Raw genomic sequence first — 55997 nt, 5'->3', positions numbered from 1 at the left:
CTGCAACCTGAAGTTGCGGGCCAGGCGCTGCTCGATCTCTTCATTGCTCTCCCGCCCCCTGGCCAGCAATCGCTGCCGTAGCGCTTGCTGGGAAACCGTCAGCCCCACGGCCACCAGGTCGGGATAGCGCTGCCGGGCGTTGGCCAGGTAGGCACGCGAACCATTGACCAGCACCGACCGCCCTGCGGCGAGCCACGCGTCCAACTGTGCGGGGATGCCATAGCTCAGGCCATTCGCCTGCCAGTCCAGGGAAAACGCCCCCGCCTCGCGCATCGCCTCGAAGCGCTCGACACTCACTCCGAGCGCGGCTTCGCCCTTGGCCTCGGCCGAGCGCGTGATGACCCGTCGGGCGATTTCGACGCCCTGGGCGAACAATCGCTCACGCGCCGCATCGATCAGGGAATCTTTTCCCGAACCCGACGGTCCCATGAGGAATATCAGGCGCCCCCTTGAGGCCGCCCCACCGCTTGCGTCATATTGCATAGCCACTATGCTCAATGTATGGGAAACCAGCGCATTCCAGGATTTTCCCCAGGCCTTTACCGTCTTTTACCAGATTTTGACGGCATTTGTCTGACGCCGGTGCAATTCGATGAATGTGAAACTTTTCAAACCAGTGCTCATTTCTGATAATTGGTACTGGCAAAAAGCCTTTATCGAGATCACTATTTGTCACAGAATTGACGCCAAGGAAACGGCGACCCTGAGGCAAGATGAAGAACCAAAATCAAATCACGGTTGAACATTTTGTCGTCGCCGCGGTCGTACTTCCACCGTGCGGCCAATTTGCGAACCGCTCCCCCTGAACCAGAACAACCGGTCAATTTATATGCGCCCAATGAAACAGGCTATCTATTCGAGCCGCACCGCTGACAAGTTTGTCGTCCGCCTGCCAGACGGGATGCGTGAGCGCATTGCCGAGGTAGCGCGCAACCACCACCGCAGCATGAACTCCGAAATCATCGCCCGCCTGGAGCAGAGCCTTATCCAGGAAGGTGCCCTGGGTGATGAACTGAGCATGCGCCTGGACAGCCCAGAGCTCAGCCTCCACGAACGTGAACTGCTGCAGCGCTTCCGCCAGCTGTCCCACCGCCAGCAGAATGCGCTGGTCGCCCTCATCGCTCACGATGTGGAAATGGCCGCCGACGCGTCCTGATCCAGCCCGGGACATCGCCCACAAAAAAGCCAGCGCAAGCTGGCTTTTTTGCATCTGGTGATTGCGATGGGGTAACACACGCCCCTGTAGGAGCGCCCTGAACCCAACCCTTACAGCAGGAACAGCGTGGCCAGGCCGAGGAAGATAAAGAACCCGCCGCTGTCGGTGACCGCCGTAATCATCACACTCGACCCCATCGCCGGATCACGCCCCAGGCGCGTCAGCGTCATCGGGATCAGCACCCCCATCAAGGCAGCCAGCAACAGGTTAAGGGTCATTGCCGCAGTCATTACCAGGCCCAGCGACCAGCTGCCATAGAGCCAGAACGCCACGACACCGATCACGCCACCCCAGATCAGGCCATTGAGCAGCGACACCGCCAGTTCCTTGCGCATCAGGCGGCTGGTATTGCCCGGCGACACCTGGTCGAGGGCCATGGCGCGCACGATCATGGTGATGGTCTGGTTACCCGAGTTGCCGCCGATACCCGCCACGATCGGCATCAGCGCCGCCAGCGCCACCAGCTTCTCGATGGAGCCTTCGAACAGACCGATCACCCGCGAGGCGACGAATGCGGTGATCAGGTTGATGGCCAGCCAAGCCCAACGGTTGCGCAGCGAGCGCCAGACCGAGGCGAAGATGTCTTCCTCCTCGCGCAGACCGGCCATGTTGAGCACTTCGCTCTCGCTCTCTTCACGAATCAGGTCGACCATTTCATCGATGGTCAGACGGCCGATCAGGCGCTCGTTCTTGTCCACCACGGGGGCAGAAACCAGGTCGTAGCGCTCGAAGGCCAGGGCGGCGTCGTAGGCATCTTCCTCGGGGTGGAAGGTCACCGGGTCATTGGCCATGACCTCCGCGACTTTCTTGTCCGGGTCATTGACCAGCAACCGCTTGATCGGCAGCACACCTTTGAGAATGCCATCGTAATCGACGACGAACAGCTTGTCGGTGTGCCCTGGCAGCTCCTTGAGCCGGCGCAGGTAACGCAATACCACCTCGAGACTGACGTCTTCGCGGATGGTGACCATCTCGAAGTCCATCAGCGCGCCGACTTGCTCTTCGTCATAGCTCAGAGCCGAGCGCACACGCTCGCGCTGCTGGGCATCGAGGCTTTCCATGAGCTCGTGCACGACGTCGCGGGGCAGCTCCGGCGCCAGGTCGGCGAGTTCGTCGGCGTCCATCTCCTTGGCGGCGGCCAGCAGCTCGTGATCGTCCATGTCGGCGATCAGGGTCTGGCGCACGGCATCGGAGACTTCGAGCAGGATGTCGCCGTCGCGATCCGAGCGCACCAACTGCCAGACCGTCAGGCGGTCGTCCAGCGGCAAGGCTTCGAGGATATAGGCGATGTCGGCGGGGTGCAGATCGTCGAGCTTGCGCTGCAGTTCGACAAGGTTCTGGCGGTGGACGAGGTTTTCCACCAGGTCATGGTGATGACCTTCCTGACGGTGCGTCAGGTCCTCGACCACCCGCTGGCGCTGCAGCAGTTCAATCACCTGGGCCAGGCGATCCTGCAGGCTGTCTTGGGCTTTCTTTACTTCGATTTCGGTCATAGGCGAACTCCACTCCCAGCAGCGGAGCACGCCGGGAGAATCAATCGGTCAGATCTGGCTGTATGAAGCGTGTTAGCGAGTAACTACTGGGTAAGTCCATGGTGGGATTCCACAAGCCCCGGCGGGGCTGACGGGCGCAATCATACACTGTGTAAGCTGTCGGATCGCTTAAATTTTTGGCCAGAACAATCGTTTGCGCGCTAAAGCTGTGACAACGCTCGAAGCCATCAGTGCGACGGTCGCTCTGGCGTGAAAAGCACATTGGTCGTGTGCCGGTTCGATTTGCAGCGCCGATTCCTTTCGGGAGCCTCTACAGAACAGCGTAGATGGACATCCGTGACAATTCAGCGCGCCAGAAAAACAAAAAGCCCGCTCTAATGAGCGGGCTTCTTGATGTATGGCGGACTCAGCAGGATTCGAACCTGCGACCGCTCGGTTCGTAGCCGAGTACTCTATCCAGCTGAGCTATGAGTCCGTGGTCGGTAGTTTTAGACCAGATTACCACTGGCTTGTTGAAGCGTCTTTGCAAGCAGAGCCACTTCAAAAAGTGGCGGACTCAGCAGGATTCGAACCTGCGACCGCTCGGTTCGTAGCCGAGTACTCTATCCAGCTGAGCTATGAGTCCGTGGTTGGTAGTTTTAGGCCAGATTACCACTGGCTTGTTGAAGTGCCTTTGCAAGCAAAACCACTTCAAAAGTGGCGGACTCAGCAGGATTCGAACCTGCGACCGCTCGGTTCGTAGCCGAGTACTCTATCCAGCTGAGCTATGAGTCCGTGGGGTAGTTTTAGACCAGATTACCACTGGTGGATTGAAGCAGCCTTGCAGGCAAAGCCACTTCAAAAGTGGCGGACTCAGGAGGATTCGAACCTCCGACCGCTCGGTTCGTAGCCGAGTACTCTATCCAGCTGAGCTATGAGTCCGTGTCTTGCTGTGCCATTCGGATCGCTTTAAGCGCTCCAGGCAAATAATGGCGGTGAAGGGGGGATTCGAACCCCCGATACCCTTATGAGGTATACTCCCTTAGCAGGGGAGCGCCTTCGGCCACTCGGCCACCTCACCGCAACACGAGGCGAATATTAAACACACCCTTCCTCGTTTGCAACCCTTTTTTTGAAAAAAACTTCAAAAAAATTAAAGGCTTGGCTCCTCGTCCTTCTCTTTCTTGATCCGCAGGTAGATTTCCTCGCGGTGAACAGCCACTTCCTTGGGCGCGCTAACGCCAATACGCACCTGGTTGCCTTTGACACCCAGGACCGTCACGGTGATCTCACCGTCACCAATGATCAGGCTCTCGGCGCACCGACGAGTCAGAATCAGCATAGTTTTCTCCTCACATGAATCTTCAGGGACAACAGTCTTTGAAAGCAGGGCCTTGGCCGGGGACGACGGCACTGGCCCGGATCGACCGCCATGGCTGCCTGGACAGGGACAGCCGCAGCGACCAGAAACGCGAAGGGCGCGGCAAGCCGCGCCCCTCCAGGCAGCGTGTCACTCACCCTGTCGGGCGGGTGCGTCGAGCTCGAACGCGGTGTGCAGCGCGCGCACGGCCAACTCCAGGTACTTCTCTTCGATCACCACCGAGACCTTGATCTCGGAGGTGGAGATCATCTGGATGTTGATGCTCTCCTTGGCCAGGGCCTCGAACATGCGGCTGGCAACGCCCGCGTGGGAGCGCATGCCGACACCGACGATCGACACCTTGGCGATCTTGGTGTCGCCGATCACTTCACGCGCGCCAATTTCGCGGGCAGTGTTCTCCAGCACGCTCAACGCCTTCTCGTACTCGTTGCGGTGCACGGTGAAGGTGAAGTCGGTGGTGTTATCGTGCGAGACGTTCTGCACGATCATGTCGACTTCGATGTTGGCCGCGCTGATCGGGCCGAGGATCTTGAAGGCGACGCCCGGGGTATCCGGGACGCCACGAATGGTCAGCTTGGCCTCATCACGGTTGAAGGCGATACCGGAAATGATCGGCTGTTCCATGGATTCCTCTTCATCGATGGTAATGAGGGTACCCGGACCCTCCTTGAAGCTGTGCAGCACGCGCAGCGGGACGTTGTACTTGCCGGCGAACTCCACCGAGCGGATCTGCAGCACCTTGGAGCCGAGGCTGGCCATTTCCAGCATCTCCTCGAAGGTGATCTTCTCCAGGCGCTGGGCCTGGGGCACGACACGCGGGTCGGTGGTGTAGACGCCATCGACATCGGTGTAGATCTGGCACTCGTCGGCCTTCAGCGCCGCCGCCAGGGCCACGCCGGTGGTGTCGGAGCCGCCACGGCCGAGGGTGGTGATGTTGCCGTGCTCGTCGACGCCCTGGAAACCGGCGACCACCACGACCCGGCCAGCCTTGAGGTCGGCGCGGATCTTCTGGTCGTCGATCTGCAGGATGCGCGCCTTGTTGTGCGCGCTGTCGGTGAGGATGCGCACCTGGTTGCCGGTGTAGGACACCGCCGGCACGCCGCGCTTCATCAGGGCCATGGACAGCAAGGCGATGGTGACCTGCTCGCCGGTCGAGACGATCACGTCCAGCTCGCGGGGTTCGGGCTTGTCGGTGATCTGCTTCGCCAGGTCGATCAGGCGATTGGTTTCCCCGCTCATCGCCGACAGCACAACCACCAGGTCGGTGCCTTGCTCGCGGAATTTCTTGACCTTGTCGGCAACCTGCTCGATCCGCTCGATGGAACCGACAGAGGTACCGCCAAATTTCTGTACGATCAACGCCATTTCAAAGGTGCCTCAGCCCTCAAGGGCCCCAAAAAACAATCCAACATGGCGGGGACGCCGACTAGACCGACGCCCCCGCCATCTCAAAGTCCCTGCTCGGCGAACGGCACGGCCAGGGCCAGCGCCTGGTCCAGCGCGGCGACGTCGACGCCACCACCCTGGGCCATGTCAGGGCGACCGCCACCCTTGCCACCGACCGCCGCAGCAGCTTGTTTCATCAGGTCGCCAGCCTTGAGTTGGCTGGAGAGGTCCTTGGTCACGCCAGCCACCAGCACGACCTTGCCCTCATGCTCGCTGCCCAGCAGGATCACTGCGTGGCCGAGCTTGTTCTTCAGTTGATCGACGAGCGCCAGCAGCGCCTTGCCATCCTGCCCATCCAGGCGGGCGGCGAGGACCTTGGCACCCTTGACCTCAACGGCCGCGTTGGAGAGATCATCCCCGGCGGCGCTGGCGGCCTTGGCCTGCAGCTGCTCGAGCTGCTTTTCCAGCTGGCGGTTGCGCTCGAGCACAGCCGACAGCTTGTCGATCAGGTTGTCGCGATTGCCCTTGACCAGCTGCGCGGCTTCCTTGACCTGCTCTTCGGCAGCGTTCAGGTAAGCCAGCGCGGCAGCGCCGGTGACCGCTTCGATACGGCGTACGCCAGAGGCCACGCCGCCTTCGCTGATGATCTTGAACAGGCTGATGTCGCCGGTGCGCTTGGCGTGGATGCCACCGCACAGCTCGACGGAGAAATCGCCGCCCATGCTCAGCACGCGCACGGTGTCGCCATACTTCTCACCGAACAGCGCCATTGCACCCTTGGCCTTGGCGGTCTCGATGTCGGTCAGCTCAGTCTGTACCTCGGTGTTGCGGCGCACTTCGCGGTTGACGATGTCTTCCAGGGCCTTGATCTGCTCAGGCTTGACCGCCTCGAAGTGGCTGAAGTCGAAACGCAGGCGCTGGCTGTCGACCAGCGAGCCTTTCTGCTGAACGTGCTCGCCCAGCACCTGGCGCAGCGCTTCGTGCAGCAGGTGAGTGGCGGAGTGGTTCAGCGAGGTGGCGTGCTGCACCTCGGCATCGACGCGAGCATCCACAGTGGCGCCGACAGTCAGCGCGCCGCTGGCAATCACACCGTGGTGCAGGAAGGCACCGCCGGTCTTGGTGGTGTCGCGCACGTCGAAGCGCGCGGCGCCGGCCTGCAGGTAGCCGGAGTCACCCACCTGGCCACCGGATTCGGCGTAGAACGGGGTGCGATCGAGGACCACGACGCCCTCCTCGCCCTCTGCCAGTTGCTCGACCGACTGGCCGTCCTTGTACAGGGCAATGACCTTGCCCTGGCCTTCGGTCGAGTCATAGCCGAGGAAGTCAGTGGCGGTGTCGACCTTGACCAGGCTGTTGTAGTCCATGCCGAAGGCGCTGGCGGAGCGGGCACGCTCGCGCTGGGCCTCCATCTCGCGCTCGAAGCCGGCTTCGTCGATGGTCAGCTCGCGTTCGCGGGCGATGTCGGCGGTCAGGTCCATGGGGAAGCCGTAGGTGTCGTACAGCTTGAACACCACGTCGCCCGGCACGACCTGCCCCTGCAACTGGGCCAGATCCTGCTCGAGGATGCGCAGGCCCTGCTCGAGGGTCTTGGCGAACTGCTCTTCCTCGGTCTTGAGCACGCGCTCGATGTGCGCCTGCTGGCCCTTGAGCTCCGGGAAGGCTTCGCCCATCTCGGCCACCAGCGCGGCGACGATCTTGTGGAAGAAGCTGCCCTTGGCGCCCAGCTTGTTGCCGTGGCGGCAGGCACGACGAATGATGCGGCGCAGCACGTAGCCGCGGCCTTCGTTGGACGGCAGCACGCCGTCGGCGATCAGGAAGCCGCAGGAGCGGATATGGTCGGCGACCACTTTCAGCGACGGCTGGTCGTCATTGGCGCAACCGATGGCTTTGGCGGCGGCGGCCAGCAGGCTCTGGAACAGGTCGATCTCGTAGTTCGAGTGCACGTGCTGCATCACCGCACTGATGCGCTCCAGGCCCATGCCGGTGTCCACCGACGGGGCGGGCAGCGGGTGCAGGACGCCGTCAGCGGTGCGGTTGAACTGCATGAAGACGTTGTTCCAGATCTCGATGTAGCGGTCGCCGTCTTCTTCCGGCGAGCCGGGTGGGCCGCCCCAGATGTCGGCGCCGTGGTCGTAGAAGATCTCGGTGCACGGGCCGCAAGGGCCGGTGTCGCCCATGGTCCAGAAGTTGTCGGAGGCGTACGGGGCGCCCTTGTTGTCACCGATGCGCACCATGCGCTCGGCCGGCACGCCGACTTCCTTGGTCCAGATGTCGTAGGCTTCGTCGTCGCTGGCGTAGACGGTGACCCACAGTTTTTCCTTCGGCAGGTTCAGCCACTTGTCCGAAGTCAGGAAGGTCCAGGCGAAGGTGATGGCATCGCGCTTGAAATAGTCGCCGAAGCTGAAGTTGCCCAGCATCTCGAAGAAGGTGTGGTGACGGGCGGTGTAGCCGACGTTTTCCAGGTCGTTGTGCTTGCCACCGGCGCGTACGCACTTCTGGCTGCTCACGGCGCGGGTGTAGGCGCGCTTTTCCTGGCCGAGGAAGCAGTCCTTGAACTGGTTCATGCCGGCGTTGGTGAACAGCAGGGTCGGGTCATTGCCCGGGATCAGGGAGCTGGAGGCAACGCGAGTATGTCCCTGCTCTTCGAAGAAGCGGAGGAAGGCTTCACGGATTTCTGCGCTTTTCATAGGTTCTTCCACGGAAACGGCGGCCACACGTCGAATCGACGAAACGACGGCAAAGGGCCGCATTATATCGGTCCTGCAGTCTCGGTGCAGTGTGTTTATGCGATAGAAACCGTCGAATGGACGGTTTGTCGGACTACAGCAATTGAAAACGGCATGACCGCGATGCTAAAGCCAGCGTTTCGCTACTGGCAAGCCAATTACGGTCCCAGGGCGGGGAAAATTAACAGGTTGGTGAATTAAAAGAATTTCATCACCGAAGGGATCCAAAATCACGCTGACGCTGTAGCGTGGGAGCGGGCTTGCCCCGCGATCGGCACCCGATTGCACCAAGGTGCCCGCCAGGCCAGACGCAATCGCGGGGCAAGCCCGCTCCCACGCCAAGTTCAGGTACCTGCAATGGATGGCATCAAACCAGTCGTTGCCCCGAATCCGGCACGATCAGGATGCCGGCGCGCAACCCGTTCTTCACCTTGGGGTTGGGGAAGATGATCCGCGCGCCCTCCTCCTCCACCACCCAGCGCGTCTCGGCCAGGTCTTCGGCCAGCAGGTAACCCTTGCTCAGCTCGGAGAAGTTCTCGATGTCCGCCGGCAGGTGCAGGTGGAAGCTTTCGCTGTGCTTGATGATCTCGCGGGCGACGCTGAACAGCTTGAGGCCATCCAGGGACTGCTCGGTTTGCGGCTCGGTATCCTCGATGAGCTGGATCAGGCGCTCCTCTAGCCGGTCGAGGTTGACCTCTTCGTTCTGCCCGAACGGCCGGGCCTTGCCGAGCTCCAGGGTGAAGGCCTCAGCATCGAGCTGTTCGTAGGTGAACGCGCTGAAGGTGATCGACGACTTGCTCTGCAGCAGGACCGCTTCCATTCCGGCCGCGGCCAGACGGGCCAGTTCGCGACGGGAATGCCGGCGACCTTCCTTGTAGGGATACAGCGCGAACTGTTCGATCTTGGAGCCGCGAATGGCGGTATGCAGGTCGTAATGCAGGCGGGTGCGCTCGGGCTTGCTGAAGAACACCCGGGCAAACTGTTCGAGCTCGGCGGCGCGCAGTGCCTCGAAACCACTGGAGAGTTCGTGGCGGCCATTGAACAGGCGGTTGATGTCCTGCTCGATGAAGCGCTCGCCCTTGCGGATCGCCGCCGGGTTGCCGAACAGGAACAGCACCCGCGCACGCGGCTTGATCTTGCCGTTTGCAACACCGTGCAGCAGCCTTTCAAGCAGCTCGATCGGCGCCGTCTCGTTGCCATGGATACCGGCCGACAACAGCAGGTCGAGCCCGCAATCCTCACCTTCGGGCGGACGCACTTCCAGTGCGCCCTCCCCCAGCCAGCGCAAACGCACGCCCCGGGTGGTCACTTGGGTCTTCTCGGCCGGTTCGTGATCGGTCAGGGTCAGCTCAAGCAGTTTGCCGAGGGCGAGCATAGGCGCTTCCTTAGTGGTGGTGGCCGCAGTCCGGGCCATGGACGTGGTCGTCGTCACCGGCGACATCGGCCGGTTCCATTTCCAGTTGCAGGCTGACCAGGTTGGTGGCCATCGGGCGCAGCAGCAGGTTGGCGTACTCGGTGTCGTCTTCCTCGACATCGACGCCGATCAGCAGCTGGCCGCGGCCGTCCTGCTGGATCCACACTTCCTTGCCTTGCCAGACCACGGCAAAACGGGTGCAGGAGGTTTCCAGCTGGGTGCCGTCTTCATCTTCCAGGATCAGGCGCAGGGCGTCGGACATTGCAATTTCTCTCTATCAAGGTTGGCGTTGGAACGGATACACCGAGCCCAGCTTGAGGATCTGGGTCAGTTCATCCAGGGCCGTGCGGCATTCCACCAGCAACTGCGGGTCGGCCAGGTCCGCTTCGCCAAGGCGATCGCGGTAGTGCTTGTCGACCCACTGCACCAGGGTGTCGTACAGCGAGGCGGTCATGATAACGCCTGGATTGACCGCCGCCAGTTCGTTTTCCTTCAATGCCACGCGCAGACGCAGGCAAGCCGGGCCGCCACCGTTCTGCATGCTCTGCTTGAGGTCGAACACCTTGACCTCCTTGACCGGGCCGCCCTGGCCGGTCAGCTGGTTCAGGTAGGCCCAGACCCGCTCGTTGTGGCGGCACTCCTCCGGCACCACCAGCAGCATCGAACCGTCCTCGCGGCTGAGCAGTTGGCTGTTGAACAGGTAGGAACGCACCGCGTCTTCTACCGCAACCGCCGCGCGCGGCACGCAGATACCCTGGAAGTTGCCGCCCTTGCTGGCCAGTTTAGCCTGCAGCTGGCCGAGCACCGTGTCGGTCTCGAGGAACGCGTCCTCGTGGTAGAACAGCACCTCGCCGTTGCCCACCGAGATCACGTCGTTGTGGAACACGCCTTGGTCGATCACCGCCGGATTCTGTTGAGCGTAGACCACGCCATCATCGCTCAGCCCGTGCAGGCGAGCGACGGCCTGGGAGGCTTCCAGGGTCTGGCGCGCCGGATACTTCTGCGGCGCGGGATAGCGGCTGTCGAAGGCGCTGCGGCCATAGACGAAGAACTCGACGCCGGCCTCGCCATAGGCGCGGCAGAAGCGGGTGTGGTTGGCCGCGCCCTCGTCACCGAACTGGGCAACCGCCGGCAGCGCCTCATGGTGGGCGAAGACCTTGTCATCGCTGAACATGGCGCCCAGCACCCGGCTGGTGGTCGGGTGCTCGATGCTGCGGTGGTACTTGCAGTTGAGGTTGGCGGCGGTGAAGTGCACGCGGCCATCGGCGGTGTCGGCGCTGGGGCTGACGGTGGCGGCGTTGGCCACCCACATGCTCGAGGCCGAGCAGCTGGCGACCAGCAGCGGCATGGCTTCCTTCGCGGCGCGCTGGATCACTTCGCCGTCGCTGCCGGTGAAGCCCAGGCGGCGCAAGGCGGCCACGTCCGGGCGCTCCTGCGGGGCCAGCACGCCCTGCTTGAAGCCCATCTCCGTCAACGCCTTCATCTTCGCCAGGCCCTGACGCGCCGCCTCGCGCGGGTTGGAACCCTGCTGGCTGTTGCTCTGCGAGGCCACGTTGCCGTAGGACAGGCCGCCGTAGTTGTGGGTCGGCCCCACCAGGCCATCAAAATTCACTTCAAAGGATTTCATCGGCAAGGCTCCGAGACCTGTTGTTATAGGGTGACGCCCGGCGTCAGGGTCGCCGGCAGTGCAAGGCTCGCGGTCTCCAGCGAAGCCACGGGGTAGGCGCAGTAGTCCGCCGCATAGTAGGCGCTGGCGCGGTGGTTGCCGCTGGCGCCGACGCCACCGAACGGCGCGCTGCTGGCGGCACCGGTCAGCTGCTTGTTCCAGTTGACGATGCCGGCGCGGCTGCGCAGCCAGAAGTGCTGGTAGCGGGCGTTGGAGTCCGACAGCAGGCCGGCGGCCAGGCCGTACTGGGTGTTGTTGGCCTCCTCGATCGCCGCGTCGAAGTCGGCGTAGCGGGTCACCTGCAGCAGCGGACCGAAGAACTCTTCGTCCGGGCGCTCGGCCACGGCGCTGACATCGATGATGCCCGGCGTGAGCAAGGCAGCGTCGGCCTGCGGCTGGGTCATCTCCAGCAGCGCCACGGCGCCCTTGCCGAGCAGTTCGGCCTGGGCCGCCAGCAGCGCGCGGGCCGCCTGCAGCGAAATCACCGAGCCCATGAATGGCGCGGGTTGCTGATCGAAGGCGCCAACACTGATGCCGCGGCTCACCTCGACCAGGCGCTGGATCAGTGCGTCACCCCAGGCACCCTGCGGCACCAGCAGGCGGCGGGCGCAGGTGCAGCGCTGGCCGGCGGAGATGAACGCCGACTGGATGATGGTGTACACCGCGGCGTCCAGGTCCTTGACCTCATCGACAACCAGCGGGTTATTGCCACCCATTTCCAGGGCGAGGATCTTGTCCGGGCGGCCGGCGAACTGCTGGTGCAGCAGGTTGCCGGTGCGGCTGGAACCGGTGAAGAACAAACCGTCGATCCCCGGGTTGGCGGCCAGCGCCACGCCGGTTTCGCGGGCGCCCTGGACCAGGTTGAGCACGCCGGCCGGCAAGCCGGCCTCGATCCAGCACTGCACCGTCAGCTCGGCGACCTTGGGGGTCAGCTCACTGGGCTTGAACACCACGCAGTTGCCGGCCAGCAGCGCCGGAACGATATGGCCGTTGGGCAGGTGGCCGGGGAAGTTGTACGGGCCGAACACCGCCACCACGCCATGGGGCTTGTGGCGCAGCACGGCGGTGGCGTCGGCCAGCGGGCCGCTCTTCTCGCCGGTGCGCTCGCGATAACTCTGCACCGAGATGGCGACCTTGTTGACCATGCTGGTCACTTCGGTGGCCGACTCCCACAGGGGCTTGCCGGTTTCTTCGCCGATGCAGCGCGACAGCGCCTCGGCCTTGGCCTTGAGCTTCTCGGCGAAGGCCTCCAGCACGCTGATACGCGCTTCCAGGCTCAGCGATGCCCAGGCCGGGAACGCCTGGCGGGCGGCCTGTACGGCGGCTTCGACCTGGGCGGCGTCGGCGCCCTGCCCTTGCCAGATCACCGCCTGGGTGACGGGGTTGAGCGACTGCAGGGTTTCACCCTGGCCGGCCAGCCAGTGGCCGGCGATGTAATGCGTGTTCATTTACTGGGCCTCCCGACCGGCGGACAGCGGCACGGCGCGGACATTGTCGCCGGCGCCCAGGCGCAGGCGCTTGGCGGTCTGCGGATCGACCACCAGGGTGCCTGCCGCCAGGCGCGCCGGTGCGGCGGTGATGCGGCAGTCTTCGCGCTTGCGGTTGTGAATGATGTAGGGGGTGGCGTCGTCACCCGGAGTGCCGACGGCCAGCACCAGGGTCTCGCTGTCACGCACGGCGCGGATCTTCGAGGTCTCGCACTCGATGGCGGGACCTGCGTCGAAGATGTCGACGTAGCCCTGGTAGTTGAAACCTTCGCGCTTGAGCATGGCCAGCGCCGGCTCCGTGTCGGTGTGCACGCGGCCGATGACATTGCGCGCCGCTTCCGAGAGGAAGCAGGTGTACAGCGGGAACTTGGGCATCAGCTCGGCGATGAACGACTTGTTGCCCACGCCGGTGAGGTAGTCGGCCTGGCTGAACTCCATCTTGAAGAAGTGCCGGCCCAGGCTCTCCCAGAAGGGCGAACGGCCTGCCTCGTCGGACATGCCGCGCATCTCGGCGATGATCTTGTTGCCGAACAGCTGCGGGAACTCGGCGATGAACAGCATCCGCGCCTTGGACAGCAGACGGCCATTGAGGCCGCTGCGGTAGTCGCTGCGCAGGAACAGCGAACACAGCTCGGAGTTGCCGGTCAGGTCGTTGGCCAGGAACAGCGTGGGGATCTCGCGGTAGATGTTCAGCTCCTGCGAGGCGCTGACGGTCAGGCCGACCCGGTAGTTGTACCAGGGCTCGCGCAGGCCGACGGCACCGGCGATGGCGCTGATGCCGACCACCAGGCCTTCGTCGTTCTCCAGCACGAACAGGTAGTCGGTGTCGCCGCGCTCGGCTTCGCCGCGAAAGCTCTTCTCGGCCCAGCCGACGCGCTGGCCGAGGCGCTCCTCGTTGGCGGGCAGCGTGGTCAGCCCGGTGGTGCCGGTGCTGCGGGCCAATTCGATCAGCGCGGGTAAATCGCTGCTGCGTACAGGACGAACGATCATGCTATCTCCTTGTGCGGCGGTCTGTGCCTGCCGCGAAACTCTCTGTTCCGGCGGTTCAGACCGCGACCAGGCGCACGCTGGCGCCTTCGCCGACACCCAGGGCCTCGGCGGCTTCGCCGCTCAGGCTGACCGGCTTGCCCGGCACCCAGTCCAGCTCCAGCAGCACGGCGCGGTAATCCTGCAACTGGCCGTTGCACACCAGGTACGGACGGCCGCCCTTGACCGGCGTCTCGTCGAGCTTGACCGGCACCACCCGGCTCTGGGCGATGGAGCGGATGCCCGAGGCGCGGGCGTGCAGGGTCGGGCCGCCGTCGAAGATGTCGATGTAGTGCTCGGTCTCGAAGCCTTCGCGCATGAGGATGTCGAAGGTGATCTGCGCCCGCGGGTGCACCTGGCCCATGGCCTCCTGCGCCTCGTCGGCCAGCAGCGGCACATAGATCGGGTAGTGCGGCATCAGTTCGGCGAGGAAGGTGCGGCTCTTCAGGCCACACAGGCGCTCGGCGTCGGCGTAGTTGAGGTCGAAGAAGTTGCGGCCGATGGCGTCCCAGAACGGCGACTCGCCCTGCTCGTCGCTGTAGCCGACGATCTCGGTCACCACCGAGTCGGCGAAGCGCTCGGGGTGCGAGGCCATGAACAGCAGGCGCCCGCGGGAGTTGAGCTCGGCGAAGGCGCTGCTGACCAGTTCCGGCACCACGTAGAAACTGGTCAGCAAGCTGTTGCCGGTGAGGTCGTGGCACAGTGACAGGACGTGGATCTTGTTGTGGATCTTCAGCTCGCGGGAGGCGTGCACGAAGGTCTCGTTGCGAAAGCTGTAGAACGGCTCGGAGTAGCCGGCCGAGGCGACGATGGCCGAGCAGCCGACCAGCTTGCCGGTGGCACTGTCCTCGAGCACGAAGAAGTAGCTCTCCTCGCCATTGAAGCTGACCTCGGCGGCGAAGGAGGTTTCCGAAGCGGCGATCTTGTCGCCCAGGCGGCCGGCGTCATCCGGCAGCGAGGTGACACCAATGGGGCTGTCGGCAGCCATGCGCTGCACTTCGTTCAGATCAGCCATTTGCGCGGGGCGCATCACCAGCATGGTGTCACTCCTTTCGGGAAAGCGTGCCGATCACATCGGCACGGAAAAACGGCGGGCACGCGCCACCACCTGCAAGCAGGTGCCCGCACAGGAATTCAGGTATCGCCGGCCCCCGTCTCGGGGCCGGCGAAGGGCGATCAGCCCTTGGTCAGTTTTGCCACGGCGCGTTCGAAACGATCCAGGCCTTCGTCGATGTCGGCATCCTCGACCACCAGGCTCGGGGCGAAGCGCACCACGTCGGGACCTGCCTGCAGGACCATCACGCCTTCCTTCTCGGCGGCGTTGAGGATGTCCTTGGCCTTGCCTTTCCAGGCCTCGCTCAGCACGCAGCCAATCAGCAGGCCGACGCCGCGCACCTGGGTGAACAGGCCGGTTTCCTGGCCGATCTTCTCCAGGCGGCTCTTGAAACGCTCATGCTTGGCCTTGATGCCAGCCAGGGTTTCAGGTGTGTTGATCACGTCCAGCACGGCGCAGGCCACGGCGCAGCCCAACGGGTTGCCACCGTAGGTGGTGCCGTGGGTACCGACGGCCAGGTGCTTGGCAATGTCGCTGGTGGTCAGCATGGCGCCGATCGGGAAGCCGCCGCCCAGGCTCTTGGCGCTGGTCAGGATGTCCGGGGTGACGCCGTAGTGCTGGTAGGCGTACAGCGAGCCGGTACGGCCGACGCCGGTCTGCACTTCGTCGAAGATCAGCAGGGCGTTGTGCTCGTCGCACAGCTTGCGCGCGCCTTCCAGGTAGGCCTTGTCGGCCGGGACCACACCGCTCTCGCCCTGGATCGGTTCGATGACCACGGCGCAGGTCTTGTCGGAAATCTGTGCCTTCAGCGCTTCCAGGTCGTTGTACGGTACGTGGCTGATGCCGGTGATCTTCGGACCGAAGCCGTCGGAGTACTTGGGCTGGCCACCGACGCTGACGGTGAACAGGGTGCGACCGTGGAAGCTGTTCACGGTGGCGATGATCTCGTGCTTCTCCGGGCCGAAGCGGTCGTGGGCGACGCGACGGGCCAGCTTGAAGGCGGCCTCGTTGGACTCGGCGCCGGAGTTGCAGAAGAACGCGCGCTCGGCGAAGGTCGCGTCCACCAGTTTGTGCGCCAGGCGCAGGGCCGGCTCGTTGGTGAACACGTTGGAGACGTGCCAGAGGGTGTTGGCCTGCTCGGTGAGCGCCTTGACCAGCGCCGGGTGGCAGTGGCCCAGGGCGTTAACCGCGATGCCGCCGGCGAAGTCGATCAGCTCGCGACCGGTCTGGTCCCAGACTCGGGAACCCTCGCCTCGTACAGGAATGAAGGCCGCCGGGGAGTAGTTGGGAACCATGACCTGGTCGAAATCGGCACGTTGCACCGGGGCTTGCTCAACGGACATCTGAGTCTCCTGAAGAGGAACGCTGGCCTGGAAGTGGCGAGCGATGAGGGGATTGTAAGGACTGATCGGCGCCTGTCCTTGCTGCCAGGCGACAACTTGTTACAGCGCCAAACCGTGTTTTCACGCGGTTTTCGGCAATGCGACAAACAGTGTCGCAATCGCGCAGTGTAACGGGAGGATGGGGTGGCGGGGAGATGCCCGGCGAGAATTGGGTGAACGGGTGTTCACATATATAAACCCCATCGCGGGGCAAGCCCGCTCCCACGAGCAATGCAACCCGTGGGAGCGGGCTTGCCCCGCGATAGCGCCTTGGCAGGAAGGAAAGTCCTCAGCCCCGCTCGGCCGGCGCCGAACTCAGCTCGAACGGGCTGCTGCTGCGCCGCTGGTTACGGTCTTCACGCGGCGTGGCGCCAAAGAAGTTGCGGTACGCACTGGAGAAATGCGGCCCCGAGGAAAATCCGCAGGACAGGCCGATCTGGATGATCGACTTGCTGGTCTGCATCAGCATCTGCCGCGCCTTGTTCAGGCGCAGCTCCAGGTAATACTGGCTGGGCACCCGATTGAGGTACTGCTTGAAGATTCGCTCCAGCTGGCGACGGGACACGCACACATGCTGGGCGATCTCGTCGGTGGTCAGCGGCTCCTCGATATTGGCCTCCATCAGCAGCACCGCCTGGGTGAGCTTGGGGTGGCTGGAGCCCAGGCGATTCTGCAGCGGAATGCGCTGGCGCTCACCGCCTTCACGGATACGCTCGACCACCAGCTCTTCCGACACCGCGCCCGCCAGCTCCGCGCCATGATCGCGCGCCAGCACCGCCAGCAGCAGGTCGGTCACCGCCATGCCGCCGCAGGCGGTCAGGCGATCACGGTCCCAGTCGAACAGATGACTGGTGGCGATCACCTTGGGGTGGCGCTCGGCGAAATCGTCCTGCCAACGCCAGTGCACCGCGGCGCGGTAGCCATCGAGCAGGCCCAGCGCCGCCAGCGGATACACGCCGGCGGACAGGCCACCGATCATGCAGCCGCTGCGCGCCAGCTGCTTGAGCGCGGCGGACAGCGACGAACCGATGGCCGCCGGCGGCTCGTCGGCCAGCAGGAACAGCTTGTGGCAACCCTCCAGACGACCGTTCCAGGCCTCGCCCGGCAGGCGCCAGGCGCCCTCCTGAACGGCTTCGGCCTGCAGGTAGGCCAGCTCGTAGACCACGTCCGGATGCACCCGCTGGGCCACCTGCAGCACCTCTTCGGCCAACGCCAGGGTCAGCGGCTTGGTGCTTGGCCAGATGAGAAATCCGATTCGCTGGGTGGTCATAGGGCGTGGTCCGAAACCTGGGAGGAAGGGTTCGCGCTTGTGGCGCCAGGGCATGCCGCGCGGATGGCGCAGCATGCCCCATTATGGTGCAAATGTGCAGCGATTACTTCAGGCTGCCGGAAAGGAACTGCTTGAGGCGCTCGGACTGCGGATTGACCAGCACCTCGCGCGGGCAGCCGCGCTCCTCCACCAACCCCTTGTGCAGGAACACCAGCTGGTTGGACACCTCGCGGGCAAAGCCCATTTCGTGGGTGACCACGACCATGGTGCGACCTTCCTGGGCCAGCGACTGCATCACCTTGAGCACATCGCCCACCAGCTCCGGGTCGAGTGCCGAGGTCGGCTCGTCGAACAGCATCACCTCCGGCTCCATGGCCAGGGCGCGGGCGATGGCCACGCGTTGCTGCTCGCCGCCGGACATGTGGCCGGGGAAGGCATCCTTGCGATGGGACACGCCAACCTTGGCCAGGTAGTGCTCGGCCTTCTCCAGCGCTTCCTTCTTGTTCACGCCCAGCACGTGCACCGGCGCCTCGATGACGTTCTCCAGCGCCGTCATGTGTGACCACAGGTTGAAATGCTGGAACACCATCGACAGCCGCGAGCGCATGCGCTGCAGTTGTTTCGGGTCGGCGGCCTTGAGCGCGCCGTCCTTGCCGGCCACCAGCTTGAGTTCTTCATTGTTGAGCAGGATCTTGCCCGCGTGCGGCTGCTCCAGCAGGTTGATGCAGCGCAGGAAGGTCGATTTGCCCGAGCCGCTGGAGCCGATGATGCTGATCACGTCGCCTGCCTTGGCTTCGAGGGAGACGCCCTTGAGCACCTCATGGCTGCCGTAGCGCTTGTGCAGGTCTTGGATTTGGAGTTTGTACATGCTGTCGGATCTCACAGAGCGGTCAGTGCTTGCGCGGCGCCAGGTAGCCGAGCCAGCGGCGTTCGGCCATCTTGAACAGGCGCACGAGGATGAAGGTCAGGCACAGGTAGAACACGCCCGCCGTGATATAGGCCTCGAAAGGCAGGTAGTACTGGGCATTGACCGTGCGCGCGGCACCGGTGATGTCGATCAGGGTGACGATCGACGCCAGGCTGGTGGTCTGCAGCATCATGATCACTTCGTTGCTGTACTGCGGCAGCGCCCGGCGCAAGGCCGATGGCAGGAGGATGCGGCGGTACATCTTCATGCGCGACATGCCGATGGCCTTGGCCGCCTCGATCTCGCCGTGAGGCGTGGCCTTGAGGCTGCCGGCGATGATCTCGGCGGTGTAGGCACTGGTGTTGATGGCGAAAGCCAGGCAGGCGCAGAAGGTCGCACTGGACAGCCACGGCCACAGGAAGCTCTCGCGCACCGCCTCGAACTGGGCCAGCCCGTAGTAGATCAGGAACAGCTGCACCAGCATCGGCGTGCCGCGGATCACGTAGGTGTACAGCCAGGCGCTCATGTTCACCAGCGGCTGCTTGGAGACGCGCATCAGGCCCAGCGGAACAGCCGCCAGCAGGCCGAACAGCAGCGACAGCGCCAGCAGCTTGAGGGTGGTCAGCAGGCCGCCCAGATAAAGCGGCATGGCCTCCCAGATGACGTTGTAGTCGAAGATCATAGTTCAGCCGCCTTGACGCCCACCGAGTAGCGCTTCTCGAGATACTTCAGCGCCAGCAGCGAGACACTGGTCAGCACCAGGTACAACGCCGCCACCGCGAGGAAGAAGGTGAAGGGTTCGCGGGTGGCGTCGGCCGCCTGCTTGGCCTTGAACATCATGTCCTGCAGGCCGACCACCGAAATCAGCGCGGTCGCCTTGGTCAGCACCAGCCAGTTGTTGGTGAAGCCCGGGATCGCCAGGCGGATCATCTGCGGCACCATGATCCGGAAGAACACCTGGACACCGCTCATGCCATAGGCCGCGCCCGCCTCGGCCTGCCCCTTGGGAATGCCCAGGAAAGCGCCGCGGAAGGTTTCCGAGAGGTAGGCACCGAAAATGAAGCCCAGGGTGCCGATGCCGGCGACCAGCGGGTTCAGGTCGATGTAGTCGTCATAGCCGAGCAGCGGCGCCACCCGGTTGATGATGTCCTGGCCGCCGTAGAAGATCAGCAGGATCAGGACCAGGTCAGGGATGCCACGGATCACCGTGGAGTACAGGTCCCCCAGCCAGGCCAGCCAGCGCACCGGCGACAAGCGCAGCGCCACGCCGATCAGGCCGAGGACGATGGCCAGGGCCATCGACGACAGGGCGAGCTGCAGCGTCAGCCACGCTCCGTCGAGGATGACTGCCCCATAGCCTTTCAACATGATTCGAATTCCTCAGGGCTTGGGAATGAAAAATGGTGCAAACCTCAGAGATTCTGCTGTTTGCACCATTGCACAGGTGAAACTCGATGGCTTACTTCGAGTCTGGACCGTAGATGTCGAAGTTGAAGTACTTCTTCTCGATCTCTTTGTATTTGCCGTTGGCACGGATCGCGTCGATGGCGGCGTTGATGCGCTCGGCGTTGGCGGTGTCGCCCTTGCGCACGGCAATGCCGACGCCGTCACCGAAGTACTTGGTGTCGGTGAAGGCCGGGCCTACGAAGGCGAAGCCCTTGCCGGCGTCGGTCTTCAGGAAGCCATCCTCGAGCAGGGTGGCGTCGGCCACGGTACCGTCAAGGCGACCGGCGGCGACGTCCAGGTAGATTTCGTTCTGGGTGCCGTAAGGCACGACGGTGGCGCCTTGCGGGGCAAGGACTTCCTTGGCGAAGCGATCGTGGATCGAGCCGCGCTGCACGCCGATCTTCTTGCCCTTGAGCTCGGCCAGGCTGTCGCTGACGGCAGTGCCTTCCTTCATGACCAGGCGCGCCGGGGTCAGGTAGTAGCGCTTGGTGAAGTCGACCGACTTCTTGCGATCATCAGTGATCGACATGGACGACAGGATGGCGTCGATCTTGCGCACTTTCAGCGCCGGAATCAGGCCGTCGAACTCTTGCTCGACCCAGGTGCACTTGGCTTTCATCTGTTCGCACAGGGCGTTGCCGATGTCGTAGTCGAAGCCGGCGAGGCTGCCATCAGGCTGCTTGAAGGCGAAGGGTGGGTAGGCGGCCTCGATACCGATCTTCAACGGCTTCTCATCGGCCTGCGATACCAGGGAAAACACGGAAAGCGCCAGGGCGCCAAGCAGTGCGAGCTTCTTCATCAGGTAACTCCATCGGTACGGGGCAATACAAGGCAGTTGTAACGGCTGCCCGATATGCGAATGGGTACAGCGCGAGCCGCGCAGGTTTCGACCAAGGTCGCAGACCACGAGCGAGTGAGTGGCATTCTAGCGACAGCCCGGTGGTCGATATTTCTTCAAAGCGACAACTAATTACAGAAGCGCCAGGAACCGCGGCGGGCGATATTGACAGCTCCTGCGAGATATGCAAGAGCAAAAGAGAAATAACCTATACCCAAAGCAATAAGCGGGCCCATTATTGGCAAAGCCTTGTATTCCGGCAAGCGCAGCGTGCGACCCTGCACAAAATGCTCGCAGCAATGCACTCAAATGGCACATGAATGTTTCCACAAGCCCCGCATTTGGGCGAAATCGGTGACAGCCAGGGTTACCGATGAATGTCGGAGTAACAGTCTGTATCAGTAAAGCAAAAACCCCGCCGGGCGTGGGCGGGGCTTTTACTGATGGCCTCATCGCGGGGCAAGCCCGCTCCCACGACCTTCAGGAGCCGACTTGCCGCGACGCTTCGACTCAGGCGGTGGCCAGGCTCATCGCCTTGTGGGTGTCGATCAGGTGCTGCACCACCCCTGGGTCGGCCAGGGTGGAGATATCACCCAGCGCGTCGTACTCGCCGGTGGCGATCTTGCGCAGGATGCGGCGCATGATCTTGCCCGAGCGGGTCTTCGGCAGCCCCGGCGCCCACTGGATCACATCCGGCGAAGCGATCGGGCCGATCTCCTTGCGCACCCAGTTCTTCAGCTCCAGGCGCAGTTGCTCGTTCGACTCCTCACCGGCATTGAGGGTGACATAGACGTAGATGCCCTGCCCCTTGATGTCGTGCGGCACGCCCACCACCGCCGCCTCGGCGACCTTCGGATGCGCCACCATCGCGCTCTCGATCTCGGCAGTGCCCATGCGGTGCCCGGAGACGTTGAGCACATCATCGACGCGACCGGTGATCCAGTAGTAGCCGTCTTCGTCGCGACGGGCGCCGTCACCGGTGAAGTACATGCCGCGGAAGGTCTTGAAGTAGGTGTCGACGAAACGGTCGTGGTCGCCGTACAGCGAACGCGACTGACCCGGCCAGGAGTCGAGGATCACCAGGTTGCCCTCGGCGGCGCCTTCGATCAGGTTGCCCAGGTTGTCCACCAGCGCTGGTACCACGCCGAAGAACGGACGGGTCGCCGAGCCCGGTTTCAGCGCGGTGGCGCCTGGCAGCGGGCTGATCAGCACACCGCCGGTTTCGGTCTGCCACCAGGTATCGACGATCGGGCAACGCTCCTTGCCGACGGTCTTGTAGTACCAGTTCCAGGCTTCAGGGTTGATCGGCTCGCCCACCGAGCCCAGCAGGCGCAGGCTGGAGCCATTGGCACCGGCCACCGCCGCCTCGCCTTCGGCCATCATGGCGCGAATGGCGGTCGGCGCGGTGTAGAGGATGTTGACCTTGTGCTTGTCGACGATCTTCGACACCCGGGTGATGTCCGGGTAGTTCGGCACGCCTTCGAACAGCAGCGTGGTGGCGCCGTTGGCCAGCGGGCCGTAGACGATGTAGCTGTGGCCGGTGACCCAGCCCACGTCGGCGGTGCACCAGTAGACCTCGCCCGGACGGTAGTCGAACACGCGCTCGTGGGTCAGCGCGGCATACACCAGGTAACCGCCGGTGGTGTGCAGCACGCCCTTGGGCTTGCCGGTGGAGCCGGAGGTATAGAGGATGAACAGCGCCTCCTCGGCGCCCATCTCTTTCGGCGCGCAGTGGCTGGAGGCGACCTTCATCAGGTCTTCGTACCAGATGTCGCGATGCTGGTGCCAGGCGATGTCGCCACCGGTGCGCTTGCACACGATGATCTTCTGCACGCTGTTGGTTTCAGGGTTGGTCAGGGCCAGGTCGACGTTGGCCTTGAGCGGGGTGCGACGACCACCGCGCAGACCTTCGTCAGCGGTGATCACCACTTTCGACTTGCAGTCGATGATGCGCCCGGCCAGCGCCTCCGGCGAGAAGCCGCCGAACACCACCGAGTGGATCGCGCCGATGCGTGCACAGGCCAGCATGGCGACCACGGCCTCGGGGATCATCGGCATGTAGATAGTCACCACGTCGCCACGGTGCACGTCCTGGCCACGCAGGGCGTTGGCGAACTTGCAGACCTGCTCGTGGAGCTCGCGGTAGGTGATGTTGCGGTGTTCGGAAGGGTCGTCGCCTTCCCAGATGATCGCCAGTTGATCGCCGCGCTCGGCAAGATGGCGGTCCAGGCAGTTGTAGGAAACGTTCAGAGTGCCGTCGGCGAACCATTTGATGTCGACATGGTGGTCGTCGAACGAGGTCTGCTTGACCTTGGTGAAAGGCTTGATCCAGTCCAGACGCTGGGCCTGCTCGCGCCAGAAGCCGTCCGGGTTGATCACCGATTGCTGGTACATGGCCTTGTAGGTGGCCTCGTCGGTCAGGGTACTGGCCGCAACCTCGGGACGAACGGGATACAGTGGAGCCGCACTCATCTGTGTTACCTCGGTGTAATAGTTGTTTTTGTATGGAACCGTTTGTAACTGTACCAGAGCGGCCAAGACCATTCGACGTTGGTAGTAACGCGACGGGCCGTCGACTCACCGATCAGGCGCGACCGCTCTAGAACATGGCATGCAGCCATCGCCGAGAGAAAAAGACAGGGTTTCGACGGGGATTGTTACAGATTCTGTCAAAAGACTTTATCAAAACCCCCTCTGTTTCAGCCGTGGGCGCCTCCCTAAAATTCATCTCGCCAGCAACGGCAACGCGATTAACTTGGTAACAGCCCCCACGAAGGCAGCGTTAATCCGTACCTCATCCCGATAGTTGAAACTTGCTGTACTCGCGGCGCCATAAGCGCCGCGTGCCCCCTCACGACCTTAGACAGGTAACTTGAAAATGAAAGCTTTACTGGTATTGGTACTTGGCGGTTTTTGCGGCGCGGCATTGGCCGGCGAAGCAAAAGATGTCGAGCAGATTCCGGTTGAACAGTACAGTTATTCGCAGCACCTGGACATCGCCCGCGTCATTTCCATGAGCGAAGTTCCGAACGTCTGCGAAGTGGTGCCAGCCCGCATGACCTACGAGGACTCCCAGGGCCAGAAGCACATTCTCGAATACCGCGTGATGGGGAACGGTTGTTCCAACGGCTGAGGCCATAGGTTTATCGCGGGGCAAGCCCGCTCCCACCCCGACCGCGCCAACCTCAAGCCTTGCGCGTCCCCTGTAGGAGCGGCCTTGTGCCGCGAAAGGGCTGCACAGCAGCCCCGGTTTTTCAGCAGCATGCAAAGATCGCCGGGGCCGCTTTGCGGCCCTTTCGCGGCGCAAGGCCGCTCCTACAGGAACAAGTGTAACTTTCAAGGTAATTAGCCACACTCACTCCCCCGACTTATTCAACGAATAATCCCGCAACTTGTTGGCAATGGTCGTATGGGAAACCCCCAATCTTTTCCCCAGCGCCCGGCTACTTGGAAACTCGCTCATCAGACTTTCCAATACCGCCTTTTCAAACCGCCCGACAATTTGCGAAAGATCGCCATCCAGGGAAAACTCACCCAATGGTTGGCGTGCGCCATAATCCGGCAAGCGGATATGTTCGCTCTTCACCACCCCGCCCTCGCACAACGACACCGCCTGGAACAGCACGTTCTCCAGCTGGCGCACGTTGCCCGGCCAATGATATTGAGCAAGCTTGTCCATCGCCGCCGGCGCCAGGCGCGGCATCGGGCAGCCGATCTGCCGGCTGGCCTGGTCAAGGAAGTGCTGCACCAGCCCCTCCAGGCCATCCATGCATTCGCGCAGCGGCGGAATGTGCAGCGACAGCACGTTGAGGCGATGGTAGAGGTCCTGGCGGAACTCGCCCCGGGCGCACAGCTCGGACAGGTCGACCTGGGTCGCGCAGATCACCCGCACATCCAGGTACACCTCTTCGTCACTGCCGACACGACGGAAACAGCCATCCTGCAGGAAGCGCAGCAGCTTGACCTGCAAGCGCGGGCTCATCTCCCCGACGCCATCGAGGAACAGCGTGCCCCCGGCGGTAAGCTCCAGCAGCCCAAGCTTGCCTTCGGCACGCGCGCCCTCGAACGCCCCTGGCCCGTAGCCGAACAGCTCGGTCTCGGCCATCGACTCCGGCAGGCCGGCGCAGTTGAGCGCCATCAGCGGCGCCTGGCCACGGGGGCTGGCCAGGTGGCAGGCGCGCGCCAGCAACTCCTTGCCGGTACCGGTCTCGCCCTCGATCAACAGCGGCGCATCCAGCGGCGCCATGCGCCGCGCCTCACGCACCACCGCGGCCATCACCCGCGAGCTCTGGAAGATACTGTCGAAGCCACGCAGCTCTTGCTTGCGCACGTTGTAGATACGCTCGCCGATGCGATCGGCACGATGCAAGGTGATCACCGCGCCCGCCAGGGCCTCGCTGTCATCATGTTCCGACTGCAGCGGCGCGATATCGGCGAGGAACACATCGCCCTTGACCTTGATGCGCAGGCCGTTGATCCGCGACTTGTTGGCGCGGATCAGCTCCGGCAGGTCGAAGTCCTCGACATAGCGCGACAACGGAATGCCCGGCACCTCGTCCACCCGCACCCCGAGCAACTGTGCCGCGCCACGGTTGGCGGCAACGATGCTGCCGCCCATGTCGATCGACAGCACCGGGAAATCCAGCGCGCCGAGCAGCGCATTGAGCTCCATGTGCCGACGCTCGCTGGGCATCAGGCCGACGCGCTTGACCCCGAATACCCCGGCGATCGACTCGAACTTTGGCCGCAGGGCCTGGAACTGCAGGTTGATCAGGTTCGGGCAGTGCAGGTAGATGGCGTTGCCATGATCGCCACCCACCTCGCCGCGCAGCACGTTGATGCCGTACTCCACCAGCAGGTTGAGGATGTCGCGCAGGATGCCGATGCGGTTCTGGCAGTGCACTTTGATACGCATGAAAGCTCTCTAAGCGGCCAAGGTTTTTACTTGGCACGCGGAAAAGTCGTAAAGATAAGCTGACAGAATCGCCCTTCCACTCAGCTCGATGCCCGTGATTTTCCGGCACAAGGGCATTTTTGTAAAATTATCGTTACGAATTCAGGACCAGCGGATAGCCACAAGTGGCCTCAACCCCGGTGCAAAGCCGCGTTTGTAGGGATATTCCTAAGGTATGTCCTGTACATAACAAGAACGCCCTCACCAGGAGAGCCACATGAAACAGACGCAATACGTGGCACGCGAGCCCGATGCGCATGGTTTTATCGACTACCCGCAGCAAGAGCATGCGGTGTGGAACACCCTGATCACTCGCCAACTGAAAGTGATCGAAGGCCGGGCATGCCAGGAATACCTGGACGGCATCGAGCAGCTCAAGCTGCCCCATGACCGCATCCCCCAGCTCGGCGAAATCAACAAGGTGCTGGGCGCCACCACCGGCTGGCAGGTCGCCCGCGTGCCGGCGCTGATCCCCTTCCAGACCTTCTTCGAGCTGCTGGCCAGCAAGCGCTTCCCGGTCGCCACCTTCATCCGCACCCCGGAAGAGCTGGACTACCTGCAGGAGCCTGACATCTTCCACGAGATTTTCGGCCACTGCCCGCTGCTGACCAACCCCTTCTTCGCCGAATTCACCCACACCTACGGCAAGCTGGGCCTGGCAGCGACCAAGGAACAGCGTGTGTACCTGGCGCGCCTGTACTGGATGACCATCGAGTTCGGCCTGATGGAGACCGCGCAGGGTCGCAAGATCTACGGCGGCGGCATTCTCTCTTCGCCGAAAGAGACCGTCTACAGTCTGTCCGGCGAGCCGGAGCACCAGGCCTTCGACCCGATCGAGGCCATGCGCACGCCGTACCGCATCGATATCCTGCAGCCCCTGTACTTCGTCCTGCCGAACATGAAGCGCCTGTTCGACCTGGCCCACGAAGACATCATGGCCATGGTCCACCAGGCCATGCAGCTGGGCCTGCACGCACCGAAGTTTCCACCCAAGGTCGCCGCCTGAGCGCCCCTGTCGATAACAACTCAAACCGGAAAACACCCATGAATGCCTTGAACCAAGCCCACTGCGAAGCCTGCCGCGCCGATGCGCCGAAAGTCACCGACGAGGAACTGGCGGTACTGATCCGCGAGATCCCGGACTGGAACATCGAAGTCCGCGACGGCCACATGGAGCTCGAGCGCGTGTTCCTGTTCAAGAACTTCAAGCACGCCCTGGCCTTCACCAATGCCATCGGCGAAATCGCCGAAGCCGAAGGTCACCACCCGGGTCTGCTGACCGAGTGGGGCAAGGTCACCGTGACCTGGTGGAGCCACTCGATCAAGGGCCTGCACCGCAACGACTTCATCATGTGCGCGCGCACCGACGAGGTCGCCAAGACCGCCGAAGGGCGCAAGTGATGCACTTCGCGGCCATCGGACGGGTCCCTGGCGACCCGATCCTGGGGCTGATGGAGGCCTACGCCCGCGACGCCAACCCGGCCAAGTTCGACCTGGGTGTCGGCGTGTTCAAGGACGCCCAGGGCCTGACGCCGATTCCCGCGGCGGTCAAGCAGGCCGAGCAGCGCCTGGTCGAATGCCAGGCCACCAAAAGCTACATCGGTGGCCATGGTGACGCGGCGTTCGGACGGCTGGTCAGCGAGCTGGTGCTGGGCAACGGCTCGCCGCTGCTGGCCAGCCAGCGCGCCGGCGCCACCCAGACCCCGGGCGGCACCGGCGCCCTGCGCCTGGCGGCGGAGTTCATCGCCCATTGCCTGCCGGGGCGTGGCATCTGGCTGAGCGACCCGACCTGGCCGATCCACGAGACGATCTTCGCCGGCGCCGGGCTCAAGGTGTCCCACTACCCCTACGTGGGCAAGGACAACCGCCTGAACGTCGACGGCATGCTCGCCGCGCTGGAACAGGCGCCGGAAGGCGACGTGGTGCTGCTGCACGCCTGCTGCCACAACCCGACCGGTTTCGACCTGGGCCAGGACGACTGGCGCGCGGTGCTCGACATCGTCAAGCGTCGCAACCTGCTGCCGCTGATCGACTTCGCCTACCAGGGCTTCGGTGACGGCCTGAAGGAAGACGCCTGGGCGGTGCGCCTGTTTGCCGCCGAACTGCCGGAACTGCTGGTCACCAGCTCCTGCTCGAAGAACTTCGGCCTGTACCGCGATCGCACCGGCGCCCTGCTGGTGTGCAGCCACGATGCCGAGAAACTGCTGGATGTGCGCAGCCAGCTGGCGTTCATTGCGCGCAACCTGTGGTCGACGCCACCGGACCATGGTGCCGCGGTGGTCGCCGAGATCCTCGGTGATCCGGCACTCAAGGCGCTGTGGGTCGAGGAAGTGAACGCCATGCGCCAGCGCATCGCCGAGCTTCGCCAGGGCCTGGTGCAGGCGCTGGCGCCCCATGGCCTGGCCGAGCGTTTCGCGCACATCGCCGTGCAACGCGGGATGTTCTCCTACACCGGTCTGAACCCCGAGCAAGTGCGCCTGCTGCGTGAACGGCACAGTGTGTACATGGTCGGTACCGGCCGGGCAAACATCGCCGGGGCGGATGCACGACGCCTGGAGCAACTGGCGGCGGCCATCGCCGACGTCTGTCGCTGAAACCTGGCCGATGTGGCGTGGGGGCAAATTCACCCCCACATGCCCTCCTGACACGCTCCTTGGCCGATAGCCGCCCGCTAAAACCGACCAGCGCCCGGTAAAATTCTCAAACTGTCATCCAGACTGCTGTATCCTGCCCCAGCTTTTCGAAGCCACACATGCGCCCTGGCGCCGCCTTTTCACTCACACTTGCGAGGAACGACGAGATGCATGAAATCCCGAATCTTCCCTTCCCAAGCCTGAACCCCGAAGAGCAATCCGTTGCCGCCCACGCCGAACCGACGCCCGCCGTCGACCAGGACGGTGACGATCAATCCAGCGCCGACCAGGAATAATCGCGCACCCCACCCGACTGTGTGAAAACGGCTGACCTGCGGGATATCCCCGTCATCGCGTTTTCACACCGTCCAGAACCTCTACCGAAGACCCTCATGCCCGACTCACCGCGCCCCCTTGCGGTCACCCTGCAAGTCGTTTCCATCGTCCTGTTTACCTTCATCGGCTATCTGAACATCGGCATTCCCCTGGCCGTGCTGCCCGGCTACGTGCACAACGACCTGGGTTTCAGCGCCGTGGTCGCGGGCCTGGTGATCAGCGTGCAGTACCTGGCCACCCTGCTCAGCCGCCCCACCGCCAGCCGCATCATCGACAACCTCGGCAGCAAGAAAGCGGTCATGTACGGCCTGTTCGGCTGCGGCCTGAGCGGCGTGTTCATGCTGGCCTGCAGCTTCCTCACCCACCTGCCCTGGCTGAGCCTGGCCTGCCTGTTCATCGGCCGCCTGGTGCTGGGCAGCGCCGAGAGCCTGGTGGGCTCGGGTTCGATCGGCTGGGGCATCGGCCGGGTCGGCTCGGAAAATACCGCCAAGGTGATCTCCTGGAACGGCATTGCCAGCTATGGCGCATTGGCCATCGGCGCGCCGCTCGGCGTACTGATGGTCAAGCATCTCGGACTGTGGAGCATGGGCGCGAGCATCATCCTGCTGGGCGTCATCGGCCTGCTGCTGGCCTGGCCCAAGCGCGCCGCGCCGGTGGTCGCCGGCGTGCGCCTGCCGTTCCTGCGAGTGCTGGGCAAGGTGTTCCCCCATGGCTCGGGGCTGGCCCTGGGCTCGATCGGCTTCGGCACCATCGCCACCTTCATCACCCTGTACTACGCCAGTCGCGACTGGCCCAACGCCGCGCTGACCCTGAGCCTGTTCGGCGCCAGCTTCATCTGCGCGCGCCTGCTGTTCGGCAACCTGATCAACCGCATCGGCGGTTTTCGCGTGGCGATTGCCTGCCTGTCGGTGGAGACACTGGGGTTGCTGATGCTGTGGCTCGCGCCCAGCGCCGAGATGGCCCTGGCCGGCGCGGCGTTGAGCGGGTTCGGATTCTCGCTGGTGTTTCCGGCACTCGGGGTGGAAGCCGTGAACCAGGTGTCGGCAGCCAACCGCGGCGCGGCGGTGGGCGCCTATTCGCTGTTCATCGACCTGTCACTGGGGATCACCGGGCCGCTGGTGGGCGCGGTAGCGGCAGGGTTCGGATTTGCCTCGATGTTCCTGTTCGCGGCGGCGGCAGCGGGGTGCGGGCTGGTGTTGAGCCTGTACCTGTATCGCCAGGCACGACGCTTGCGAGCATCCTGAAGGCATCGCGGTTGCGTGGGAGCGGGCTTGCCCCGCGATGCCTTCATGGTCAACGCTGCGCGTACTGCAGCACCACCTCCAACGGATGGCGCAACTGCTTCTCGGTCATGCGCTTGACCTGGCTGCGGCACGAATAGCCGGTCGCCAATGCCTCACCCTGCTTGTCCAGCTTGGTCGCCCAGGACTGCTCGAAGATGGTCTTCGAGGTTTCCTGGTTCCGTGCTTCATGCCCATAGGTACCGGACATGCCGCAGCAGCCGGTGGCCTCGGTGACCAGTTTCAGCCCCAGACGGGCGAACACCTGCTCCCACTGCTTGGTACTGGCCGGCACATTGGTCTTCTCGGTGCAGTGGGCCATCAGGCGGAAGCTGTCGGCCTTGACCGGCGCCTGCTCAGGCAGCACGTTCATCAGCCATTCCTGGGGCAGCAGCACCGACGGGCACTCCACGCCATCGACCTTCTGGTACTCCTGGCGGTAGACCAGGGTCATCGCCGGATCCAGCCCCACCAGCGGCACACCGCAATCGGCCAGGGCCTTGAGCTGGGCGGCGTTGCGGATCGCCGCCCTGGCGAAGGCACCGAGGAAACCCTGCACGTGCAGTGGCTTGCCGTTGGCGCTGTAGGGCGCGAGGAACACCTTGTGCCCCAGGCGATGGGCCAGCTCGATGAACGAGGCCAGCAGTGGCGTCTCGAAATAGCGAGTGAAGGCATCCTGCACCAGCACGATGCTGCGCTCGCGCTGGGCCGGGGTCAGCTCGCGCAGGGCCGGTACGCTCGCCACCTGAACCCGGCAACGGGTCAGGGTGGCCTGGAAGTTGAAACGGCTGATCAGCGGGCTGTCGACCATGCCGACCTTGTCCGCCAGCAGCCTGTCCACCCACTTCGAGCCCATCACTGCGTTGTACAGGCCCGGCGCATGGGCCAGGTAAGGGATGGTGAACTCCAGCGAACCGATCAGGTAGTCGCGCAGCGGACGCTGGTAGCGGCCGTGGTACAGCTCGAGGAAGCGCGAGCGAAAGTCCGGCACATTGACCTTGATCGGGCACTGCCCCGCGCAGGACTTGCACGCCAGGCAGCCGACCATGGCGTCGTATACCTCGTGGGAGAAGTCTTCCTGTCCCTGTTGACGCGCACGACTGTTGCGCAGGCGCGCCGGCAGTCCCTTGAACCAGGACGCCTTGCGCTGGGCGGCGGCGAGCACATCGATGTTCGCCTCGCCCTGCAGGCGCAGCCATTCGCGGATCAGCGAGGCACGCCCCTTGGGCGAATGCTGGCGTTCGCGGGTAGCCTTCCACGACGGGCACATGGCGTCGTTGGGGTCGTAGTTGTAGCAGGCGCCGTTGCCGTTGCAGTGCACGGCACTGCCGAAACTTTGCCAGACACGCTCGTCGATACTGCGGTCAAGGTCACCGCGCAGGGTCACGCCATCCACCGGGGTCAGGCCTTCGGCGCTGTCCGGCGGGGTGCAGATCTTGCCCGGATTGAGCTGGTTGTGCGGGTCGAATGCGCCCTTGAGACGCTGCAGCGCCGGGTACAGTTCGCCGAAGTATTCCGGCACGTACTCGGAGCGCAGGCCTTTGCCATGTTCACCCCAGAGCAGGCCGCCATAGCGCTGGGTCAGCGCCGCCACGGCATCGGAAATCGGCTTGACCAGCGCGGCCTGGGCCGGGTCCTTCATGTCCAGCGCCGGGCGCACGTGCAGCACGCCGGCATCGACATGGCCGAACATGCCGTAGGCAAGACCATAACCGTCGAGCAGCGCGCGGAAGTCGGCGATGTAGTCAGCCAACTGCTCCGGCGGCACGGCGGTGTCCTCGACGAACGGCTGTGGCCGCACCTCGCCTTCGACGTTGCCCAGCAGCCCCACCGAGCGTTTGCGCATGGTGTAGACCCTGGTGACCGCCTCGGCGCCCTCCGCCAGGGTATGCCCCAGGCGCTCGACGCTGGTGTCGCGCTGCAGGTGCGCGACGAACGCCTCGACCCGGGCATTGACCTCGGCCGGCTCGTCGCCGCAGAACTCCACCAGGTTGATGCCCAGCGTCGAGCGCTCGGCGTCGGCCGGGAAGTACTCGGCGACGCTGTGCCAGACGATGTCCTTCATCGCCAGCATCAGTACCTTGGAGTCGACGGTCTCGATCGACAGCGGCTTGTGCGCCATCAGCGCGTTGGCGTCGCGCAGGGCGTCCATGAAGCTGGTGTAGCGCACGTTGACCAGCACCGCGTACTTCGGTATCGGCAGCACATTGAGCTTGGCCTCGACCACATAGCCCAGCGAGCCTTCGGCGCCGCATAGCACGCTGTTGAGGTTGAAACGGCCCTGCTCGTCGCGCAGGTGCGCCAGGTCGTAGCCGGTCAGGCAGCGGTTGAGCTTGGGGAAGGTGCTTTCGATCAGCCCGCCCTGGGTTTCCTGGATCTCGCGGGCCATGCGATACACCTCGCCGACCCGGCCGGGCGCGGCGCAGGCCTGCTCCAGCGCCGCGTCATCGATCGGCAGGCTGTGCAGGCGTTCGCCGCCGAGCAGCACGCTGTGCAGCTCGAGCACGTGGTCGCGGGTCTTGCCATAGGTGCAACTGCCCTGACCGCTGGCGTCGGTGTTGATCATGCCGCCGACGGTGGCACGGTTGGAGGTGGACAGCTCCGGCGCGAAGAACAGCCCATGGGGCTTGAGCGCGGCGTTGAGCTGGTCCTTGACCACGCCCGCCTGGACCCGCACCCAGCGCTGCTCGACATTGATCTCGAGAATGCTGTTCATGTGCCGCGACAGGTCGACGACGATGCCATCGGTCAGCGACTGGCCGTTGGTGCCGGTACCGCCACCACGCGGGGTCAGCTTGATGTCGCGAAAGCGTGGCTCGGCCATCAGCGTGGCGACCCGCGCCACATCGTCGGCATCCAATGGGAACACCGCCGCCTGGGGCAGGCGCTGGTAGATGGAGTTGTCGGTGGCCAGCACGGTGCGGGTGCCGTAGTCGGCACTGATCTGGCCACGGAAGCCGCTGTTTTTCAGGGCTTCGAGGAATTCAGGGTAGTGGGCGGCGGGCGCACGGGGCGGCAGCTGGGCGATCATCGAAGGATGCCTCTTTGATATCGGGCTAATTCACGGAAATCTTGTCAATCCAGCATGAATGGCTCATGGGAGGATTTCGAATAGGCCAATGTTCCTGTAGTTTCGCGCCAGGGGCAAACGGATATTCCTGCCGCTATCGATGAGCTTTATGAATGAATTACCGCCACCTCACCCCGTCCATGTCGCTGCTGCTGGCCTTCGAGGCGGCCGCGCGGCATGAAAGCTACACCCGCGCCGCCGCCGAGCTGTCGCTGACCCAGAGCGCGGTGAGCCGCCAGGTGCAGGCGCTGGAGCAGCAGCTGGGGCTCACCCTGTTCCGCCGCGAGGGGCGCCAGGTGCAACTGACCGATGTCGGCCGCCTGTACCAGCGCGAGCTCAGCGAGGCCCTCGGACGCATCCGCAGCGCCACCCTGCAGGCCCTGGCCTACCAGTCCGGGGTCGGTACCCTGCGCCTGGCGACCCTGCCGACCTTCGGCTCGAAATGGCTGCTGCCGCGCCTGCATGCGTTCTACAGCGCCCACCCCGGCATGCTGGTGCACATTCATTCCCGTATCGAAGCGATCAACTTCGACACCAGCGAGATCGACGCGGCCATCGGTGTGGCCACCCACGACCTGCCCGGGCTGGTCTGCCATCGCCTGCACGCCGAGGAACTGGTGGTGATCCTGCCGCCGGACAGCGCTCGCGACGGCCAGGACTGGAGCCCGGCGCGGATCAGCGAAGAGGTGCTGCTCAACGTCGCCAACAACCCCCATGCCTGGGGTGAATGGTTCTCCCACCACACCCTGCCCCACCGGGCGATGCGCCTGGGGCCGAGTTTCGAGCTGACGTCGCACCTGATCCAGGCGGTGCGGGCGGGGATAGGGATCGGCCTGGTGCCCAGGATTCTGGTGGAGGAGGAACTGGCCAGCGGCGAGCTGTTCAGCCCCGGCGAGCCGTTTGCCAGCCAGCGTAGCTATTACCTGATCTATCCACCTAGGAATGAGGCACTGCCTTCGTTGCGGGCGTTTCGCAGCTGGCTGCTGGAACAGATCTGAGGCTGGCACAGGCAACAAAAAACCCGATGCCAGTCACCCGGCATCGGGTTTTCTCGAAGCGCCTCGACGCTTACTTGGCCACGCTACCGGCAGCGCCGTTGGCCTGCGCCCCACGCTTGCTCTTGAGCACGTAGAACACATACATCACCACCAGCCATACCGGCATGGCGTACACCGACACCTGGATGCCCGGAATCTGCAGCATGATACCGAGGATCAGCACCACGAAGGCCAGCACCAGGTAGTTGCCGTACGGGTACCAAAGCGCCTTGAACAGCGGCTTCTGGCCGGTGCGGTCGAGGTGCTGGCGGAACTTCAGGTGCGAGTAGCTGATCATCGCCCAGTTGATCACCAGGGTCGCCACCACCAGCGACATCAGCAACTCCAGGGCATTTTGCGGCATCAGGTAGTTGAGCAGCACCGCGATCAGGGTCACGGCTGCCGATGCCAGGATCGAGCGTACCGGCACGCCGCGACGGTCGACCTTGGCCAGCGCCGCCGGGGCATCGCCCTGCTCGGCCATGCCCAGCAGCATGCGGGCGTTGCAGTAGGTACCACTGTTGTACACCGACAGCGCTGCGGTCAGGACCACGAAGTTCAGCAGGTGCGCGGCCACGTCGCTACCCAGCAGCGAGAAGACCTGGACGAATGGACTGCTGCCGTAGCTGCCGCCGGAAGCGTCGATGCTGGCCACCAGGCTGTCCCACGGGGTCAGCGACAGCAGCACCACCAGGGCGCCCACGTAGAAGATCAGGATGCGGTAGATGACCTGATTGATCGCCTTGGGGATCACGGTCTTCGGTTTGTCGGCCTCGGCCGCGGTGAAGCCGAGCATCTCCAGGCCACCGAAGGAGAACATGATGAAGGCCAGGGCCATGACCAGGCCGCTGACGCCATGCGGGAAGAAGCCACCATGGGCCCACAGGTTGGTCACCGACGCTTCAGGGCCGCCACTGCCGCTGGTCAGCAGGTAGGCGCCCAGGCCGATCATGCCGACGATGGCGGCGACCTTGATGATCGCGAACCAGAATTCGGCCTCGCCGAAGAACTTCACGTTCATCAGGTTGATGGCGTTGATCAGCAGGAAGAACGCCGCCGCGGTGACCCAGGTCGGGATCTCCGGCCACCAGTAATGGACGTACTTGCCCACCGCCGACAGCTCCGACATGCCCACCAGGATGTACAGCACCCAGCAGTTCCAGCCCGACAGGAAGCCGGCGAAACCGCCCCAGTACTTGTGCGCGAAATGGCTGAAGGAGCCGGCCACCGGCTCTTCGACGATCATCTCGCCGAGCTGGCGCATGATCATGAAGGCGATGAAGCCGCAGATCGCATAGCCGAGGATCATCGACGGACCGGCGGACTTCATCACGCCGGCCGAGCCCAGGAACAATCCGGTGCCGATCGCGCCACCCAGTGCGATCAGTTGGATATGGCGGTTCTTCAAGCCACGCTTGAGTTCGCCAGACTGTGAGTTATGTCCACTCATGAACGAAGTCACCTGCTTGTTTTTATCTGTGACGGAATCGGACCCACCGCACTCGTGGCGCAGCGGAATGGGCAAGGTGGTTACCTTGGGTTCTTGGACGGGGCGGTCCTGACGGGCGAGGTGCCCGGGCGGATCAACCGGGTGTCAGCAAGAGTGCGCGGTACGCAAGGGGGTCACAGGTAAAACGCGGCGCATTGTATACCCCTGCAAACGCGCAGGCGTCAACGCGTTGCATCGTTTCCTGTGGAAAAAACGCAGCGGTCCTGGGGTGAAGGCCTGATAAGGCGGAGTGATCGGCGTACATGGCGCCTCCATTTTGTTGTTTTCGATGCCTGGCTATCCTGCCTGGCTCTGCACACGGCAATGGCGCTATCTCAGCGTTTGAGCGGGGGTTTGGGAAGGGGGTGAAGGGGGCCGGGGAGGCTCTGGTGCGCAAGTCTTGGAAAGATTTTGTGACGAAGAGCGGAAAAGCACAGGCAAGCTGGGGAAAAGGCCCAGAATCGTATAGTTTTCTTTACGAGGTGGTTTGAAAATTTGCCACTGGTCGGGAAAATTTCTGTCTGTTCAGGCACTTGGGGCCGCTTTGCGGCCCATCGCGGGGCAAGCCCGCTCCTACACAGGAATGCGTATCGAGGGGCTTCCTTTTCAACAGGCACAAAAAAACCAGCCCGGAGGCTGGCTCTTTCGTTACCGGGCCGAATCAGCCACGCGGCTTGCCGCGGCCACGGCCTGCCGGCTTGTCGCCTTCGGGACGGGCCGGACGCTTGCGCATCTCGCTCGGGCGCTCGGCCACCGTGCTGCCACGACCACTCTTACGAGGTGCAGACTCTTCACGCGGCGCGCGTGCCGGGCGCTCGGCTTGCCCTTCGGCGGCCGGGCGCAGGGTGCGCACACGCTCGCCACGCCCCAGCGGACGGGTCGACTTGCGCTGCAGACGCTCGAGCTTGTCCTTGGCCTTGAGCTTCATCTCCGGCAGCGCCACCGGCTGCAGGCCGACTTCGGCGGCCAGGATGTCGATCTCACCCTGGCTCATTTCACGCCAGCGGCCCATCGGCAGGTCGGAGTTGAGGAACACCGGACCAAAACGCACACGCTTCAGGCGGCTGACCACCACGCCCTGGGATTCCCACAGGCGGCGCACTTCGCGGTTGCGGCCTTCCATCACCACGCAGTGATACCAGTGGTTGAAGCCTTCGCCGCCCGGAGCCTTCTGGATGTCGGTGAACTTGGCCGGGCCGTCCTCGAGCACCACGCCGGCCTTGAGGCGATCGACCATGTCGTCGTCGACTTCGCCGCGCACGCGCACGGCGTACTCGCGGTCCATTTCATAGGACGGGTGCATCAGGCGGTTGGCCAGCTCACCATCGGTGGTGAACAGCAGCAGGCCGGTGGTGTTGATGTCCAGGCGACCGATGTTGATCCAGCGGCCCTCTTTCGGGCGCGGCAGGCGGTCGAACACGGTCGGGCGGCCTTCCGGGTCGTCACGGGTGCAGATCTCGCCATCGGGCTTGTTGTACATGATCACGCGGCGGGTTGCCTCGGCGGCCTCGACACGCTTGATCAGCTTGCCGTCGACGGTGATGGCGTCGTGCAGGTCGACGCGCAGGCCCAGGGTGGCCTCGACGCCGTTGACCTTGATACGGCCCTGGCCGATCCAGGCCTCGACGTCACGACGCGAGCCGACGCCGATGCGCGCCAGTACTTTCTGCAGCTTTTCGCCGGACGGCGGGGTGGGTTGTTGGTCTTGCAGGTCTTTGTCACTCATCTGGGCACCTCCCGGTGTAGTAGTGAAAGCGGGCGCGCATCATACGCGGTTCGGCGGGGGAACGCACTGGAGGGTAGAAGGTTTTTGGTGATAGCCCAGCAGATTCTGCCCAAAGGTAGGTGTTGACGGTGCGGCCTTATCGCGGGGCAAGCCCGCTCCCACAAAGCTGGCAGTCAGGCCTTTGGTTCATCCTCGGGCTCGATGGACGCCTCATCGCGCAAATCATCGAAATCGGTCTTGAGCCCCTCTTCCATCGCATCCAGCTCAACCAGCAGCGAGCGGAAACTGGTCTCCTCCTTGGGCTCCACCTCTTCACCCTCCTCGCCCAGGCTGGCATCGGCCAGGGCCTGCAGGTGAGCGGGCACCGGCGCCTCGTCCGGATCGAGCAGCGGCTCCGGCTCCAGCTCGCGCAACTCGGCCAGCGCCGGCAGTTCATCGAGGCTCTTGAGGTTGAAGTGATCGAGAAACGCCTTGGTGGTGGCGAACATCGCCGGCCGGCCAGGCACCTCGCGGTAGCCGACGATGCGGATCCACTCGCGCTCCATCAGGGTCTTGATGATGTTGCTGTTGACCGCCACGCCACGCACGTCTTCGATCTCGCCACGGGTAATGGGCTGTCGGTAGGCGATCAGCGCCATGGTTTCCAGCAGCGCGCGGGAGTAACGCTGCGGGCGCTCCTCCCACAGGCGGCCGACCCAGGGTGCATAGTCTTCGCGGATCTGCAGGCGGTAGCCGCTGGCTACTTCCTTGAGCTCGAAGGCGCGACCGTTGCAGGACTTGCCCAGTACGTCCAGGGCCTTCTTGAAAACAGCGGGGGCCGGGCGCTCGGCCTCCTCGAACAGCTCGTAGAGGCGCTCGAGGGATTGCGGCTTGCCCGAGGCGAGCAGGAAGGCCTCGATCAGCGACGCCAGTTCACGGGGTTCGTTCAGGTTCATCGGTAGTCGTCAGGTCACTCTGCCCGGGCACGGACGTGGATCGGGGCGAAAGGCTCATTTTGCACGAGTTCGATCAGCGATTCCTTAACCAGCTCGAGAATCGCCATGAAGGTGACCACCACCCCGAGCTTGCCCTCCTCGCGAGTGAACAGCTCGACAAACGGCACGAAGCCCCCGCCCTTGAGGCGTTCGAGCACATCGCTCATGCGCTCGCGGGTCGACAGCACCTCTCGGGTGATCTGATGGCTCTCGAACAGGTCATTGCGGCGCATGACCTCGGCCATGGACAGCAGGATCTCCTCCAGCGCCACCTCCGGCAGCAGCTTGCGCACCTTGGCCTGGGGGGCCTCGAGACGCGGCACGACGACGTCGCGGCCAACCCGCGGCAGCTCGTCGATGCCCTCGGCGGCGGCCTTGAAGCGCTCGTACTCCTGCAGGCGGCGGATCAGTTCGGCGCGCGGGTCGCCCTCCTCTTCCTCGATCTCGCTGGAGCGCGGCAGCAGCATGCGCGACTTGATCTCGGCGAGCATGGCGGCCATCACCAGGTATTCGGCGGCCAGCTCCAGGCGCACGCTCTTCATCAGCTCGACATAGCCCATGTACTGGCGGGTGATCTCGGCCACCGGGATGTCGAGGATGTCGATGTTCTGCTTGCGGATCAGGTAAAGCAGCAGGTCCAGCGGGCCTTCGAAGGCCTCGAGGATCACTTCCAGCGCGTCCGGCGGGATGTACAGGTCGACCGGCAGCTCGGTCAGGGCTTCGCCGTAAACCAGGGCCAGCTGCAACTGCTGGGGGGCATCGACCTCCTCGGCCGGCGCCTCGGGCGTTTCCATCTGGCTCATGCGTTGACCAGGAACGGCGTCGGATCCCCGCACCCTTCGCGAATCAGCTCCGGCTCGTCACCGGACAGATCGATGACGGTCGAAGCCTTCAGGTCGCCGAAGCCGCCATCGATGATCAGGTCGACGTGATGCTCGAGGCGCTGACGGATCTCGTAGGGATCGGTCATCGGCTCATCGTCGCCCGGCAGGATGAGGCTGACGCTCATCAGCGGCTCGCCAAGCTCTTCGAGCAGGGCCAGGACAATGGGGTTGGACGGCACGCGCAGGCCGATGGTGCGGCGCTTGTCGTGCAACAGCAGGCGCGGCACTTCACGGGTGGCGTTGAGGATGAAGGTGTAGGGGCCTGGAATGTGCGCCTTGAGCAGGCGGAACGTCGCCGTGTCGATCTTGGCGAAGGTACCCATCTCGGACAAGTCGCAGCACAGCAGGGTGAAGTTGTGGTTCTTGTCCAGCTGGCGCAGCCGACGCACACGTTCGATGGCGCCCTTGTCGCCGATCTGGCAGCCCATCGCATAGGCCGAGTCGGTCGGGTAGACCACCACCCCGCCCTTGCGGATGATCTCGACCGCCTGCTTGATCAGGCGCGCCTGCGGGTTTTCCGCATGGATCTGGAAAAATTGGCTCACGTAGTCGTCCTGTTCATACCGCCATAGACTGTTCATGTCGGAATCGACGCCACAGAGGTGGCAGGTCCTCAGGCAATGGCCGGTAAGCACCGATCTCGCCCCAGGTGCCAGGGCCGTGGAAGTCACTGCCGGCGCTTGCCAGCAAGCCGAACTCACGGGTGAGGATCGACATTGTCCCCACCTGCTCGGGCGGCATCATCCCATTGACCACTTCCAGTGCCTGCCCCCCTGCCTGAATATAGTCGGCAATCAGCCGTCTGCGCTTGCTGCGGGTCAGTTCGTAGTGCATGGGATGAGCCAGGCTCACCCAGGCATTGGACTCGCGCAACGTGGCGACGGTTTCCTCCAGCGTCGGCCAGTGCAGCTTGACGTCTCCCAACTTGCCGGCGCCCAGCCACTTGCGAAAGGCCTCGCCACGGTCCTTGACGAAGCCTGCGCGCACCAGGAATTCGGCGAAGTGCGGGCGCGCCGGGGCGTTGCCGCTGTCACCCAGTTCCTGCTGGACGGCCCGCGCGCCGTCTAGCGCGCCGGGCATGCCCTTGGCCGCCAGCTTGCGGTCGATTTCCTCGGCGCGCAGCCAGCGGCCGCGGTGCAGGTTGTCGATGGCTTCGAGCAAGGGCGGGGCATCGAGCGGAAAATCGTAACCCAGCACATGGATGGTGGCGCCGCCCCAGGTGCACGACAACTCTACCCCGCTGACCCACTGCATGCCGTTGTCCAGGCAGGCCTGGCGGGCCTCGGGCAGGCCTTCGAGGGTGTCGTGGTCGGTGAGCGACAGCGTCCGCACCCCGTGCTCATGGGCCCGGGCGACCAGTGCCGTGGGCGACAGGGCGCCGTCGGAGGCCGTGCTGTGACAGTGCAGATCAACATTCATGGAGGAGCGCTTTCGCAGGAATCGATGTTTGTTATTATGCCGTCACATCCCGCTTCTGGCTGCCACTGTGAAACAATTCATCGATTTCATCCCGCTGCTGCTGTTCTTCATCGTCTACAAACTGGACCCGCGCCCGGTCGAATTCGCCGGCCAAAGCTTCGAGTTCGGCGGGATCTACAGCGCCACCGCCATGCTGATCGCCAGCTCCGTGGTGGTCTACGGCGCGCTGTTCCTGCGCCACGGCAAGCTGGAAAAGGGCCAGTTGCTGACCCTGGTCGCCTGCCTGGTGTTCGGCGGCCTGACCCTGGCCTTCCACAGCGAGACCTTCCTCAAGTGGAAGGCGCCGGTGGTCAACTGGCTGTTCGCCCTGGCCTTCGCCGGCAGCCACTTCATTGGTGACCGGGTGCTGATCAAGCGCATCATGGGCCACGCCCTGACCCTTCCGGAAACCGTCTGGACCCGCCTGAACCTGGCGTGGATCGGCTTCTTCCTGGTGTGCGGCGCCGCCAACCTGTTCGTCGCCTTCACCTTCCAGGACATCTGGGTCGACTTCAAGGTCTTCGGCAGCCTGGGCATGACCGTGCTGTTCCTGGTGGCCCAGGGTGTCTACCTGTCGCGCCACCTGCACGATGCCGATCCTTCCACCTCCAAACCCAAGGACTGACATGCTCTACGCCATCATCGCCAGCGACGTCGAAAACTCCCTGGAAAAACGCCTGGCCGCCCGCCCCGCCCATATCGAGCGCCTGCAGCAGCTCAAGGCCGAGGGCCGTGTGGTCCTCGCCGGCCCGCACCCGGCCATCGACAGCAACGACCCAGGCGCTGCCGGTTTCAGCGGCAGCCTGATCGTCGCCGAGTTCGATTCGCTGGCCGCCGCCCAGGCCTGGGCCGACGCCGACCCGTACATCGCCGCGGGCGTCTACGACAAGGTCGTGGTCAAGCCGTTCAAGCAAGTCCTGCCGTAACAGGCGTTGAGGGACGGGCTTGGTGGGAGCGAGCTATCCCGCTCCCACCAAACCGCCCCCAACTACACCCCACGCGGCACTATTCATAAATTCCGACAACCGGCCGACAACCTCCTGAATCGATACGAATCAGGAGTTCCAATGCGTCAAGGTCCGATGTCCCTGCTGCTTTGCCTGTTACTGCTGTCCCCTTTCGCCACGGCCGAGCAGCCGCTGTCGCTGGAAGCCGGGGCGCGGATCACCGAGCTGCAGCAGCGCCTGGAAGAGAGTGAGAAACAGCGCGACGCGCTGACCCTGCAACTGCAGAACCAGGACAGTGAGCGCGAAAGCGCCCAGCTCTCGCGCCTGCGCCAGGACAACCAGCGCCTGAAGCTGGCGGTCAAGGAGCTGCAGGCCGCCAGCAGCGCGCCCCAGCGCCTGCTCACCGACCCGCAGCAGTGGTTCCTGATCGGCTCGGTCGTTGCACTGTTGTCGGCAGTCTGCGGTATCTTAGCCAGCGGCGGACACAGAAGACGCCGGCAATGGTTGAATTGAGTGAGACATGAGCGAGCTGTTACTGATTGATGATGACCAGGAACTGTGCGAGCTGCTCGGCAGCTGGCTGACCCAGGAAGGGTTTGCGGTGCGCGCCTGCCACGATGGCCAGAGTGCGCGCCAGGCCTTGGCCACCCACGCCCCGGCGGCGGTGGTGCTGGATGTCATGCTGCCCGACGGCAGCGGCCTGGAACTGCTCAAACAGTTGCGCAGCGAGCACACCGACCTGCCGGTGCTGATGCTCTCGGCCCGTGGCGAGCCGCTGGACCGCATCCTCGGCCTGGAGCTGGGCGCCGACGACTACCTGGCCAAGCCCTGCGACCCCCGCGAGCTCACCGCCCGCCTGCGCGCCGTCTTGCGTCGCAGCCACCCCAGCGCGCCCAGCAGCCAGGTCGAGATCGGCGACCTGACCTTCAGCCCGGTGCGCGGCGTGGTCAGCATCGACGAGCGCGAGATGACCCTCACGCTGTCCGAGAGCCGCATCCTCGAGGCACTGCTGCGCCAGCCCGGCGAGCCGCTGGACAAGCAGGAACTGGCGCAGATCGGCCTGGGTCGCAAGCTCACGCTCTATGACCGCAGCCTGGACATGCACGTCAGCAACCTACGCAAGAAGATCGGCCCGCACCCGGACGGCCGCCCGCGCATCGTCGCCCTGCGCAGCCGCGGCTACTACTACAGCCTCTGACAGACAACACGCCCCTGTAAGAGCGGCCTTGCGTCGCGATGGGGCGCGAAGCGCCCCCAGAATCGCGGCGGTATGCAAAATTGCCGGGGCTGCTGTGCAGCCCATCGCGACACAAGGCCGCTCCTACAGGATCCGCACGGTGGCTACCGGCATCTTTACCCAGCCTTTACCCTTGCCTGACCGCCCTTGACCTTGATCTCCCTAGACTGGGCTCATCCGGTAACCACCGGCCCCTGAAAGGAGAGACACCATGCGCAAGACCCTGATCGCCCTGATGTTTGCCGCCGCCCTGCCGACCGTGGCCATGGCCATGCCTGACGGCGGTCCGCGCCACGACGGCCCGCATCATCGCGGTGACGCGCCTTTCGCCCAGCTGGACCTGAGCCGCGACCAGCGCCAGCAGATCGGCAAGCTGATGGGCGAGCAGATGCAGCAACGCCGCGACATCACCGAACGCTACATGGCCAAGCTGCCGGCCGCCGAGCAGAAAGCCATGAAGGACGAACTCAAGGCCAGCCACGACAAGACCGACGGCCAGATCCGCGCCCTGCTCAAGCCCGAGCAGCAGAAGAAGTTCGACGACCTGCAGAAGGAACGCGCCGCGCGCAAGGCCGAATGGAAGGAGTTCCAGGCCTGGAAGGCTGAAAAAGCCGGCAAGGCCCAGTAAGCTGTCAGCCCGATGCCCGGCCCGCGCCCTCGCGGGCCGGGCTTTCGCCCTTTCTCGGAGGTGCTCTTCTTGCGTTCACTGTTCTGGCGCATCCTGGCCAGCTTCTGGCTGGCCATCGCCCTGGTCGCCGGGCTGTCGATCCTGCTCGGGCACATGCTCAACCAGGACACCTGGATCCTCAGCCGCCATCCGGGCCTGAACAACCTGGCCAGTCACTGGGCCCAGCACTATGAACAGGACGGCCTGGAGTCGTCGCAGCGCTTCCTGGAGCGACGCAAGCAGCGCTACAAGATCGATGTGCAGGTGCTCGACGACAGCGGCGATGCCGTGGTGCCCGGCACCTTCCCGCGCCGCGCCGCAGCCTTCGAGGCGCGCCAGCACAACGACGAGCGCCGCCTGCCCTGGCGCCGCCTGACCGAGGAATACACCAGCCCCACCAGCGGCGAGACCTACCTGCTGATCTACCGCATCCCCCACCCCGAACTGGCCGCCTGGCATCGCGAGAGCCTGATCTGGCCGCTCAGCGCCCTGGGGATCGCCCTGGTGGTACTGACCCTGTTCAGCCTGCTGGTGACCCTGTCGATCACCCGCCCGCTCAGCCGCCTGCGCGGCGCGGTGCACGACCTGGGGCAGACCAGCTACCAGCAGAACAGCCTGGCGCGGCTGGCGGTGCGCCGCGACGAGTTCGGCGTGCTGGCCAACGACTTCAACAAGATGGGCGCGCGCCTGCAGAGCCTGATCGGCAGCCAGCGCCAGCTGCTGCGCGATGTGTCCCACGAACTGCGCTCGCCGCTGGCGCGGCTGCGCATCGCCCTGGCCCTGGCCGAGCGCGCCGAGCCGGAACAACGCCAGGCCCTGTGGCCGCGCCTGACCCGCGAGTGTGATCGCCTGGAAGACCTGATCAGCGAGATCCTGGTGCTGGCCCGGGTCGATGCCGACCAGGCCCATGCCGAACCCGTGGACCTCAATGCCTTGCTGGGCGGAGTGCGCAAGGACGCCCAACTGTCAGCGCCAGAACAGGAAGTGCGTCTGGAGGCGCAGGCAGGCCTGACCTTGCACGGCTGGCCGACCTTGATCGAACGGGCGGTGGACAATTTGTTGCGCAATGCCCTGCGTTTCAATCCGGCCGGGCAGCCGATCGAGGTGCATGCCCGCCGCGAACAGGATCGCATCGTACTGAGCGTGCGCGATCATGGACCGGGGGTGGCGGCAGAGCACCTGGCGCAGCTGGGCGAGCCGTTCTTCCGGGCGCCGGGGCAGGAGGCGCCGGGGCATGGCTTGGGGCTGGCGATTGCGCGCAAGGCGGCAGAGCGCCATGGTGGCAGCCTGGTGCTGGGGAATCATCCGCAGGGTGGGTTCATTGCGACGCTGGAGATTCCCTGCAATATCAGTGTTGACTGACAGATCGCGGGGCTGCTGCGCAGCCCTTTCGCCGGCAAGCCGGCTCCCACAAGTAGTTACAGACCTTGAGACCTCCATGGTACCTGTGGGAGCCGGCTTGCCGGCGAAAGGGCCGCAAAGCGGCCCCAATGCTCACTCGCCCCAGGCACTGACGTACTGGGCCGTTTCCAGTACCGGCGCCGTGCGCGGCTCGCCCATCGGCGTGCCGACATACAGGTAGCCGATCACCTCTTCGTTCGCCTCCAGGCCCAAGCCCTCATGCACATGAGCGTCAAACGCCATGTCGCCAGTGCGCCACACCGCACCGATGCCCTGGGCATGGGCAGCGATGAGGATGCCATGGGCGGCGCAGCCGGCGGCCAGGCGCTGCTCGATCTTCGGCACCTTGAAATGATCCTGAAGCCGAGCGATCACCACGATCAGCAGCGGCGCCCGCAGCGGCATCGCCCGGGCCTTGTCCAGCGCGGCCTGGGTGGCATCGCCCTTGGCCTGCACCGCCTCGGCGAACAGCTCGCCGAGCTTCTCGCGGCCCTGCCCCTCGATGGTCAGGAAGCGCCAGGGGCGCAGCTGGCCATGGTCCGGCGCGCGCAGCGCGGCCTGGAACAGTGCCTCGCGCTGGGCGGCATTGGGCGCCGGTTCAGTCAGGCGTGGCACGGAAACACGGTTGAGCAATGCGTCGAGAGCCTCCATGGGCTACCCTCCTGGCAGATTGAAAGTGCGGCCATTCTGCACCATAGCGCCGCCCTCGTGGGAGCGGGGTTGCCCTGTCGCAGGACCAGCAGCGCTTCCACGACACGCTCAATCGTCCGTTTACATCACCTCCCCCACAGGTAGAATGGCGCCCTTTCCGTAGCGAGTCAGAGCAGATCACATGGCGTTGCCGACCTTAAGGATCATTGGTTTCATCATCGGCATCTTCCTGATCACCCTGGCAGTGAGCATGGTGGTGCCCATGGCGACCCTGGTGGTCTTCGAGCGCACCGGCGACATGCCGTCGTTCCTCTGGTCAAGCCTGATCACCTTCCTCGCCGGACTCGGCCTGGTCATCCCCGGCCGCCCTGAGCACGTGCACCTGCGTCCCCGCGACATGTACCTGCTGACCGTCAGCAGCTGGCTGGTGGTCTGCGTGTTCGCCGCCCTGCCGTTCCTGCTGACGCAGCACATCAGCTACACCGACGCCTTCTTCGAAAGCATGTCCGGCATCACCGCCACCGGCGCCACCGTGCTCAGCGGCCTGGACAACATGTCGCCGGGCATCCTGATGTGGCGTTCGATGCTGCACTGGCTGGGCGGCATCGGCTTCATCGGCATGGCGGTGGCGATCCTGCCGTTGCTGCGCATCGGTGGCATGCGCCTGTTCCAGACCGAGTCCTCGGACCGTTCGGAAAAGGTCATGCCGCGCTCGCACATGGTCGCCAAGTCGATCGTCGCGGTGTACGTCGGCATCACCGTGCTCGGCAGCCTGGCGTTCTGGTGGGCGGGGATGAGCCCGTTCGATGCGATCAACCACGCCATGTCGGCGATCTCCACCGGCGGGTTCTCCACCTCCGACCAGTCCCTGGCCAAGTGGGACATCCCCGCGGTGCACTGGGTCGCGGTGGTGGTGATGATTCTCGGCAGCCTGCCGTTCACCCTGTACGTGGCCACCTTGCGCGGCCACCGCAAGGCGTTGATCAAGGACCAGCAGGTTCAGGGCCTGCTGGCCATGCTGCTGGCTACCTGGCTGGTGCTCGGCACCTGGTACTGGGCCACCACCGACCTGCACTGGCTCGACGCCCTGCGCCACGTGGCGCTGAACGTTACCTCGGTGGTCACCACCACCGGCTTCGCCCTGGGCGACTACAGCATGTGGGGCAACTTCTCGCTGATGCTGTTCTTCTACCTGGGCTTCGTCGGTGGTTGCTCAGGCTCCACCGCCGGCGGCATCAAGATCTTCCGCTTCCAGGTCGCCTACATCCTGCTCAAGGCCAACCTCAACCAGCTGATCCACCCGCGTGCGGTGATCAAGCAGAAGTACAACGGCCATCGCCTCGACGAAGAGATCGTACGCTCGATCCTGACCTTCTCGTTCTTCTTCGCCATCACCATCTGCATCATCGCCCTGCTGCTGTCGCTGCTGGGCGTGGACTGGATGACCGCGCTGACCGGCGCCGCCGGCACGGTGTCGGGCGTAGGCCCCGGGCTGGGCGAGGTGATCGGCCCGGCCGGCAACTACGCCAGCCTGCCGGACGCGGCCAAGTGGATCCTCTCCGGCGGCATGCTGCTGGGCCGCCTGGAGATCATCACGGTGCTGGTGTTGTGCATGCCGGCGTTCTGGCGTCACTGACCGACAACCGCGTGCGGTACTCGCTCGGGGTGGTGTCGAACCAGCGGCGGAACGCCCGGTAGAAGTTGCTCGGATCGGCGAAACCCAGCAGGTAGGCGGTTTCCAGCAAGGTGGTGCCGGGCTGGGCCAGGTACTGCTCGGCCAGTTCGCGGCGGGTGTCGTCGAGCAGGGTCTGGAAGCTGGTGCCCTCGTCCTGCAGGCGTCTTTGCAAGGTGCGCTGCGACAGGTGCAGGGCCTGGGCCACGGTCTCGCGCTTGGGCTCGCCCTGGGGCAGGATGCGGCACAGCACCTGGCGTACCCGGTGGGTCACGCGGCTTTCCGAGAAGCGCGCCAGGTATTCCCCGGCAAAGCGATCATGCAGCACCGCCATCGCTTCGTTGGCAGTCGGCAGCGGCGCCTCCATGTCGGCACGCTCGAGCACCAGCGCGTCATGGGGCGCGCCAAATACCAGCGGCGCATGGAAGGCCACCTTGTACGGCTCGACATTCTTCGGCTGGCCGCCCTGGATCAGCACCCGCCGAGGCTGGATCGGCCGCCCGCTGAGCCAGGTGCACAGGGCCAGGGCGCAGGCCAGGGACGCCTCGGCGCTGTGCCGGGTCGGCGGCAGGTGGTCGCCATGCACGGTCAGCACCAGGGCGTAACCGTCGGGCTCGCGGCGAAAGCTCAGGTCCGAACTCTCGGCGATGATCCGCTGGTAGCGCACCAGGCGTTCGAAACCCTCGGCCAGGGTGCGGCTGGACATCAGCGCATAGCCCACCACATGGAACGAGGCCGGACGCACCACCCGGGCCATGTTCAGGCCGATGGCCTCGTTGCCCGACAACTCGACCGCCAGCTGCCACAGCCGGGTCATCGAATCCTGGGTGAATCGCGCATCGGGGTCGTCGAGGGCGGAAAAGTCGAGCCCGAGCTGCTTGAACATGGCCGGACAATCGAGCCCTTCCAGCTCGAGTGCCTTGACGATCCCTGATGCCCAGCTGGCTGACGTGGTTCTCTCACTCATGACAGGCTCTTGTGCTGACCGCTCCTGCGGTGAACCGAAAGGATACTCAATTGGCGCCTATTGTCACTGGCCACTGCCCCCAGTGACTCTAGACTCGATTCAGGCTCCACGCCGTGTATCCTGTTAGCACGACCCGCAGATCCGGAAGCCCGCCATGACCCGCACAGCGCAGTTCCGCAGTTTTGCCGAGTTCTATCCCTACTACCTGGGCGAGCACAGCAACGCCACCTGCCGCCGCCTGCACTTCGTCGGCACCAGCCTGGTGATCGCCCTGCTCGCCTACAGCATCGGCAGCGGCCAGTGGCTGTTGCTGCTGGCCGTGCCGCTGGCCGGCTATGGCTTCGCCTGGGCCGGGCATTTCTTCTTCGAGAAGAACCGACCGGCCACCTTCACCCATCCCTGGTACAGCCTGGTCGGCGACTTCGCCATGTTCCGCGACATCCTGCTGGGCCGCCTCAGCCTCTGAATCGGCCCGCAAGGCCAGGTTCGCGTCCCGGCCGGCCACTGCCAAAGACCGCGTCCTGGCCAACACTGCCAGGCATGTCCCCGACACGAGTGGCCCGCGGCGATGAACAAGCAAGCGAACTTCAGCCACATGCGCGACGGCACCGCCCAGGACTGGGCGATCATCGCCGACGACTTTCGCGCCTATGCCCGGCAGTTGCCCCAGCGCATCGTCGCCCACTTGCGCCTGCTCGATGGCGACTTCGGCGGCTTTCCCATCGATCGCCTGAGCCATTCGCTGCAGACCGCCACCCGCGCCTACCGTGACGGCCGCGACGAGGAATATGTGGTCTGCGCCCTGCTGCATGACATCGGCGACACCCTCGGCAGCTACAACCACCCGGATATCGCCGCGGCGATCCTCAAGCCCTTCGTCAGCGCCGAGAACCTGTGGATGATCGAGAAGCACGGGATCTTCCAGGGCTACTACTTCTTCCACCACCTGGGCATGGACCGACACCTGCGCGAGCAATTCAGCGATCACCCGCAGTACCAGCGGACCATCGAGTTCTGCGCGCGCTACGACGCGGCGGCGTTCGACCCCGAGTACCCGAGCCTGCCGCTGTCGTTCTTCGAGCCGATGATGGAGCGGCTGTTCGCCCAGCCCAGGCAGTCGATCTACAAGGCGGCCTTGAAGGCTTCCGCCTGATTCCAGCTAATCGTCACGTGTAGGAGCGGCCTGAGGCAGACCTAGGCCGGTTCACCCAGCTCCGCCAGCCGCGACGCGGCTTCGCGCGCCTGCGCCTCGGCGAACCGGTACAGCTCGATCCGCCCGTCCCAGTGCTCGATCAGCGCCGTGCACGACTCCACCCAGTCGCCGCAGTTGAGGTACTCCACCTCGCCCACCTGGCGAATCTCGGCATGGTGGATATGCCCGCACACCACGCCCTGGAAGCCACGCCGGGTGCACTCGTGGGCGATGGCGTCCTCGAAGTCGCTGATGAAGTTCACCGCGCCCTTGACCTTGTGCTTGAGGTACGCCGACAGCGACCAGTAGCCATAGCCATAACGGGCGCGCCAGTGGTTGAGCCAACGGTTGAGCACCAGGGTGAACTCGTAGGCCCGGTCGCCGAGAAACGCCAGCCAGCGGTGGTAGCGGGTGATCACGTCGAACTGGTCGCCATGGATCACCAGCAGCCGCCGGCCGTCGACGGTAAGGTGCTCGGCTTCATCCACCAGCTGGATGTTGCCCAGGATCAGTTTCGAGTAGCGGCGCAGGAACTCGTCATGGTTGCCGGTGACGTAGATCACCTCGGTGCCGCGCTTGCTCAGGGTCAGCAGGCGACGGATGACGTTGGTGTGGGCCTGGGGCCAGTAGATGCCGCCGCGCAGTTTCCAGCCGTCGATGATATCGCCGACCAGGTAGATCCGCTCGGCCTGGTAGCCCTTGAGAAAGTGCGCGAGGTGTTCGGCCTGGCAATCCCGGGTGCCCAGGTGCACATCGGAAATCCACAGGGTACGGACCCGCTGCTTGCGTGACGGGCGGAGAGGTTCGGCGTGGGTCATGGGCAGGCTCCGGCGCTGTTTGCTGGAGACTGGCAGGCACAGGTGACAGATTGGTGGCAGGCACATGACCATCCTGCGCCCGCCCGGAGGTGTACACTCTTCACCTGCTTCGTGAGGACTCACCATGACCGCCGCCCCCCTGCTTTCGCTGCGCCATTATCGCCACGACCTGATCGCCCACAGCCACGACCACTCGCAACTGGTGTTCGGCCTGGGCGGGCGCCTGGATTTCGAGGTGAATGGCCGCGGCGGCCGGGTCGGCCGCCAGGACCTGATGGTGGTGCCTGCCGGAGCCCACCATACCTGCGGTAGCCCCGAGGGCAGCCACTGCCTGGTGCTGGACGTGCCGGGTGGGCACTGGCTCGGCGACCACCTGGGCGAGCACGCCGACAACAGCCGCCGCCTGCTCGACCGCCCCGGCCCCCTGGGCCTGAATAGCCGCCAGCAGCAGTTGGTCGACTGGCTGGCGGCAAGCCCGGTGGACGACCCATTGATTGCCCGCCAGGGCGCGGTGCTGTTGCTGGCCAGCCTCAACCCGCAGGCCGGTGCCCCGGTACTCGCCAGCAGGCGCCTGCCCTATGCCGCCTTCGACCGGCATATCGAGCAGCACGCCGCCTATCCGTTGCAGGTCGCCGACCTGGCGCGCCTGGCCGGGCTTTCCAGCGCACGACTGCACGCGCGGTTTGCCAACGAGTGCGGTATGACGCCGATGGACTATATCCGCCAGCGGCGGTTGTCGATGGCGCTGCGACTGTTGCGTGAGACGCTGTTGCCGGTGGGTGAGGTCGCGGCGCGGGTGGGGTATGGCTCGCAGAGCGCCTTCAGCGCGGCGGTGATGCGGGCGTTCGGCTGCACGCCGCTGGCGTTGCGGCGCGAGTCTGGCGACAACGGGCGCGAGGTGGACGACAGATCTGCCTGAGGATCGAACATACACTGCTGCCTGTATCGACCTCATCGCACTCAAAGGACCACCATGAACCACCGCACCGCCCTCGGCGCCCTGCATATCGGCGCGCTGTTCTTTGGCCTGACCGGCGTCTTCGGCAAACTGGCCGCCAGCGCCAGCCCCTCGATCATCGTCTTCGGCCGCGCCCTGTTCGCGGTGCTGGCCCTGGCCCTGTTCGCCAGCCTGGCGCGCCAGGCCTGGCAACCGCTGCGCAGCCAGGACATGCGCCGCCTGCTGCTGGGCGGTGCACTGCTGGCCGGGCACTGGGTGAGCTTCTTCATCGCGGTCAAGGTCGGCGGCGTGGCCATCGCCACCCTCGGTTTCGCCAGTTTCCCGGCCTTCACCGTGATCCTCGAAGGCCTGCTGTTCCGCGAACGCATCCGCCGCAATGAAGCGCTGCTGGTGCTGCTGGTGAGCATCGGCCTGGTGCTGGTAACCCCGGCCTTCGACCTGGCCAGCGAGGCCACCGCCGGGCTGCTCTGGGCGCTGCTCTCGGGCCTGCTGTTCTCGCTGCTGTCGCTGACCAACCGCGCCGGCTCCGGGCGCCTGCCCGCCGTGCAGGCGGCGCTGTGGCAGAACCTGGTGGTGAGCCTGTGCCTGCTGCCGTTCGCCGCGCCCGGCCTGGCCGCGGTGGCGCCGCTGGACTGGCTGTGGATCGCCCTGCTCGGGGTCTTCTGCACCGGCGTCGCCCATAGCCTGTTCGTCGCCAGCCTGGCGGTGATCAAGGCACGCACCGCCGCGGTGGTGTTCGGCATGGAGCCGGTCTACGGCATCGCCGTGGCCTGGGTGGTGTTCGCCGAACAGCCGACCCTGCGCATGCTCGCCGGCGGCGCCTTGATCATCTTCGCCATCGTGCTGTCCAGCCGCCTGGCCGCCGAGCAACCCGCCCGCCAGCCACAGCCCGAAAGCGCCTGATCAGCGATCGTTGTGGCCCAGGTCGCGCTGCGGGTCGATCTGATCACGCACCCGCTGCTTGAGCACCTTGGCCTCGGGGAAGCCGCCGTCGGCCTTGCGTTCCCAGATCTGCACGCCATCGCAGGTGATGCGGAACACACCGCCGGTGCCGGGCTCCAGCGCCACCTGGCCGAGCTCGTCGGCAAAGGTGCTGAGCAGCTCCTGGGCCAGCCAGGCGGCGCGCAACAGCCACTGGCACTGGGTGCAATAGGTGATGACGATTTGTGGCTTGCTGTCTGCCATGTAGGGAAACTCCGTAGGAAGGGCCGCTTATACTAGCGGTCTTTATCCTCTGGTTTGAGACTCACGATGCGCCGCCTGCTGTACTGCCTCCTGCTGATGCTCACCTCCTTCACTGTGCTGGCCGCCGAAGCGACACGACCAAAGATCGGCCTGGTGTTGTCGGGCGGTGCCGCCCGCGGCCTGGCCCATATCGGCGTGCTCAAGGCCCTGGAGGAACAGGGCGTGCGCATCGACGCCATCGCCGGCACCAGCATGGGCGCGGTGGTCGGCGGGTTGTACGCCTCAGGCTACAGCATCGCCGAACTGGAAAAACTGGCCACCACGCTGGACTGGCAGCAGGCGCTGTCCGATGCGCCGCCGCGCAAGGATGTGCCGTTCCGGCGCAAGCAGGACGACCGCGACTTCCTGGTCAAGCAGAAGCTGAGCTTTCGCGACGACGGCAGCCTGGGCCTGCCGCTGGGGGTAATCCAGGGCCAGAACCTGTCCCTGCTGCTGGAAAGCAAGCTGGCCCACACCGCCGACATCCGCGACTTCGACAAGCTGCCGATTCCGTTCCGCGCCGTGGCCACCGACATCACCAGCGGCGAGAAGGTGATCTTCCGCCGCGGCCACCTGCCCCAGGTGATCCGCGCCAGCATGTCGATCCCCGCGGTATTCGCCCCGGTAGAGCTGGATGGCCGGCTGCTGGTGGACGGCGGCATGACCGACAATATCCCGGTGGACGTGGTGCGCGAGATGGGCGTGGACCTGGCCATCGTCGTCGACATCGGCACCCCGCTGCGCAACCGCAAGCAACTGGCCACGGTGGTGGACGTGCTCAACCAGTCGATCACCCTGATGACCCGGCGCAACTCCGAGGAGCAACTGGCCACCCTGCGCCGCGAGGACATCCTGGTGCAGCCGCCGCTGTCGGCCTTCGGCGTCACCGATTTCGGCCGCGCCCAGGACATGATCGACGCCGGCTACCGCGCCACCCGCGCCCTCGACCCGCGCCTGGCGGCGCTGCGCCAGACCGAGGGCGACAGCAACCTGGCGGTGGCCCGCTCACCGAAACAGCGCACGCCGATCATCACCGCCATCCGGGTGGAGAACGACTCCAAGGTCAGCGACGACGTGATCCGCTACTACATTCGCCAGCCCATCGGCGAGCCACTGGATCTCGGCCGCCTGCAGACCGACATGGGCACCCTCTACGGCCTGGACTACTTCGACCAGGTGCAGTACCGCGTGGCGCACAAGGGCGACGAGCATACCCTGGTGATCAACGCCCGTGGCCGGCGTGGCGGCACCGACTACCTGCGCCTGGGCCTGAACCTGTCGGACGACCTGCGTGGCGACAGCGCTTTCAACCTCGGCGCCAGCTATCGGGTCAACGGCATCAACCGGCTCGGCGGCGAATGGCTGACCCGCGCGCAGATCGGCGACGAGCAGGAGCTGTACAGCGAGTTCTACCAGCCATTGGACGTGGGCTCGCGCTACTTCATCGCCCCCTACCTGGCCCTGGGCTCGCAGAACGTCGAGGCGACCCTGGACAACGACCCGGTGGCCGAGTATCGCCTGGAGCGCTACGGCTTCGGGCTCAATGTCGGCCGGCAGATCGGCACCTATGGCGAAGTACGCCTGGGCGTGGGCAAGGCCTGGGGCAACGCCGAGGTGCGCATCGGCGACCAGGACCTGCCCAAGGTCAGCTTCAACGAGGGCTTCTACGAACTCAAGTACTCGTTCGACACCTTCGACAACGTCTACTTCCCCCACAGTGGCGAGGACATCGGCCTGACCGTGCGCAAGTACGACAAGTCACTGGACTCGGACCAGGACTACCGGCAGTGGCTGTTCAACCTGGACAAGGCCATCAGCAGCGGGCCGAACACCCTGGTGCTGGGTGGCAGGTATGGACGTACGCTGGATGACGCCGAGGTGGTCACGTCGAGCTTCGTGTTCGGCGGCGCCCGCCAACTCTCGGGCTTCCGCCAGGATTCGATCTCGGGGCAGAACATGAGCCTGCTGCGCATGGTCTACTACCGCCGCCTGACGCCACGGGCCTACCTGCCGCTGGATTTCCCGCTGTACCTGGGCGGCTCGCTGGAGCGTGGACGGGCGTGGAACAACGACAATGAGTTCGACAGTGGCTACATCAATGCGGCGAGCATCTTCCTGGGGCTGGAAACGCCGCTGGGGCCGTTGAACCTGAGCTATGGGGCCAACGATGCCCATGAGAAGGCGGTGTACCTGAACCTGGGGCATACCTTCTGATAGCCGGGGCTGCTTTGCAGCCCTTTCGCGGGCAAGCCCGCTCCCACAGGTACAGCGCAAACCTGAAGAAAAGCGCTATCTCTGTGGGAGCGGGCTTGCCCGCGATGGGCCGCAGCGCGGCCCCAGGGTTCAGGACTTCTCGAGATTATCGAGAATCTTCGCATGCACGCGCATGCACACTTCCATGTCGGCCTCGTCTATACCGGTGAACAGCTCGAGGCGCAGGGCGTTGGCGATGGTCTCGATCTGGTCGATCAGCGGCTTGGCCGGCGGGCACAGCAGGATCTTCTTGGCCCGGCGGTCTTCCATCACCGCCTGGCGGCGCACCAGTCCCTGGCTCTCGAGGCTGTCGAGCAGGCGCGCCAGGGTCGGGCCCTCGACGCCCACGCTCTGGGCCAGCTCACGCTGGGTCGGCGCCTCGTCGAACCTGGCCAGGTGCAACAGCACCAGCCAACGGGCTTGCGACAGGTTGAGCCCGGCCAGGCGGCGGTCCAGTTCGGCACGCCAGCCCCGGGACATCTGGGCCAGCTGCATGCCGAAGCGGTGTTGGTTGTCGGTCAGGGGCATAAGCAACTCAATGAATAGAACTAATTATTAGCCAGCTAATCATGGCCCGGCCAATCAGGCAAGGTTCGGCGCCTCGGAAATGGCTGATAATCATGTAAGGGTATGACAAAGGTCAGCAATTGGCGCAAATGCCGGCAATCACAGGCCGAACTCCACCGCCAGCGCCGCCCGTACGCAGTGCAGGACGCCTTCCGGCACCCGCTGGCCGAACAACGGCGCCACGCCGGACACCGGCGGCAACTCGCCCTCGCCGTCGAGGAAAGCGTCCTGCACTTCCATCATCAGTTCTTCCGGCAGGTCCAGCGCCTGCTCCAGGCTCAGTTCCTGGCGGCCGATGGCCTCGGCCAGCAGGCTGTAGACGTTCTTCTCGGTGCAGTTCAGCTGCCCGGCGATCTGCGCCGGGGTCATGCCGGCGCGGGCCAGGCTGACCAGTTCGTGGCGCAGGTCGAGCACCACCTTCGGCGCCTCCTCGGTGCCACCGGCGCCGTTGAGCACTTCGAGGAAGGCCTGGCCGTAGCGCTCCAGCTTGCGCGCGCCGACACCGCTGACCTGGGCCATGTCGCTGAGGCTGGTGGGCATGCTGCGCAGCATCTCCAGCAGGGTAGAGTCGGGGAAGATGACGTAGGGCGGCACGCTGTGCTCCTCGGCCAGCTTGCGCCGCAGGGTGCGCAGCGCTTCCCACAGCTCGCGTTCCTCGGCCCGCACCAGCTGGCTGGCCGGGCTGCCGCCACCGCTGGAGGAAGACTTGGCCACGGTCTGCGGCTTGAGGTCGCGGCGCAGTTGCAGGTTCACCTCGCCGCGCAGCAAGGGTCGGCAGCTGTCGGACAGCCGCAGGCCACCGTAGCCCTCGAGGTCGATGTCCACCAGGCCGCGCGCCACCAACTGGCGGAACAGCGAGCGCCACTCGGCTTCGGCCAGCGCCTTGCCGACGCCGAATACCGACAGCTTCTCGTGGCCAAAATTGCGCACC

52 protein-coding genes and 5 tRNA genes (2 of these 57 only partly in view) are annotated in these 55997 nt (G+C 64.7%); 20 read left to right on the top strand and 37 right to left on the bottom strand.

Translation table 11 applies throughout. From position 1 onward, the window contains the following. On the bottom strand, positions 1-483 hold the 5' portion of the coding sequence (gene phnN / locus HU751_RS24975) for a phosphonate metabolism protein/1,5-bisphosphokinase (PRPP-forming) PhnN (RefSeq protein WP_186735542.1). The gene continues 141 nt to the left of window position 1, outside the view; the window shows 483 of its 624 coding nt (coding positions 1-483); the start codon lies at positions 481-483; its stop codon lies beyond the left edge, outside the window. Between the two features lie 346 nt (positions 484-829). Here phnN and HU751_RS24970 point away from each other — a divergent pair, with 346 nt between their 5' ends. Beyond that, positions 830-1156 (top strand): Arc family DNA-binding protein, encoded by a 327-nt coding sequence (locus HU751_RS24970; RefSeq protein WP_003254499.1) that lies wholly within the window; start codon positions 830-832, stop codon positions 1154-1156. A gap of 110 nt (positions 1157-1266) precedes the next feature. Here the strand turns inward: HU751_RS24970 and mgtE are convergent, their stop codons facing one another. From mgtE to acs, 22 genes are all read right to left on the bottom strand, one after another. Beyond that, positions 1267-2709: a magnesium transporter gene (gene mgtE / locus HU751_RS24965; RefSeq protein ID WP_050706728.1), complete on the bottom strand. Its 1443-nt coding sequence runs from the start codon at positions 2707-2709 to the stop codon at positions 1267-1269. 398 nt (positions 2710-3107) lie between these two features. Then, a tRNA-Arg gene (locus HU751_RS24960) sits at positions 3108-3184 on the bottom strand. 73 nt (positions 3185-3257) lie between these two features. Continuing rightward, positions 3258-3334 (bottom strand) — tRNA-Arg (locus HU751_RS24955). A 72-nt stretch (positions 3335-3406) separates the two neighbouring features. Continuing rightward, positions 3407-3483, bottom strand: a tRNA-Arg gene (locus HU751_RS24950). A gap of 70 nt (positions 3484-3553) precedes the next feature. Continuing rightward, positions 3554-3630 (bottom strand) — tRNA-Arg (locus HU751_RS24945). Positions 3631-3678: 48 nt separating this feature from the next. Continuing rightward, a tRNA-Ser gene (locus tag HU751_RS24940) sits at positions 3679-3769 on the bottom strand. A gap of 72 nt (positions 3770-3841) precedes the next feature. Further along, positions 3842-4030 (bottom strand): carbon storage regulator CsrA, encoded by a 189-nt coding sequence (gene csrA / locus HU751_RS24935; protein WP_003254503.1) that lies wholly within the window; start codon positions 4028-4030, stop codon positions 3842-3844. A gap of 168 nt (positions 4031-4198) precedes the next feature. Next, the gene (locus tag HU751_RS24930; RefSeq protein WP_028691060.1) at positions 4199-5434 is read right to left on the bottom strand and encodes an aspartate kinase; all 1236 of its coding nucleotides are present in this window, start codon (positions 5432-5434) and stop codon (positions 4199-4201) included. 83 nt (positions 5435-5517) lie between these two features. Next, entirely contained in the window at positions 5518-8142 is a 2625-nt protein-coding gene (gene alaS, locus HU751_RS24925) for an alanine--tRNA ligase (protein WP_186732947.1), read from the bottom strand. Positions 8143-8548: 406 nt separating this feature from the next. Then, positions 8549-9556 carry a succinylglutamate desuccinylase gene (astE, locus tag HU751_RS24920; protein ID WP_186732948.1) on the bottom strand — a complete coding sequence of 336 codons (1008 nt, stop codon included), beginning with the start codon at positions 9554-9556 and terminating at the stop codon, positions 8549-8551. Positions 9557-9566: 10 nt separating this feature from the next. Then, positions 9567-9857 carry a hypothetical protein gene (locus tag HU751_RS24915; RefSeq protein WP_011534960.1) on the bottom strand — a complete coding sequence of 97 codons (291 nt, stop codon included), beginning with the start codon at positions 9855-9857 and terminating at the stop codon, positions 9567-9569. A gap of 15 nt (positions 9858-9872) precedes the next feature. Continuing rightward, complete coding sequence (astB, locus tag HU751_RS24910; protein WP_186732949.1) at positions 9873-11222, bottom strand: N-succinylarginine dihydrolase; 1350 nt, start codon at positions 11220-11222, stop codon at positions 9873-9875. A 23-nt stretch (positions 11223-11245) separates the two neighbouring features. Further along, positions 11246-12709, bottom strand: coding sequence for a succinylglutamate-semialdehyde dehydrogenase (gene astD / locus HU751_RS24905; RefSeq protein ID WP_186732950.1), 1464 nt, complete (start codon positions 12707-12709; stop codon positions 11246-11248). Further along, the gene (astA, locus tag HU751_RS24900; protein ID WP_050706733.1) at positions 12710-13738 is read right to left on the bottom strand and encodes an arginine N-succinyltransferase; all 1029 of its coding nucleotides are present in this window, start codon (positions 13736-13738) and stop codon (positions 12710-12712) included. A gap of 55 nt (positions 13739-13793) precedes the next feature. Further along, positions 13794-14813: an arginine/ornithine succinyltransferase subunit alpha gene (gene aruF, locus HU751_RS24895; RefSeq protein WP_050706734.1), complete on the bottom strand. Its 1020-nt coding sequence runs from the start codon at positions 14811-14813 to the stop codon at positions 13794-13796. 137 nt (positions 14814-14950) lie between these two features. After that, positions 14951-16171, bottom strand: coding sequence for an aspartate aminotransferase family protein (locus tag HU751_RS24890; RefSeq protein WP_186732951.1), 1221 nt, complete (start codon positions 16169-16171; stop codon positions 14951-14953). 328 nt (positions 16172-16499) lie between these two features. Beyond that, positions 16500-17480 carry a transcriptional regulator ArgR gene (argR, locus tag HU751_RS24885; protein WP_186714503.1) on the bottom strand — a complete coding sequence of 327 codons (981 nt, stop codon included), beginning with the start codon at positions 17478-17480 and terminating at the stop codon, positions 16500-16502. Between the two features lie 103 nt (positions 17481-17583). Further along, a complete protein-coding gene (locus tag HU751_RS24880) occupies positions 17584-18348 on the bottom strand; it encodes an ABC transporter ATP-binding protein (protein ID WP_023630946.1) in 765 nt (254 codons plus the stop codon). 22 nt (positions 18349-18370) lie between these two features. Further along, positions 18371-19069 carry an ABC transporter permease gene (locus HU751_RS24875; RefSeq protein WP_050706737.1) on the bottom strand — a complete coding sequence of 233 codons (699 nt, stop codon included), beginning with the start codon at positions 19067-19069 and terminating at the stop codon, positions 18371-18373. Beyond that, positions 19066-19755 (bottom strand): ABC transporter permease, encoded by a 690-nt coding sequence (locus HU751_RS24870; protein WP_028691070.1) that lies wholly within the window; start codon positions 19753-19755, stop codon positions 19066-19068. Before HU751_RS24870 ends, HU751_RS24875 begins: the two co-directional genes overlap by 4 nt. A 91-nt stretch (positions 19756-19846) precedes the next feature. Then, complete coding sequence (locus HU751_RS24865) at positions 19847-20632, bottom strand: ABC transporter substrate-binding protein (RefSeq protein WP_050706738.1); 786 nt, start codon at positions 20630-20632, stop codon at positions 19847-19849. Positions 20633-21181: 549 nt separating this feature from the next. Next, positions 21182-23143: an acetate--CoA ligase gene (gene acs, locus HU751_RS24860; RefSeq protein WP_186732952.1), complete on the bottom strand. Its 1962-nt coding sequence runs from the start codon at positions 23141-23143 to the stop codon at positions 21182-21184. 406 nt (positions 23144-23549) lie between these two features. Between acs and HU751_RS24855 the strand changes: the two genes are divergently transcribed. Further along, a complete protein-coding gene (locus HU751_RS24855) occupies positions 23550-23804 on the top strand; it encodes a DUF2790 domain-containing protein (protein ID WP_023630669.1) in 255 nt (84 codons plus the stop codon). Between the two features lie 222 nt (positions 23805-24026). Here HU751_RS24855 and HU751_RS24850 read toward each other — a convergent pair whose 3' ends face one another. Continuing rightward, on the bottom strand, positions 24027-25586 hold the full coding sequence (locus tag HU751_RS24850; RefSeq protein ID WP_186732953.1) for a sigma-54-dependent transcriptional regulator: 1560 nt from the start codon (positions 25584-25586) through the stop codon (positions 24027-24029). Between the two features lie 256 nt (positions 25587-25842). On the opposite strand from HU751_RS24850, the gene phhA reads away from it, so the two are divergent. From phhA to HU751_RS24830, 5 genes are all read left to right on the top strand, one after another. Next, positions 25843-26631, top strand: coding sequence for a phenylalanine 4-monooxygenase (gene phhA, locus HU751_RS24845; protein WP_062360651.1), 789 nt, complete (start codon positions 25843-25845; stop codon positions 26629-26631). Between the two features lie 38 nt (positions 26632-26669). Continuing rightward, positions 26670-27026: a 4a-hydroxytetrahydrobiopterin dehydratase gene (locus HU751_RS24840; protein ID WP_062574779.1), complete on the top strand. Its 357-nt coding sequence runs from the start codon at positions 26670-26672 to the stop codon at positions 27024-27026. Beyond that, a complete protein-coding gene (locus tag HU751_RS24835) occupies positions 27023-28219 on the top strand; it encodes an amino acid aminotransferase (protein ID WP_186732954.1) in 1197 nt (398 codons plus the stop codon). Before HU751_RS24840 ends, HU751_RS24835 begins: the two co-directional genes overlap by 4 nt. 206 nt (positions 28220-28425) lie before the next feature. Beyond that, positions 28426-28554, top strand: a complete 129-nt coding sequence (locus HU751_RS27070; RefSeq protein ID WP_256582346.1) for a hypothetical protein — start codon at positions 28426-28428, stop codon at positions 28552-28554. 96 nt (positions 28555-28650) lie between these two features. Next, entirely contained in the window at positions 28651-29838 is a 1188-nt protein-coding gene (locus HU751_RS24830; protein ID WP_186732955.1) for an MFS transporter, read from the top strand. 49 nt (positions 29839-29887) lie between these two features. Here HU751_RS24830 and ydiJ read toward each other — a convergent pair whose 3' ends face one another. Then, positions 29888-32905: a D-2-hydroxyglutarate dehydrogenase YdiJ gene (gene ydiJ, locus HU751_RS24825; RefSeq protein ID WP_186732956.1), complete on the bottom strand. Its 3018-nt coding sequence runs from the start codon at positions 32903-32905 to the stop codon at positions 29888-29890. A gap of 152 nt (positions 32906-33057) precedes the next feature. Here ydiJ and HU751_RS24820 point away from each other — a divergent pair, with 152 nt between their 5' ends. Then, the gene (locus tag HU751_RS24820; RefSeq protein WP_186732957.1) at positions 33058-33942 is read left to right on the top strand and encodes a LysR substrate-binding domain-containing protein; all 885 of its coding nucleotides are present in this window, start codon (positions 33058-33060) and stop codon (positions 33940-33942) included. A gap of 70 nt (positions 33943-34012) precedes the next feature. On the opposite strand, the gene HU751_RS24815 is transcribed toward HU751_RS24820, so the two are convergent. The 6 genes from HU751_RS24815 to HU751_RS24790 form a co-directional block, all read right to left on the bottom strand. After that, the gene (locus tag HU751_RS24815; protein ID WP_186714512.1) at positions 34013-35431 is read right to left on the bottom strand and encodes an amino acid permease; all 1419 of its coding nucleotides are present in this window, start codon (positions 35429-35431) and stop codon (positions 34013-34015) included. A 700-nt stretch (positions 35432-36131) separates the two neighbouring features. Next, complete coding sequence (gene rluB, locus HU751_RS24810; RefSeq protein ID WP_186714513.1) at positions 36132-37196, bottom strand: 23S rRNA pseudouridine(2605) synthase RluB; 1065 nt, start codon at positions 37194-37196, stop codon at positions 36132-36134. Between the two features lie 173 nt (positions 37197-37369). Continuing rightward, positions 37370-38131, bottom strand: coding sequence for an SMC-Scp complex subunit ScpB (gene scpB, locus HU751_RS24805; RefSeq protein WP_186732958.1), 762 nt, complete (start codon positions 38129-38131; stop codon positions 37370-37372). A gap of 14 nt (positions 38132-38145) precedes the next feature. After that, a complete protein-coding gene (locus HU751_RS24800) occupies positions 38146-38964 on the bottom strand; it encodes a segregation and condensation protein A (protein ID WP_496197682.1) in 819 nt (272 codons plus the stop codon). Positions 38965-38969: 5 nt separating this feature from the next. Continuing rightward, positions 38970-39599 carry an L-threonylcarbamoyladenylate synthase gene (locus HU751_RS24795; RefSeq protein ID WP_082337815.1) on the bottom strand — a complete coding sequence of 210 codons (630 nt, stop codon included), beginning with the start codon at positions 39597-39599 and terminating at the stop codon, positions 38970-38972. A gap of 13 nt (positions 39600-39612) precedes the next feature. Then, the gene (locus HU751_RS24790; protein ID WP_186732959.1) at positions 39613-40473 is read right to left on the bottom strand and encodes a PHP domain-containing protein; all 861 of its coding nucleotides are present in this window, start codon (positions 40471-40473) and stop codon (positions 39613-39615) included. 67 nt (positions 40474-40540) lie between these two features. Between HU751_RS24790 and HU751_RS24785 the strand changes: the two genes are divergently transcribed. From HU751_RS24785 to HU751_RS24760, 6 genes are all read left to right on the top strand, one after another. Continuing rightward, positions 40541-41137 carry a septation protein A gene (locus HU751_RS24785; protein WP_050706754.1) on the top strand — a complete coding sequence of 199 codons (597 nt, stop codon included), beginning with the start codon at positions 40541-40543 and terminating at the stop codon, positions 41135-41137. A gap of 1 nt (position 41138) precedes the next feature. After that, complete coding sequence (locus tag HU751_RS24780) at positions 41139-41438, top strand: YciI family protein (RefSeq protein ID WP_186732960.1); 300 nt, start codon at positions 41139-41141, stop codon at positions 41436-41438. Between the two features lie 141 nt (positions 41439-41579). Further along, a complete protein-coding gene (locus HU751_RS24775) occupies positions 41580-41972 on the top strand; it encodes an SH3 domain-containing protein (RefSeq protein ID WP_186732961.1) in 393 nt (130 codons plus the stop codon). 7 nt (positions 41973-41979) lie between these two features. After that, positions 41980-42657 carry a response regulator transcription factor gene (locus HU751_RS24770; RefSeq protein ID WP_028691090.1) on the top strand — a complete coding sequence of 226 codons (678 nt, stop codon included), beginning with the start codon at positions 41980-41982 and terminating at the stop codon, positions 42655-42657. Between the two features lie 250 nt (positions 42658-42907). Beyond that, on the top strand, positions 42908-43324 hold the full coding sequence (locus tag HU751_RS24765; RefSeq protein WP_186732962.1) for a Spy/CpxP family protein refolding chaperone: 417 nt from the start codon (positions 42908-42910) through the stop codon (positions 43322-43324). A gap of 12 nt (positions 43325-43336) precedes the next feature. Further along, the gene (locus tag HU751_RS24760; RefSeq protein WP_186732963.1) at positions 43337-44725 is read left to right on the top strand and encodes a sensor histidine kinase; all 1389 of its coding nucleotides are present in this window, start codon (positions 43337-43339) and stop codon (positions 44723-44725) included. 132 nt (positions 44726-44857) lie between these two features. Here the strand turns inward: HU751_RS24760 and HU751_RS24755 are convergent, their stop codons facing one another. Beyond that, positions 44858-45415, bottom strand: coding sequence for an NAD(P)H nitroreductase (locus HU751_RS24755; RefSeq protein ID WP_186732964.1), 558 nt, complete (start codon positions 45413-45415; stop codon positions 44858-44860). Positions 45416-45596: 181 nt separating this feature from the next. Here HU751_RS24755 and HU751_RS24750 point away from each other — a divergent pair, with 181 nt between their 5' ends. Further along, positions 45597-47051: a TrkH family potassium uptake protein gene (locus HU751_RS24750; protein ID WP_050706760.1), complete on the top strand. Its 1455-nt coding sequence runs from the start codon at positions 45597-45599 to the stop codon at positions 47049-47051. Here HU751_RS24750 and HU751_RS24745 read toward each other — a convergent pair. Beyond that, positions 47008-48054, bottom strand: coding sequence for an AraC family transcriptional regulator (locus HU751_RS24745; protein WP_050706761.1), 1047 nt, complete (start codon positions 48052-48054; stop codon positions 47008-47010). The genes HU751_RS24750 and HU751_RS24745 overlap by 44 nt on opposite strands. 154 nt (positions 48055-48208) lie before the next feature. Between HU751_RS24745 and HU751_RS24740 the strand changes: the two genes are divergently transcribed. Continuing rightward, a complete protein-coding gene (locus tag HU751_RS24740) occupies positions 48209-48520 on the top strand; it encodes an Mpo1-like protein (RefSeq protein ID WP_186714521.1) in 312 nt (103 codons plus the stop codon). A 102-nt stretch (positions 48521-48622) separates the two neighbouring features. Beyond that, positions 48623-49207 (top strand): HD domain-containing protein, encoded by a 585-nt coding sequence (locus HU751_RS24735; RefSeq protein ID WP_186714522.1) that lies wholly within the window; start codon positions 48623-48625, stop codon positions 49205-49207. 41 nt (positions 49208-49248) lie between these two features. Here HU751_RS24735 and HU751_RS24730 read toward each other — a convergent pair whose 3' ends face one another. Then, positions 49249-50064 carry a UDP-2,3-diacylglucosamine diphosphatase gene (locus tag HU751_RS24730; RefSeq protein WP_186732965.1) on the bottom strand — a complete coding sequence of 272 codons (816 nt, stop codon included), beginning with the start codon at positions 50062-50064 and terminating at the stop codon, positions 49249-49251. A gap of 124 nt (positions 50065-50188) precedes the next feature. On the opposite strand from HU751_RS24730, the gene HU751_RS24725 reads away from it, so the two are divergent. Both HU751_RS24725 and HU751_RS24720 read left to right on the top strand, forming a co-directional pair. Then, complete coding sequence (locus HU751_RS24725; protein WP_186732966.1) at positions 50189-50983, top strand: helix-turn-helix transcriptional regulator; 795 nt, start codon at positions 50189-50191, stop codon at positions 50981-50983. A gap of 54 nt (positions 50984-51037) precedes the next feature. Continuing rightward, the gene (locus HU751_RS24720; RefSeq protein WP_186732967.1) at positions 51038-51925 is read left to right on the top strand and encodes a DMT family transporter; all 888 of its coding nucleotides are present in this window, start codon (positions 51038-51040) and stop codon (positions 51923-51925) included. Here the strand turns inward: HU751_RS24720 and HU751_RS24715 are convergent, their stop codons facing one another. Then, complete coding sequence (locus HU751_RS24715) at positions 51926-52207, bottom strand: Rdx family protein (RefSeq protein ID WP_186732969.1); 282 nt, start codon at positions 52205-52207, stop codon at positions 51926-51928. It abuts the gene before it with no gap. Between the two features lie 66 nt (positions 52208-52273). Between HU751_RS24715 and HU751_RS24710 the strand changes: the two genes are divergently transcribed. Beyond that, positions 52274-54460 (top strand): patatin-like phospholipase family protein, encoded by a 2187-nt coding sequence (locus HU751_RS24710; RefSeq protein WP_186732971.1) that lies wholly within the window; start codon positions 52274-52276, stop codon positions 54458-54460. Between the two features lie 129 nt (positions 54461-54589). On the opposite strand, the gene HU751_RS24705 is transcribed toward HU751_RS24710, so the two are convergent. Both HU751_RS24705 and recQ read right to left on the bottom strand, forming a co-directional pair. Then, on the bottom strand, positions 54590-55027 hold the full coding sequence (locus HU751_RS24705; RefSeq protein ID WP_028691103.1) for a MarR family transcriptional regulator: 438 nt from the start codon (positions 55025-55027) through the stop codon (positions 54590-54592). Between the two features lie 138 nt (positions 55028-55165). Beyond that, a protein-coding gene (recQ, locus tag HU751_RS24700) for a DNA helicase RecQ (RefSeq protein ID WP_186732972.1) crosses the window boundary here: on the bottom strand, positions 55166-55997 show its final stretch. It continues 1316 nt past the right edge of the window; only the last 832 of its 2148 coding nucleotides appear in the window; its start codon lies beyond the right edge, outside the window — the gene reads right to left on this strand; its stop codon occupies positions 55166-55168.

Origin of the sequence: Pseudomonas peradeniyensis, assembly GCF_014268935.2 — a bacterium.
Classification (GTDB): domain Bacteria; phylum Pseudomonadota; class Gammaproteobacteria; order Pseudomonadales; family Pseudomonadaceae; genus Aquipseudomonas; species Aquipseudomonas peradeniyensis.
Note: the sequence above shows the minus strand (reverse complement) of the source record. Positions and strands in the feature narration are given on the sequence as shown.

Excerpts from the sequence above, each read along its gene's own strand:
- HU751_RS24830 (WP_186732955.1), top strand. The coding sequence starts at position 28,651 with ATGCCCGACTCACCGCGCCCCCTTGCGGTCACCCTGCAAGTCGTTTCC.
- rluB (WP_186714513.1), bottom strand. The coding sequence starts at position 37,196 with ATGAGTGACAAAGACCTGCAAGACCAACAACCCACCCCGCCGTCCGGC.
- HU751_RS24780 (WP_186732960.1), top strand. The coding sequence starts at position 41,139 with ATGCTCTACGCCATCATCGCCAGCGACGTCGAAAACTCCCTGGAAAAA.
- HU751_RS24720 (WP_186732967.1), top strand. The coding sequence starts at position 51,038 with ATGAACCACCGCACCGCCCTCGGCGCCCTGCATATCGGCGCGCTGTTC.
- HU751_RS27070 (WP_256582346.1), top strand. The coding sequence starts at position 28,426 with ATGCATGAAATCCCGAATCTTCCCTTCCCAAGCCTGAACCCCGAAGAG.
- HU751_RS24970 (WP_003254499.1), top strand. The coding sequence starts at position 830 with ATGCGCCCAATGAAACAGGCTATCTATTCGAGCCGCACCGCTGACAAG.
- HU751_RS24755 (WP_186732964.1), bottom strand. The coding sequence starts at position 45,415 with ATGGAGGCTCTCGACGCATTGCTCAACCGTGTTTCCGTGCCACGCCTG.
- HU751_RS24725 (WP_186732966.1), top strand. The coding sequence starts at position 50,189 with ATGACCGCCGCCCCCCTGCTTTCGCTGCGCCATTATCGCCACGACCTG.
- aruF (WP_050706734.1), bottom strand. The coding sequence starts at position 14,813 with ATGCTGGTGATGCGCCCCGCGCAAATGGCTGATCTGAACGAAGTGCAG.
- HU751_RS24915 (WP_011534960.1), bottom strand. The coding sequence starts at position 9,857 with ATGTCCGACGCCCTGCGCCTGATCCTGGAAGATGAAGACGGCACCCAG.
- HU751_RS24735 (WP_186714522.1), top strand. The coding sequence starts at position 48,623 with ATGAACAAGCAAGCGAACTTCAGCCACATGCGCGACGGCACCGCCCAG.
- HU751_RS24875 (WP_050706737.1), bottom strand. The coding sequence starts at position 19,069 with ATGATCTTCGACTACAACGTCATCTGGGAGGCCATGCCGCTTTATCTG.
- HU751_RS24760 (WP_186732963.1), top strand. The coding sequence starts at position 43,337 with ATGCCCGGCCCGCGCCCTCGCGGGCCGGGCTTTCGCCCTTTCTCGGAG.
- HU751_RS24750 (WP_050706760.1), top strand. The coding sequence starts at position 45,597 with ATGGCGTTGCCGACCTTAAGGATCATTGGTTTCATCATCGGCATCTTC.
- astB (WP_186732949.1), bottom strand. The coding sequence starts at position 11,222 with ATGAAATCCTTTGAAGTGAATTTTGATGGCCTGGTGGGGCCGACCCAC.
- HU751_RS24715 (WP_186732969.1), bottom strand. The coding sequence starts at position 52,207 with ATGGCAGACAGCAAGCCACAAATCGTCATCACCTATTGCACCCAGTGC.
- acs (WP_186732952.1), bottom strand. The coding sequence starts at position 23,143 with ATGAGTGCGGCTCCACTGTATCCCGTTCGTCCCGAGGTTGCGGCCAGT.
- HU751_RS24765 (WP_186732962.1), top strand. The coding sequence starts at position 42,908 with ATGCGCAAGACCCTGATCGCCCTGATGTTTGCCGCCGCCCTGCCGACC.
- argR (WP_186714503.1), bottom strand. The coding sequence starts at position 17,480 with ATGACCACCCAGCGAATCGGATTTCTCATCTGGCCAAGCACCAAGCCG.
- HU751_RS24855 (WP_023630669.1), top strand. The coding sequence starts at position 23,550 with ATGAAAGCTTTACTGGTATTGGTACTTGGCGGTTTTTGCGGCGCGGCA.
- mgtE (WP_050706728.1), bottom strand. The coding sequence starts at position 2,709 with ATGACCGAAATCGAAGTAAAGAAAGCCCAAGACAGCCTGCAGGATCGC.
- alaS (WP_186732947.1), bottom strand. The coding sequence starts at position 8,142 with ATGAAAAGCGCAGAAATCCGTGAAGCCTTCCTCCGCTTCTTCGAAGAG.
- HU751_RS24930 (WP_028691060.1), bottom strand. The coding sequence starts at position 5,434 with ATGGCGTTGATCGTACAGAAATTTGGCGGTACCTCTGTCGGTTCCATC.
- HU751_RS24850 (WP_186732953.1), bottom strand. The coding sequence starts at position 25,586 with ATGCGTATCAAAGTGCACTGCCAGAACCGCATCGGCATCCTGCGCGAC.
- HU751_RS24880 (WP_023630946.1), bottom strand. The coding sequence starts at position 18,348 with ATGTACAAACTCCAAATCCAAGACCTGCACAAGCGCTACGGCAGCCAT.
- HU751_RS24730 (WP_186732965.1), bottom strand. The coding sequence starts at position 50,064 with ATGACCCACGCCGAACCTCTCCGCCCGTCACGCAAGCAGCGGGTCCGT.
- csrA (WP_003254503.1), bottom strand. The coding sequence starts at position 4,030 with ATGCTGATTCTGACTCGTCGGTGCGCCGAGAGCCTGATCATTGGTGAC.
- phhA (WP_062360651.1), top strand. The coding sequence starts at position 25,843 with ATGAAACAGACGCAATACGTGGCACGCGAGCCCGATGCGCATGGTTTT.
- scpB (WP_186732958.1), bottom strand. The coding sequence starts at position 38,131 with ATGAACCTGAACGAACCCCGTGAACTGGCGTCGCTGATCGAGGCCTTC.
- HU751_RS24870 (WP_028691070.1), bottom strand. The coding sequence starts at position 19,755 with ATGTTGAAAGGCTATGGGGCAGTCATCCTCGACGGAGCGTGGCTGACG.
- HU751_RS24815 (WP_186714512.1), bottom strand. The coding sequence starts at position 35,431 with ATGAGTGGACATAACTCACAGTCTGGCGAACTCAAGCGTGGCTTGAAG.
- HU751_RS24770 (WP_028691090.1), top strand. The coding sequence starts at position 41,980 with ATGAGCGAGCTGTTACTGATTGATGATGACCAGGAACTGTGCGAGCTG.
- HU751_RS24890 (WP_186732951.1), bottom strand. The coding sequence starts at position 16,171 with ATGTCCGTTGAGCAAGCCCCGGTGCAACGTGCCGATTTCGACCAGGTC.
- astD (WP_186732950.1), bottom strand. The coding sequence starts at position 12,709 with ATGAACACGCATTACATCGCCGGCCACTGGCTGGCCGGCCAGGGTGAA.
- HU751_RS24820 (WP_186732957.1), top strand. The coding sequence starts at position 33,058 with ATGAATTACCGCCACCTCACCCCGTCCATGTCGCTGCTGCTGGCCTTC.
- HU751_RS24800 (WP_496197682.1), bottom strand. The coding sequence starts at position 38,964 with ATGGAAACGCCCGAGGCGCCGGCCGAGGAGGTCGATGCCCCCCAGCAG.
- ydiJ (WP_186732956.1), bottom strand. The coding sequence starts at position 32,905 with ATGATCGCCCAGCTGCCGCCCCGTGCGCCCGCCGCCCACTACCCTGAA.
- astA (WP_050706733.1), bottom strand. The coding sequence starts at position 13,738 with ATGATCGTTCGTCCTGTACGCAGCAGCGATTTACCCGCGCTGATCGAA.
- HU751_RS24865 (WP_050706738.1), bottom strand. The coding sequence starts at position 20,632 with ATGAAGAAGCTCGCACTGCTTGGCGCCCTGGCGCTTTCCGTGTTTTCC.
- HU751_RS24840 (WP_062574779.1), top strand. The coding sequence starts at position 26,670 with ATGAATGCCTTGAACCAAGCCCACTGCGAAGCCTGCCGCGCCGATGCG.
- astE (WP_186732948.1), bottom strand. The coding sequence starts at position 9,556 with ATGCTCGCCCTCGGCAAACTGCTTGAGCTGACCCTGACCGATCACGAA.
- HU751_RS24740 (WP_186714521.1), top strand. The coding sequence starts at position 48,209 with ATGACCCGCACAGCGCAGTTCCGCAGTTTTGCCGAGTTCTATCCCTAC.
- HU751_RS24790 (WP_186732959.1), bottom strand. The coding sequence starts at position 40,473 with ATGAATGTTGATCTGCACTGTCACAGCACGGCCTCCGACGGCGCCCTG.
- HU751_RS24745 (WP_050706761.1), bottom strand. The coding sequence starts at position 48,054 with ATGAGTGAGAGAACCACGTCAGCCAGCTGGGCATCAGGGATCGTCAAG.
- HU751_RS24710 (WP_186732971.1), top strand. The coding sequence starts at position 52,274 with ATGCGCCGCCTGCTGTACTGCCTCCTGCTGATGCTCACCTCCTTCACT.
- HU751_RS24705 (WP_028691103.1), bottom strand. The coding sequence starts at position 55,027 with ATGCCCCTGACCGACAACCAACACCGCTTCGGCATGCAGCTGGCCCAG.
- HU751_RS24775 (WP_186732961.1), top strand. The coding sequence starts at position 41,580 with ATGCGTCAAGGTCCGATGTCCCTGCTGCTTTGCCTGTTACTGCTGTCC.